Annotated in this window: 38 protein-coding genes and 1 pseudogene (1 of these 39 running past the window's edge); 20 read left to right on the top strand and 19 right to left on the bottom strand. The window is 63.8% G+C overall.

Going from position 1 to position 44,327, the window contains the following annotated elements; translation table 11 throughout:
• Together lpdA and QQL24_RS26435 are read left to right on the top strand one after the other, a co-directional pair.
• Window positions 1–826: the 3' portion of a dihydrolipoyl dehydrogenase gene (gene lpdA, locus QQL24_RS26430; protein WP_284315290.1), read on the top strand. The gene continues 575 nt to the left of window position 1, outside the view; 826 of the gene's 1,401 nt are visible here — the last part of the coding sequence; its start codon lies off the left edge, out of view; it ends in the stop codon at window positions 824–826.
• A gap of 134 nt (window positions 827–960) precedes the next feature.
• The gene (locus tag QQL24_RS26435; RefSeq protein ID WP_284315291.1) at window positions 961–1,719 is read left to right on the top strand and encodes a LolA family protein; all 759 of its coding nucleotides are present in this window, start codon (window positions 961–963) and stop codon (window positions 1,717–1,719) included.
• A gap of 63 nt (window positions 1,720–1,782) precedes the next feature.
• Here the strand turns inward: QQL24_RS26435 and QQL24_RS26440 are convergent, their stop codons facing one another.
• From QQL24_RS26440 to leuS, 5 genes are all read right to left on the bottom strand, one after another.
• Window positions 1,783–2,838, bottom strand: a complete 1,056-nt coding sequence (locus QQL24_RS26440; RefSeq protein ID WP_284315292.1) for an SGNH/GDSL hydrolase family protein — start codon at window positions 2,836–2,838, stop codon at window positions 1,783–1,785.
• Window positions 2,807–4,219 carry an MBOAT family O-acyltransferase gene (locus tag QQL24_RS26445; protein WP_284315293.1) on the bottom strand — a complete coding sequence of 471 codons (1,413 nt, stop codon included), beginning with the start codon at window positions 4,217–4,219 and terminating at the stop codon, window positions 2,807–2,809. The genes QQL24_RS26440 and QQL24_RS26445 overlap by 32 nt, the downstream gene beginning before the upstream one ends.
• 439 nt (window positions 4,220–4,658) lie before the next feature.
• Complete coding sequence (holA, locus tag QQL24_RS26450; protein WP_284315294.1) at window positions 4,659–5,684, bottom strand: DNA polymerase III subunit delta; 1,026 nt, start codon at window positions 5,682–5,684, stop codon at window positions 4,659–4,661.
• Window positions 5,685–5,707: 23 nt separating this feature from the next.
• Window positions 5,708–6,238 (bottom strand): LPS assembly lipoprotein LptE, encoded by a 531-nt coding sequence (lptE, locus tag QQL24_RS26455; protein WP_284315295.1) that lies wholly within the window; start codon window positions 6,236–6,238, stop codon window positions 5,708–5,710.
• Entirely contained in the window at window positions 6,225–8,852 is a 2,628-nt protein-coding gene (gene leuS, locus QQL24_RS26460; protein WP_284315296.1) for a leucine--tRNA ligase, read from the bottom strand. The genes lptE and leuS overlap by 14 nt, the downstream gene beginning before the upstream one ends.
• Window positions 8,853–9,068: 216 nt before the next feature.
• On the opposite strand from leuS, the gene QQL24_RS26465 reads away from it, so the two are divergent.
• Window positions 9,069–12,227 carry a hypothetical protein gene (locus QQL24_RS26465; RefSeq protein ID WP_284315297.1) on the top strand — a complete coding sequence of 1,053 codons (3,159 nt, stop codon included), beginning with the start codon at window positions 9,069–9,071 and terminating at the stop codon, window positions 12,225–12,227.
• A gap of 314 nt (window positions 12,228–12,541) precedes the next feature.
• On the opposite strand, the gene QQL24_RS26470 is transcribed toward QQL24_RS26465, so the two are convergent.
• Window positions 12,542–13,309, bottom strand: a complete 768-nt coding sequence (locus tag QQL24_RS26470; RefSeq protein WP_284315298.1) for a hypothetical protein — start codon at window positions 13,307–13,309, stop codon at window positions 12,542–12,544.
• Between the two features lie 162 nt (window positions 13,310–13,471).
• Here QQL24_RS26470 and QQL24_RS26475 point away from each other — a divergent pair, with 162 nt between their 5' ends.
• Window positions 13,472–14,134, top strand: coding sequence for a YggS family pyridoxal phosphate-dependent enzyme (locus QQL24_RS26475; protein ID WP_284315299.1), 663 nt, complete (start codon window positions 13,472–13,474; stop codon window positions 14,132–14,134).
• Between the two features lie 143 nt (window positions 14,135–14,277).
• Here the strand turns inward: QQL24_RS26475 and QQL24_RS26480 are convergent, their stop codons facing one another.
• Window positions 14,278–14,808, bottom strand: a complete 531-nt coding sequence (locus QQL24_RS26480) for a L,D-transpeptidase family protein (protein WP_284315300.1) — start codon at window positions 14,806–14,808, stop codon at window positions 14,278–14,280.
• A 167-nt stretch (window positions 14,809–14,975) separates the two neighbouring features.
• Here QQL24_RS26480 and QQL24_RS26485 point away from each other — a divergent pair, with 167 nt between their 5' ends.
• From QQL24_RS26485 to QQL24_RS26525, 9 genes are all read left to right on the top strand, one after another.
• Entirely contained in the window at window positions 14,976–15,662 is a 687-nt protein-coding gene (locus QQL24_RS26485; RefSeq protein WP_284315301.1) for a response regulator transcription factor, read from the top strand.
• A gap of 49 nt (window positions 15,663–15,711) precedes the next feature.
• Complete coding sequence (locus QQL24_RS26490; RefSeq protein ID WP_284315302.1) at window positions 15,712–16,176, top strand: cyclic nucleotide-binding domain-containing protein; 465 nt, start codon at window positions 15,712–15,714, stop codon at window positions 16,174–16,176.
• A gap of 148 nt (window positions 16,177–16,324) precedes the next feature.
• Window positions 16,325–16,678: a hypothetical protein gene (locus tag QQL24_RS26495; RefSeq protein WP_284315303.1), complete on the top strand. Its 354-nt coding sequence runs from the start codon at window positions 16,325–16,327 to the stop codon at window positions 16,676–16,678.
• 881 nt (window positions 16,679–17,559) lie between these two features.
• The gene (locus QQL24_RS26500) at window positions 17,560–21,060 is read left to right on the top strand and encodes a helicase-related protein (RefSeq protein WP_284315304.1); all 3,501 of its coding nucleotides are present in this window, start codon (window positions 17,560–17,562) and stop codon (window positions 21,058–21,060) included.
• A 3-nt stretch (window positions 21,061–21,063) separates the two neighbouring features.
• The gene (locus QQL24_RS26505) at window positions 21,064–21,381 is read left to right on the top strand and encodes an RNA-binding S4 domain-containing protein (protein WP_284315305.1); all 318 of its coding nucleotides are present in this window, start codon (window positions 21,064–21,066) and stop codon (window positions 21,379–21,381) included.
• A gap of 196 nt (window positions 21,382–21,577) precedes the next feature.
• Window positions 21,578–22,024 (top strand): RrF2 family transcriptional regulator, encoded by a 447-nt coding sequence (locus QQL24_RS26510; RefSeq protein WP_284315306.1) that lies wholly within the window; start codon window positions 21,578–21,580, stop codon window positions 22,022–22,024.
• 91 nt (window positions 22,025–22,115) lie between these two features.
• Window positions 22,116–23,069 (top strand): aldo/keto reductase, encoded by a 954-nt coding sequence (locus QQL24_RS26515; protein WP_284315307.1) that lies wholly within the window; start codon window positions 22,116–22,118, stop codon window positions 23,067–23,069.
• A 188-nt stretch (window positions 23,070–23,257) separates the two neighbouring features.
• Entirely contained in the window at window positions 23,258–23,614 is a 357-nt protein-coding gene (locus tag QQL24_RS26520; protein ID WP_284315308.1) for a YciI family protein, read from the top strand.
• Between the two features lie 16 nt (window positions 23,615–23,630).
• A complete protein-coding gene (locus tag QQL24_RS26525; protein WP_284315309.1) occupies window positions 23,631–24,863 on the top strand; it encodes an RNA polymerase sigma factor in 1,233 nt (410 codons plus the stop codon).
• Between the two features lie 70 nt (window positions 24,864–24,933).
• Here the strand turns inward: QQL24_RS26525 and phoB are convergent, their stop codons facing one another.
• The 7 genes from phoB to QQL24_RS26560 form a co-directional block, all read right to left on the bottom strand.
• Complete coding sequence (phoB, locus tag QQL24_RS26530) at window positions 24,934–25,635, bottom strand: phosphate regulon transcriptional regulator PhoB (protein WP_284315310.1); 702 nt, start codon at window positions 25,633–25,635, stop codon at window positions 24,934–24,936.
• A gap of 14 nt (window positions 25,636–25,649) precedes the next feature.
• Window positions 25,650–26,369, bottom strand: coding sequence for a phosphate signaling complex protein PhoU (gene phoU / locus QQL24_RS26535; RefSeq protein ID WP_284315311.1), 720 nt, complete (start codon window positions 26,367–26,369; stop codon window positions 25,650–25,652).
• A 61-nt stretch (window positions 26,370–26,430) separates the two neighbouring features.
• The gene (pstB, locus tag QQL24_RS26540; protein ID WP_284315312.1) at window positions 26,431–27,243 is read right to left on the bottom strand and encodes a phosphate ABC transporter ATP-binding protein PstB; all 813 of its coding nucleotides are present in this window, start codon (window positions 27,241–27,243) and stop codon (window positions 26,431–26,433) included.
• An 8-nt stretch (window positions 27,244–27,251) separates the two neighbouring features.
• The gene (gene pstA, locus QQL24_RS26545; protein ID WP_284315313.1) at window positions 27,252–28,073 is read right to left on the bottom strand and encodes a phosphate ABC transporter permease PstA; all 822 of its coding nucleotides are present in this window, start codon (window positions 28,071–28,073) and stop codon (window positions 27,252–27,254) included.
• 11 nt (window positions 28,074–28,084) lie between these two features.
• A complete protein-coding gene (gene pstC / locus QQL24_RS26550; RefSeq protein ID WP_284315314.1) occupies window positions 28,085–29,086 on the bottom strand; it encodes a phosphate ABC transporter permease subunit PstC in 1,002 nt (333 codons plus the stop codon).
• Window positions 29,087–29,293: 207 nt separating this feature from the next.
• Window positions 29,294–30,343, bottom strand: a complete 1,050-nt coding sequence (gene pstS, locus QQL24_RS26555) for a phosphate ABC transporter substrate-binding protein PstS (protein ID WP_284315315.1) — start codon at window positions 30,341–30,343, stop codon at window positions 29,294–29,296.
• A gap of 242 nt (window positions 30,344–30,585) precedes the next feature.
• Window positions 30,586–31,818: an ATP-binding protein gene (locus QQL24_RS26560; protein WP_284315316.1), complete on the bottom strand. Its 1,233-nt coding sequence runs from the start codon at window positions 31,816–31,818 to the stop codon at window positions 30,586–30,588.
• A gap of 187 nt (window positions 31,819–32,005) precedes the next feature.
• On the opposite strand from QQL24_RS26560, the gene ppk2 reads away from it, so the two are divergent.
• From ppk2 to QQL24_RS26575, 3 genes are all read left to right on the top strand, one after another.
• Window positions 32,006–32,902 (top strand): polyphosphate kinase 2, encoded by an 897-nt coding sequence (ppk2, locus tag QQL24_RS26565; RefSeq protein WP_284315317.1) that lies wholly within the window; start codon window positions 32,006–32,008, stop codon window positions 32,900–32,902.
• 167 nt (window positions 32,903–33,069) lie between these two features.
• Entirely contained in the window at window positions 33,070–33,327 is a 258-nt protein-coding gene (locus tag QQL24_RS26570) for a PepSY domain-containing protein (RefSeq protein WP_284315318.1), read from the top strand.
• Window positions 33,328–33,361: 34 nt separating this feature from the next.
• Window positions 33,362–33,613, top strand: coding sequence for a DUF2934 domain-containing protein (locus tag QQL24_RS26575; RefSeq protein ID WP_284315319.1), 252 nt, complete (start codon window positions 33,362–33,364; stop codon window positions 33,611–33,613).
• Between the two features lie 100 nt (window positions 33,614–33,713).
• Here the strand turns inward: QQL24_RS26575 and QQL24_RS26580 are convergent, their stop codons facing one another.
• Window positions 33,714–34,613, bottom strand: coding sequence for an alpha/beta hydrolase (locus QQL24_RS26580; RefSeq protein ID WP_284315320.1), 900 nt, complete (start codon window positions 34,611–34,613; stop codon window positions 33,714–33,716).
• A 137-nt stretch (window positions 34,614–34,750) separates the two neighbouring features.
• Between QQL24_RS26580 and QQL24_RS26585 the strand changes: the two genes are divergently transcribed.
• The 4 genes from QQL24_RS26585 to QQL24_RS26600 all read left to right on the top strand — a co-directional run bounded on the left by QQL24_RS26585 (window position 34,751) and on the right by QQL24_RS26600 (window position 39,555).
• On the top strand, window positions 34,751–35,719 hold the full coding sequence (locus tag QQL24_RS26585) for a GlxA family transcriptional regulator (RefSeq protein ID WP_284315330.1): 969 nt from the start codon (window positions 34,751–34,753) through the stop codon (window positions 35,717–35,719).
• A gap of 100 nt (window positions 35,720–35,819) precedes the next feature.
• Entirely contained in the window at window positions 35,820–37,124 is a 1,305-nt protein-coding gene (locus QQL24_RS26590) for a M24 family metallopeptidase (protein ID WP_284315321.1), read from the top strand.
• Complete coding sequence (locus QQL24_RS26595; protein WP_284315322.1) at window positions 37,125–37,808, top strand: isochorismatase family protein; 684 nt, start codon at window positions 37,125–37,127, stop codon at window positions 37,806–37,808.
• A 172-nt stretch (window positions 37,809–37,980) separates the two neighbouring features.
• Complete coding sequence (locus QQL24_RS26600) at window positions 37,981–39,555, top strand: ABC transporter substrate-binding protein (protein ID WP_284315323.1); 1,575 nt, start codon at window positions 37,981–37,983, stop codon at window positions 39,553–39,555.
• Window positions 39,556–39,721: 166 nt separating this feature from the next.
• Here QQL24_RS26600 and truB read toward each other — a convergent pair.
• From truB to infB, 4 genes and pseudogenes are all read right to left on the bottom strand, one after another.
• A pseudogene (truB, locus tag QQL24_RS26605) lies at window positions 39,722–40,720 on the bottom strand (tRNA pseudouridine(55) synthase TruB); the annotation flags it as partial.
• Window positions 40,654–41,079 carry a 30S ribosome-binding factor RbfA gene (rbfA, locus tag QQL24_RS26610; protein ID WP_284315325.1) on the bottom strand — a complete coding sequence of 142 codons (426 nt, stop codon included), beginning with the start codon at window positions 41,077–41,079 and terminating at the stop codon, window positions 40,654–40,656. The gene rbfA and the pseudogene truB, both read right to left, overlap by 67 nt.
• Window positions 41,080–41,209: 130 nt before the next feature.
• Entirely contained in the window at window positions 41,210–41,671 is a 462-nt protein-coding gene (locus QQL24_RS26615; RefSeq protein WP_284315326.1) for a hypothetical protein, read from the bottom strand.
• An 84-nt stretch (window positions 41,672–41,755) separates the two neighbouring features.
• A partial coding sequence (infB, locus tag QQL24_RS26620) for a translation initiation factor IF-2 (protein WP_284315327.1) occupies window positions 41,756–44,327 on the bottom strand: 2,572 nt, incomplete at its 5' end.

Below are 44,327 nucleotides of genomic sequence, written 5' to 3' on the forward strand. Positions count from 1 at the left end.
ATGGCGTCGCCTCGGCGCCGAGGTCACCGTGGTCGAGTTCCTTGACCGCATCCTGCCCGGCATGGATGGCGAGGTAGCCAAGCAGGCTCAGCGCCTGTTCAGCCGCCAGGGCATGGCGTTCAAGCTCGCCACTAAGGTCACCGGCGTGACCACCAGTGCTACGGGTGCCGTCGTTTCGGTCGAGCCTGTCGCGGGCGGCGAGAAGGAGACGATCGCGGCCGATATCGTGCTGGTCTCGACTGGCCGCCGCCCCTACACGGACGGGCTGGGTCTGGAGGAAGCCGGTGTCGCCACTGAGCGCGGGCGGGTGGTGATCGACGATCATTTCGCCACCAATATACCTGGCATCTATGCCATCGGCGACGTGGTGCGCGGCCCGATGCTGGCGCACAAGGGCGAGGATGAGGGCATTGCCATCGCCGAGATCCTGGCCGGGCAGCATGGCCATGTGAACTACGACACCATCCCGGCCGTGGTCTACACCTATCCCGAGATCGCTTCGGTGGGGAAGACCGAGGAGGAGCTCAAGGCCGCGGGCATCGCCTACAAGGTCGGCAAGTTCCCCTTCACCGCCAACGGCCGCGCCCGCGCCAACCGCACCACCGAAGGCTTCGTCAAGTTCCTGGCGGATGCCACGACCGACCGCGTGCTCGGCGCCCACATCCTTGGCGCCGGGGCCGGCGAGATGATTCACGAGGCCGTTGTTCTCATGGAATTCGGCGGTTCCTCGGAGGATCTCGGCCGCACCTGCCATGCCCATCCGACCATGTCGGAGGCGGTGAGGGAGGCTGCCCTGGCGGTCGAGGGGCGCGCAATTCACATCTAGAACGCCCTTTTGCTGTTGCAAAGCCGCTAAAAGGCCATACACACGCGCTAGGGCATCGTCCAAAGCGGGACATGCCCGCCTTCTTTCCAAGCCGCCGGTTCGGCCCCTCGGGCCGGCCGCCCTCGGAGTTTCCAATGCCTGTTGCCCGGACCGTTCTCGCCGCCCTGAGCCTCTTTATGCTGGCGGGGACAGCCCTCGCGCAGGACGATCCGGCCGGTACGCCCACGCCGCCCTCCCGCCCGCCGGTGCAGCAGACCCCCACTGGTGCCGGCGACGTGCCGGCTCCCGAATTCGTGGCCTCCGGCCAGCCTCTGGAGATCGATACCCATCCGATCAATCCGAAGGGGGTCAGTGCGGCGGACAAGGCGACGCTCGACCAGATCGACACCTATTTCAACAATATCAAGTTCTTCTCCGGCGGTTTCGTGCAGGTCGGCTCGGACGGCAAGCGCGTCACCGGCAAGTTCTGGGTCTCCAAGCCCGGCCGCATGCGCTTCGACTACGATCCGCCCTCGGCGCTGCAATTACTGGCCGATGGCACATCGGTCGCCGTGCGCAACCGCAAGCTCAACACGCAGAGCCTCTATTTCATCAAGCAGACCCCGCTGCGCTTCCTCCTCGCCGAGAAGCTCGACCTGATCGAGGATTCCAAGGTGCTGGAAGTCGGCAGCGAGCCGGCGGGCATCAGCGTGGTACTGGAGGAAGGCTCGGCCGCGAGCGGCGGCAGGTCGCGCATCCAGCTGACCTTCCCCGCGCCCGCCTATGATCTGAGGCAGTGGACGATCACCGACCCGCAGGGCTACGACACCACCGTGACCATCTCGGGCATCGACCGCAAGCTGCAACTGCCGGATCGCATCTTCTACATCGACCAGCAGAAGATCTTGAAATAGCAACGCCCCGAACATCCTGTCCGCTCTTGATAGTCCCAAGAGCCGCCGTTTATGAAGGCCGGGCTAGTTGCTCGCCTTGTCGCAGACTATCCTCGCTCCGTCGTGGTGGCAATATTTGGCGATTTCCGCAGCCAAGAGGGGGGCGAACAGCTTGGCGCCTTCTGAGTTGAGGTGGGCTCCATCGTAGTAGAGCGAAGCATCGCCCCTGGGAAAGGGCAGGGTCGAGTTGAAATTGAGATAGATGAATCCATCATTGCTGACATCCGACCGCATGAAGTCATCGAATCCGGGAAAGCGCTGCTTCGACGCCGCGATCGCCGTATTCGATTGTGGAAACTGCACAAAAATAACTGGAACGCCGGTTTCACGCGAAAGCTTCTTTATCGAATCTATCGCCATGACCTGTACCGGCTCCTTGCGGAATGGCCCAGGAAATGGATCTTCGGTTGCCCCCGTCATGCTGGCCAAGGCGTGGACTTCAACCCACCCATTGTCATGAAGCACGGCGCTGTCGAACTTGCTGAACCGCTTGTCAAAGTCGGCGACATGCGCCCGCGCGTCCCAAAAGGCCGGTGGCCTTTCAAAGCGACCTCTCACAATTCGGCCGATCCAGCGTTTGATCTGAGTTCGCTGCCGATAGAGATTGAGAAACCGGAACATCTGGGTGTCCTGTTCCTTGACGCCTCGATCGAAGGCAAAATGCTCGATGCCATAGACGATCAAGCTCGGTTTTTTCTTCTCGATGATCGACTGGATCATTTGGCTGGCGAAGGTCACATTGGCACTGCCGGCCAGGCCTGCGTTGAAGGCGGTTCCCCCCCAAACCTGGGCGAAAGCATTGGGATCGAGCCCCTCTTCGGTAAGAGAGCTTCCTACAAAAAAGGTGTCGTAGTGCGCATCACTGTCCAGCGCAGCCTGCAACATGGCCGGCTTCTTCTCCGAGACCTCCTGCAGCGGATGCAGCGGCGGCACGAACAGATAGGAAAAAGCTTCAAGCATGGCGCATGCAATGAGGAAGACCGCCAATTTCCTGGCAATCCGCAGATAGCCTGCGCGATCCGTGACAGGCGAAGAGGTAATCGCCGCCTCAGAACTGGAAGTAAATGAAAGAGGCTTCATTGGATGCACCGTAAAGAATGATTGCCACCAATAAGGAGACATAGGCGGTCCGGCGGGCCAGAGGCGGCCATGCAGCGATGGCGAGGGGATGTTCCCAGCGACGCGTAAACCATTCGGCGACGACCATCAGCAAGGTCACGGCCAAGGCATTGTCGGCGTGGGTCGCGTGCCAGAACGAGCGTTGAAAATGCCACAAATGCGGATCGGCGATACGGCCGAGGATCTGCACGGCGGTTTCCACATTGGCTGCACGAAAGAAGACCCAGGCCAACGTCACGAAGGTAAAGGTGACAAGCGCCGAAACGATATTCGAGAGAGCCCCATCCGGCATGCGGTAGCCAGCCCTATGGCCCAGCGCGACGGCTATATAGGTCGAAGCATGGATCAGGGCCCAGATCAGGAAGGTGTAGTTGGCCCCATGCCACAGGCCCGAGATCAGGAAGACGAAGAAGATGTTGAACAGCCAGCGTCGGGTGGAAACGCGAGAACCGCCCATCGGAAAGAAGACATAGTCGCGAAACCAGGTGGTGAGCGAGATATGCCAGCGGCGCCAGAACTCGATGATGTTGACTGCGAAATAGGGTGTATCGAAATTGCGGATCAGCCGGATGCCCATGATCTTGGCCGTGCCGATAGCAATGTCGGAATAAGCGGAAAAATCAGCGTAGATCTGGAAAGAAAAGAACACGCTGGCAATGAGCAGCGATAAGGCCGAATATTGAGCGGGCGAAGAAAAAGCCACCTGGACGACCACCGCCAGATTGTCGGCTACCAGGATCTTCTTGGCGAGCCCCCACAGGATCTGGCGCGCTCCGTCTTCCACCATGGCCGGATCGAAGCGGCGCTCGCGCTGAATTTGCGGCAGGAGCACCGTCGCCCGCATAATCGGACCGGCCACCAGGTGTGGGAAGAAGGAGACGAAGCCGAGATAATCGACGAGGGAGCGCGTAGCGCGCATATGCCCCTTGTAGACATCGATCGTGTAGCTCATGCTCTGGAATGTATAGAAGCTGATTCCAGCAGGCAAGATTATGTTATTGAGCAAACTGAATTTGCTGTCTACAATATCATTGAAAGACGAGATTACAAAATTTGTGTATTTGAAGTAGCCTAGAAAAACCAGGTTGACGGAAATACTTGCAGCCAGTAAGAGCCGACGTCGTATCTGGTTTTGTTCCGCGTCGATCAGTAAAGCGAGCGAAAAATCCACCACGGTAGAGGCCAGCAACAGCACCACGAAGTAGGGATGTATCCAGCCATAGAAAATCATGTTCGCGGCCAGCAACAGGAAATTGTTGAGCCGCAGTCTGTGAACTGTCAGAAAATAAACCGGGAAGAATAAGACACTAAATAGCAGAAAATCGGTTGACGTAAAGGTCATGCAAAATGTCCCCCCCGGGAGATTTAGCCTACCCACCCCATTCGCCCGAATAATTTACAAGGGAGGGCGTATTTGGGGAGAATCAGAAAAAATTGTTTGGCGAGAAAGACTTAACTGGTTCAGCAGGGTTTCCCTTGCCGACGGAGTGTAGCACAGGACTTCTTGAATTTGCGCCAGTTAGAGCGATAAACTTGCAGCCAGTTGCGATGGCAATGCTATCACCTGCGGACGCAGGCGGACCGCAGCCCTAGCACATGGATTGGCGTGATCTGAAAGCCCACGGGCTCGGGCATCAGGCTTTGCCCGATGGCCATCCTCGACAAGCCGTCCGCCAAACTGCCCGCGAGTTGAACTCGCGGAGCCTCAGACGTTCGTTGGTCACGCTGCGGTCCCAGGAAGGGACGTCCGCGCTCCCTCTCCTATGCCGCCGCCGCTCCGGTCACCTTCTCCTCGCCAGCAATGCGATGCGCATCAGGGCGCGTGAGACGATTGCCTCGTCCAGGGCTGCATTGCGCCTCGCATCGAACACCGCCTCCGACAGATCGGCGACAATCCGATCGAGCCTGATCATGCTGAGCACCGCCAATTGCGCGGTGACTGCGGCCCGGCGCTTGAAATAGATCTGCATCCCCATCGTCTCAACCACGCCGGCCGGCGGCCGGCCCTTCTCGACCTCGCCGCGTAGCCTATGCAGGAGGAGGGCGTGGCGCAGCGCCATGCCGGCGAGCTGGGAGGTATTGACGCCCTCGCTCCAGGCCTTGGCGAGGGTGGTGTCGAGCCTCTCGGCCTGACCCGAAAAGGCCGCGTCGATGATCTCGTCGGTGGCAAGCGCGCTGGCATCGCCCACCACGGCCTCGACGTCGCGCGCCTCGATGCGTCCAGCGCCGTGGGCGTAAAGGGTCAGCTTCTTCAATTCGCTGCGCGTGGCCAGCCGGTCGCCGCCGAGCAGGCCCATGAGCATTTCGCGCGCATCGGGGGCGATAGTAAGCCCGGCGCCCGCCACTTCCTCGGCGATGATCTGGCCGATATTTGTGCTTTCGTCGCCGAAGCAGGCGATCACGGCTCCGGCCCGCGACTTCTCGACCAGAGTCAGCAGCGCATGGCCCTTTTTCAGCTCTCCCGCCTCGATCACCACCCGGCAGGCGCCGGGCGGATTGAGGAGCACTGGTTCGACGGCGGGAATGAGGTTGCGGCTCCCGGCGCGCAGACGCACGGCCCGGCGGCCGCCGAAGAGCGGGATGGTGAAGACCTCGTCGGCAAGGCGCGCCGGATCGCCGCTGACATCGTCGCCGTCGAGGCGCACGAGCTGGAAGGGGTCCTCGACATCATCGACCGAAACGGCGGCGAGCGCACGCGCGCGCTCGCTCACCAGCCCGGTATCCGGCCCATAGACCAGAATGACGGCGAAATGCGTATCCGGCTTCTTGATGAAAGCATCAACGGCCCGCCGCTCGATCGTCGCCATGAGGTCCTTATATCCTTACGCCCTTAGGGGTGATCGGCGAGCCAGGTCGCCAGGCGCAGGCGGATCTGGTCGGCCATTACCTCGGCTGCGTCGTTTTCGGCATTGCGCTCAGCCCGTATGGCAGCGTAACGCTGCAGGCCCGAGGCATAGGATTTGCGGGTGTTCATCTTGGCCTTGTAGAGCACCTTACCCGTTGCGGCATCCTTCAATGTGAAGTCGACCGTCACTGTCACCATGTCGATCTGCGGCGTGGCATTGAGCGCATTGACAAGCGCCGATTCGCCGATGGTGGAGGTCACGAGCGCCAATGTGTATCGTGTGGGCGGCGCCTCGGCGCCGCCAGTCAGGTTGAACGAAAGCTTGTTGCGCACCTGCTGGCCGATACGGTCGTCGATGGGATCGATGGAGATCGCGGCAAGGCGATCCTTCAGTCCCGGAGCGCCGTTGGCGGGGTCGGCCAGCATCGGGCGAAAGCAGCCGCCCAGCATCAGGGTTGGAGCGAGCGCCAGCGCAAGGAGCGCCTTACGGCGGGTGGGCTGATCAGACGACGACATTCACAATCCTTCCCGGCACCACGATGATCTTCCTGGGCGTACGGCCCTCGAGGGCGCGCTGCACCGCTTCATTCGCCAATGTGGCAGCTTCGACCTCCTTTGGCGACGCCGATTTCGGCACCGTTACATCTGCGCGCTTCCTGCCGTTGATCTGCACGGGCAGGGCGATGGTGTCGTCCTCCAGCAGCGCCGCCTCGGCCTCGGGCCAGGCGGCCTCGGCAACCAGGCCCCCGGTGCCCAGCAGGGTCCAGCACTCTTCGGCCAGATGCGGCATCATCGGGGCGATGAGCTGCACCAGGATGATGGCAGCCTCCCTGAGGGCGGCGGCAATATCGAAAGGCACGCCCTCGCCATGCTTGAAGCCGTCCAGAACGCGGCCCATGACATTGGTGAGCGTATAGATGTGGGCGACGCAGCGGTTGAAGGCGAGGCGCTCGATATCGGTCTCCACTGCCGCCAGCGCACGGTGCGCCGCCTTGCGGATGACGAGCGCTTCCGCCCCGCCCGCATCGGGGCCGGCCGCCTCGGTGCTCTGCGCCACGATCTCGTTGACGATGCGCCAGATGCGCTGCACGAAGCGGCCTGCGCCCTGCACGCCGTCCTCCGTCCAGATCACGTCGCGCTCGGGCGGCGAGTCGGAGAGCATGAACCAGCGGGCGGTGTCGGCGCCGTAGTCGGCGATGATGTCGTCGGGATCGACGACATTCTTGTGCGACTTCGACATCTTCTCGATCGGGCCGATCTCGAGCGGTTCGCCCGTGCGGCTGTTGAAGGCGCGGCGCTCGGCGCCGTCACCCTCGATGCGCACATCGGCGGGCACGATCCACTCGCCATTGGCGGCGCGATAGCTCTCATGCACCACCATGCCCTGGGTGAACAAGCCCTTGAAGGGTTCGTCCAGCCCGACATGGCCGGTCCTCTTCATGGCGCGCACGAAGAAGCGGCTGTAGAGCAGATGCAGGATCGCGTGCTCGATGCCGCCGATATACTGGTCGACAGGCAGCCACTCATCGACCTCCTTGCGGATGGTCGGCGTGGTCTCGACCCATGGGTCGGTGAAGCGGGCGAAATACCAGGACGAGTCGACGAAAGTATCCATCGTATCCGTCTCGCGGCGGGCATCGTGTCCGCATTGCGGGCAGGAAACGTGGCGCCAAGTCGGATGATGGTCCAGCGGATTGCCGGGCCTGTCGAAGGTGACATCGTCGGGCAGCTTGACCGGCAGGTCCTTCTTGGGCACGGGCACCACGCCGCAGACCTCGCAGTGGATCACCGGGATTGGACAGCCCCAATAGCGCTGGCGCGAGATGCCCCAGTCGCGCAGGCGGAAATTCACCTTGCGCTCGGCCACCGGCATGTTGCCGCGGGTCTGGCTCTCCAGCCGCTTCGCCACCTCTTCCTTGGCCTGTGCGATGGTCATGCCGTCCAGGAATCGCGAATTGATCAACAGGCCTTCACCGTCATAGGCGGTGTCGGTGATCACGAAGCTGGCGGGATCCTGGCCCGGCGGACACACCACCGGGGTATTGCCCAGGCCATAGGCGTTGACGAAATCGAGGTCGCGCTGGTCATGCGCCGGGCAGCCGAAGATGGCGCCGGTGCCATATTCCATCAGCACGAAATTGGCGACGTAGACGGGCAATTTCCACGAGGGATCGAAGGGATGCTCCGCCCTGATGCCGGTGTCGAAACCCTTCTTCTCCGCCGTTTCGATCGCCGCTTCGGACGTGCCGGTACGCTGCACGTCCTCGATGAAGGCAGCCAGAGCCTGATTCTTCTCGGCCGCAGCCTTGGCCAGCGGGTGGTCGGCCGCGATCGCCATGAATTTGGCGCCGAACAGCGTGTCAGGACGGGTGGTGTAGATCACCAATTCGCTCTCGCCGGCGGACACGGTCTGCTGGTCCAGCATGAAGCGGACCTGCAGACCTTCCGAGCGGCCGATCCAGTTCTTCTGCATCAGCCGGACCTTCTCCGGCCAGCGATCGAGCGTGTCGAGGGCTTCCAGGAGATCCTGCGAATAGTCGGTGATCTTGAAGAACCACTGCACCAGTTCGCGCTGCTCGACCAGTGCGCCCGAGCGCCAGCCGCGGCCGTCGATCACCTGCTCGTTGGCGAGCACGGTATGGTCGACCGGATCCCAGTTCACCCTGGAGACCTTTCGCTCCACCAGGCCCGCCTGCAGGAAGTCCAGGAACATCGCCTGTTGATGGCGATAATAGGAGGGATCGCAGGTGGCGATCTCGCGGCTCCAGTCCAGCGACAGGCCCATCGATTTGAGCTGGCCGCGCATGGTGTCGATATTGGCGTAGGTCCATTTCGCCGGATGCGACTTGTTCTGCGCCGCTGCATTTTCAGCGGGCAGGCCGAAGGCGTCCCAGCCCATGGGGTGCAGCACGTTGAAGCCCTTGGCCCGGCGATAACGCGCCACCACGTCGCCCATAGTGTAGTTGCGTACGTGACCCATATGGATGCGCCCGGAGGGATAGGGGAACATCTCGAGCACATAATAACGCGGCCTGGGATCCTCGTTCTTGGTCGCGAAGATGGCGTTGTCAGCCCAGGTCTTCTGCCATCTGGGCTCGGCGTCGCGGGCGTTATAGCGCTCGGTGGTCATGGAACAGCAACTCAAAAAGGGTAGGTCGGAACGAGTACGCGTCTCGTCGGTATGCGGGGATGAAGGCTTTTAGCGGGGCGAACCCGTTATTGCCAGCTTTGTGTGGGGGAAAGGAAGAGAGATGAGGTTCATCGTTGCCCAAATCGTAATGTGTGCCTAAAACTTAGCATGGTTTATAAAATAGGCAGTATAGCAGCGGGGCAGTGAGGGCAGGGCATGAGCAAGCCGAACGTTCGTCCCTTGATTGCATTTTCGATTCTGCAACTCGAAGAAGCATTCGAGGCGGCGGTGCTCGCCCGGGACGACAAGAAGATCAGGGAAGTCGCCAAGGAATTGGAATGCCGCAGCGTTCCGAAAGCCAAGAAGCTCCTGCGCAGGGTGTCGGATCACATCGAAGCGACCAGGAAGTCGCGGCAAGCTGCGAGGAAGCCGAGTCCCGCCGAACCCGGGGACGGCAGCGCAATGGAGGCCGCCGCGCCCAAACCTCCGAAGGCGGCGCCGAGAAAGAAGGCGAAGGCCGAGACCGTTCCGCCCGCCAGTGCTCCGCCGGCTCCCGCGCCCGCCGAACAGGATGCCGCACCGCCTGAACCGTCAAGGGAGCTGAGCTCCAGCCAGACCAGCCGGCCTCCCATCCGGCAGGAGCCGGCCTCCGACAACCTACAGACGCATGCGTTGGACCCGGCGAAGGCGCGCCGCGTGCTCGATGCCTGGATGCTCGCGGAAATCCTGGCGCCCTATGGACGCTATGGCAGGCCCTCCGATCTCATCGAGGACAGTGAGGCTGGTATAGCGGACTTCGCCGTGACATCAGACCTGCCCTGGCTATCGGGCGGGGAAGGCCACACGCAGGGCGGCCTGTTCTATCGGGTCGTCGTCGGCGCTATTCGCCTGGACGAGGCGGCAGCGCGACTGTTCGAGCTCTACGGCGACACGAAGATCGATGGTGCCGCGCCCTCCGGCTTCGCGCCGATCGCCATCCTGACCCTGGAGCGCGATGGCAGGCCGATCGCGAGCGAGGCCCTGGCGATTTCCAGCTTTGCCTGGGCGCTGCCATCTGCCCTGAAACGGGACTTCGTCGCACTTGCCGGTTGGACGCAGGTACGGCCGATCCTCACATTGGAGGCCGAAAGGCTGTTGCGGCCGGCGGGAGAGGTGGCGGAGCCTCCTATTCTAACAGCGGCGCTGCTGCAGGGCCTTTTCCAGCATCTCGTCGAAAAACTGGAATTGCCGGCTGAACTTGCCGTCGCACCCCATTTCGCTATTCGGATCGAGCGGAACTGGCGCGGGGAGATGCTCCCCGATTCGCCGGCCGTGGAAAGTCCTTATCTTGCCAATCTTGGGACGGCGCAGCAGCAGCTCTCCAGAACCCGCTCTCATGAGAACCTCGCCCGCTATCTCGGCCTGAAGGTTCCCTCTCGCCGGATCGATCTGCGTGGAAACGACATCGCGCTCGCGGATGCGATTGCTCCTGCGAAGATACCGCCCGGCAAATGGCCCGCCGGAGCAGAACAACCGCTCGTTCTTCTACAGCAGGCAGCCGTGAATCTGGCCCTCGACGGCGGCGAGGCATCCCGACTCCTGCCGATCAACGGGCCCTCCGGCACCGGAAAGGGCGCCCTGCTGCGCGATCTGATCGCTGCCCTGGTGATAAAGCGGGCCGACGCGATGTCCGAGATCACCAATCCCCGCGAGGCCTTCACCCATATCGGCAAGGTACGGGCGACGGACGGCTTCACCGATCGCTACGTGGTCAGCGAGGCCTTGAAAGGTCATGAGATCGTGATCGTCTCATCCAACGATGCGTTGGAAACGATCGTTACCGAACTGATGGACCGGCGGACCATTGACGCCGCGCGTACCGATCTGCGCTATTTTGGCACGGTCGCCGATCGTCTCTTCCAGGCGGATGCGGCGGGGCCGCGGAGCTGGGGCCTGCTTGCCGCAGCGCTGGGCAGGGTGTCCGACCTCGCGAAGCTCAGGCGCGCGATCTGGGATGATCAGGAACACGGCCTCAGGCCCTACCTGATCGAGGCCGTCGGCGCCTCGCAATCCATCGAGGCCGGCGTGGTCGCCGCCAAAGGTGGGCAGCGCCGCAAGCCCGCCGTGGTGGAGGTCGAGATGCCTCCGGAGAAGGCCGAGGCGCTGCTGCGCTGGCAGGAGGCGCAGCGCGTCTTCAGGTCGAAGGCGAAAGAAGCCAGGGCTCAGCTCGACGTCCTGGAGCGTGGCCGCCAGGCCCTCGGTGAGCGGGTTGATCCCGAGACCGAAGAGGCGCTGCGGGTTCAGCTTACGTCGGCGGGAGCGGCTGTGGAGGAGGCGCGTGCGCTCCTCGCCAATCTCAGCGCGCAGACCGAGGCGGCTCGCGGTGCCCTGGCCGAGGCCGAGCAGGCGCTGCAGGATCACGCCGCCAGCAAGCCCTCCTTCCTGCGCCGCCTGGTCGGCGCCAGGCAGCCCCTGGCCTGGAGCCAGGCCAGGGAGCAGCTGCAGCGTGAGTGTGACGACCTGTCGGAGAAGCTGGCCGGCCTCGAAGGCCAGTTGAAGGCCGCAGGATCGCGGCACGACGAGGCGACGGCTCTCCTGGCAAATCTTCGCCAGATTGCCGGGCAGCTCGAAGCCAGGAAACAGTCGGTGGCGGAAGCGATCGATGCCACCATCGCCCTCAGCGGCCTCGGCTTCGTGGACGCGGCCTTCTTCGACCGGCCGGATATGGAGGTCCAGCGCGATACGCCCTGGCTGAGCGCCGAGATCAACCGGCTGCGCGAGGACCTCTTCGCTGCCGCCATGGGGCTGCACCGGGCTTTCGTCGATGCAGCGGCAAAGCCCGTCAGCTCCAATCTGGACCTGTTGTTCCGCTGCTTCTCGGGCAATGCCGAATGGACGGAGAAGATGCGCCCGCTGATGCCGGATCTGTGGGCGACCTTCTGCTGCGTCATCCCGGTGATCGCCACCACTTTCGAGGCAGTCGAGCATTGGTTCGAGGCGCTGGAGCCGGAGGCGCTCGGCTGGTTCCTGATCGACGGGGCCGGCGAGATTCCGCCTCAGCACGCGGTCGGTGGCCTTTTGCGCGCCAAGCATGCCGTCGTGATCGGCGATCCCATGCAGCTTGCGCCGGTGCCCTGCCTCTCGCCGGGACTGGTCGAGGCGATTGCCGGGCATCTCGACGTCGACGCCGAGCGCTTCATGGCCCCGAGCGCCTCCGTGCAGACGCTTGCCGGCGGCGCCAGCGTCTTCGGCAACACCGTGGCGCTGGGCGGAGCCTGGAAGCGCCAGGCAGCAAAATCCTCGGCTGTCCCGGCGTCCGGGCCGTCCATGAAAGCCGGCGGACCCCAGGGCCTTCCCAAAGCATTTTTGAGAAAAGTCGACAGATTTTCCGATTAGAGCGTGGTGGCTTTAAGTTCGATGGCTTTGGCTGTCATCCCCGGCCGTATCCTCACAAGCTTTGCTTGTGAGTATGCTCACGAGCGCAGCGAGAGAGAGCGAGGGGAAGGGGATCCAGGGGCCCATGAGGCAGAGACCTTTGGCCCCTGGATCCCCTTCCCAAGGGCTCCGGCCTTGCCGGGGATGACAGCTTCCCCTGTCTCGTTGGCGATCGTGTCTAAAGCCACTATGCTCTAGAAAAGTGCGTCAAAACAAAGAGTTATAGATCGTCGCATTTTGCGATTCTTAGTGATTCGATCTGAAGGTAAGACGCTCTAGCGCTTCAGGTACTCCAGCAACCCGTTGACCGCATCGCTGGTGGCATGGCCCTGGACATGGGTCTTGACCAGCAACGAGCCTTGGTTCTCGGCAAAATCCGCCCGATCGATCTTGACATCGAGCCCGGGAATGTCGGGCACCACGGCCTGGGCCTTGTCCGACTCGAGCGCCTTGGCGATGGCTTCGGTAAGCCGGGCATTGACGTCGCCGAGGATGGCGGACGCCGCCTGGAGGGTTTCGGGATGGCCCGTGCGGATGTCGGCCTGGCCCTTGACGCGTAGCGCGACCTGGCGCGGCGTCGGGGTATAGAGCTCGACCGGAATGATGATCGAGATCGTGTCGGTGGCGATCTTGGTCTTGACCTTCTGGCCCAGCACCTTGGCGCAGGCCCAGGCCGTCACATGGCCGGAAATGTCGAGCACGGCGGTGTCGCCATCCGCCCTGATATGGGCATCATCGACGCTGTTCACCACCAAGTTGGCGCCCTTGTGCCGGCAGGCGTCGTCCGGGAGCGGCAAGCGTTTGGCGATCTCCAGAGCCTTGTCCTGCAAGTCCTTGAGGTCGCCAGTCGCCACCAGGTTGAGCGCCATGCGATCGGCGTCCGTGTGCATGTCGAGCGAGGCTGTGACGGGGATATCGACCGTGACGCCCAGGATCTTCACCGGCACCGTCTGCGGCCCGATATCGAGCGCCCGGGCCGGCAGCGACAGGCCACCGAGGACGAGGAGGGCAGCAATGGCACTTCTACCGGCGAAACGGGGCATGGACGCACCTTCCTGAAACATTGGTCTTGGAATTGAGGGCTTTTATCATGGCAAAGTGATGTTCTGATAGCCTTCGGCCGACGCCGGCGCTATCTCCGGGCTCGATCCGTGCGTTCACGCACCCGGTGGAAGCCGCCCGGAAAGCCGCCCAGGAAGCCAACAATGTCCGATGCCACAGCCCGCCTCGCCGAAGTCCGCCTCGCCATTGCCCGCGCGGAGGCGGATGCCCATCGCCCGGCGGGCTCGGTGACCCTGGTTGCCGTCTCCAAGACCTTCGGGCCGGAAGCGATCGAGCCTGTGCTTGCCTCGGGCCAGCGCGTCTTCGGCGAGAATCGCGTGCAGGAAGCGCAGGGCAAATGGCCCGACATGAAGGAGCGCTATCCCGATATCGAGCTTCATCTCATCGGCCCGCTGCAGTCGAACAAGGCGAAGGAGGCGGTTGCCCTCTTCGATGTGATCCACACCGTCGATCGTCCCTCGATCGCCCAGGCGCTTGCCAGGGAGATCGCCCGGCAGGGCAAGGCGCCACGCCTCCTCGTGCAGGTGAACACCGGCGAGGAGGAACAGAAGGCTGGCGTGATCCCGCAGGAGGCGGATGCCTTCATCGCCGCCTGCCGGCAGGAGCACGGCCTCGAGATCGAGGGGCTGATGTGCATCCCACCGGTCGATCAGTCGCCGGGCCCGCATTTCGCGCTGCTCGCCAAGATCGCCAGGCGCAATGGTCTGACCGTGCTTTCGATGGGCATGTCCGGCGATTTCGAAACGGCCATCGAGGTTGGCGCCACGCATGTGCGGGTGGGGAGCGCGATCTTCGGGGCAAGGTGATCGGGAGCGCGGACATCCTGTCCGCTCTTGAACCGAAGGTGGGACGGGAGAGAGCGTAATTGGTGTGCCAGTCTTTAGACCGGCCTGCCGAATACGGTTCACGTCCTGGATCGAAGAGCGGACAGGATGTCCGCGCTCCCAGGCTACCCGATCACCATCACCGCGTGGCGCGACAGGCGCGGTAGCACCTTGCGGAAGACGTCGGGCGTCACCGCCACGCAGCCTGCCGTGGGCGAGCCGTTCTCGCGCGACAGGTGCCAGAAGATGGCGCTGCCGCGGCCTTTCACGATCGGTCCGTCATTCCAGCCGAGCGGGACGATGACGTCGTAGAGCCTGTCGGCGCGGGTCAGCCTTTCTTCGCTTGTCTGGTCGAGGGGGCGCTTGATCGGCTTGTTGTAGCGCCGGTCGGCGACATCGTCGCACCAGGCGTCCTCGGGCTGGATGGCATGGAAGGGCAAGGCGGAGGGGATGCGCGGGCCGCGGTCGCGACGCTGCAGCAGGCCGCGCAGGGGCAAGGCGCCGCGTGGCGTACCGCCATCGCCCTCGCGCTTGGCCGTGACGAGGCCGCTGCGTCCGAGCACGCAGGGGAACGTTATGCCGGCTACGGTCAGGCGTCCTTTCGTACGGCAGAGGGGCGAGGCCTGCACACGCAGGAGCCTGATTCGGCGCTTCACGGCGTTATTTCCAGCTTCTTCATCGCAAAATCTTTGTCGAAAGAGCATCCCATTATTTCACAAATCATGGCGCATGCTTCCATAATGCGATAGAGGCCTTGCTGCCGCGCCCTGCAAAGCGCCCCGCCTGTCTGTAACGTTCCGCTGTCTTGCCTTTGGGGATTGTCATGTCCGGCAGTCGCAAAATTCTTATAGTCGATGACGAAAATGAGCTGCGCCAGGCCCTGGCGGAGCAATTGTCGCTCTATGACGAGTTCGAAATCGTCCAGGCGGAGTCGGCCAGCCGCGCCGTGCAGGTCGCCAAGGGCGATCATCTCGATCTCGTCATCATGGATGTCGGCTTGCCGGACATGGATGGCCGCGAGGCGGTGAAACTCCTGCGCAAGAACGGCTTCAAGTCGCCGATCATCATGCTCACCGGGCATGATTCCGACGCCGACACCATCCTGGGTCTGGAAGCGGGCGCCAACGACTATGTGGTGAAGCCCTTCCGCTTCGCCGTGCTGCTCGCCCGCGTACGCGCGCATCTGCGCCAGCACGAGACGAGCGAAGATGCCGTTTTCAACATCGGCCCCTTCACCTTCAAGCCGGCCTCCAAGCTGCTGCTGACCGAGAAGGGCTCCAAGGTCCGCCTGACGGAGAAGGAAACCTCGATCCTGCGCTATCTCTACCGCTCCGGCCAAAAGGCGGTGCAGCGCGACGTGCTGTTGCAGGAGGTGTGGGGCTACAATTCCGGCGTCACCACCCACACGCTGGAAACGCATATTTATCGTTTGCGTCAGAAGATCGAAAAGGATCCCTCCAACGCTGCTCTCCTCGTGACTGAGGGGGGCGGCTACAAGCTTGTTCCCTGATCCAGGCGGGCCTGCTGACCGATAATCGCGTATGGCGCTTGAAGAAGATATGGTTCTGTTGGCTCAGGTCGCGCTGTTCCGCGACATGGACCGCGATGCCTTGCGCCTCCTCGCCTTCTCCTCCGAGCGCCGGCGCCTGCGGGCGGGCGACACCCTGTTCCGCAAGGATGATATCTCCGAATACAGCTTCGTGGTGGTCAGCGGCAGCATCACCCTGATCGACGACGATGTCGCCACCGCCATCGTCGGTCCGGGCACCCTGATCGGCGAGATGGCGCTGGTGTCGGAGACGCGGCGTCCCACCACCGCCATCGCCCGCGAGCCCACGGTCATCCTGCGCCTGTCGCGTCAGATGTTCCGCCGCACGCTGGAGGAATATCCGGCCACGGCCGCCCACATCGCTGCCGAACTGAGGCAGCGCGTGCTCCAGATCTCGGACGAGTTGGCGGAAGTGAAGAAGAGGCTGATCGAGATGGGACCGGAGGAAACCGGTCCGAAATCCTCCAAGCGCTGATTCGCTCGCCTTTCGTTCCGACCCTGTTCAAGATGTTAAGATCAGGTGTCAAATCTGTTTCGCCGTGGGACGGAACTGTTTTCATTCAGACACAGTTCAGTCAGCGTTTGCTAGCCTCGCTTCACTGGAACGCTGAGGAGACTAGGGGATGAAAACACCCGTCAAGCTGATCTTCGCTGCCTTCATCGCCTTCATGGGGCTGTTCGCCACGGTGCAAGCGTCTTCGGCCATGCCGATCGCACCGGCTGCGAACCAGCAGCAGGGCACGTCCAATCTGCTGCAGGATGTGGTCTGGCCGTGCGGCCGTGGCTGGGTCCAGAATCGCTGGGGACGCTGCGTGCCTATCCGCCCGAGGGGCTATGGCTACTATGGACCGCGCTACTACTATGGCCCGCGCTATTACTACGGCCCGCACTATTACCGGCCTCGCTACTATGGTCACCGCTACTACTATGGCGGTCCGCGCTACTATCGTCCTTATCGTTATTATCGCCGGTGGTAATGCGAGCAGTCCGAATCGCAGATGGCAGGCGGGCCACGGCCCGCTTTTTTGTGATCGCCTGGAGGAAGGCCCTCGTTGAAATGACCAGAGCAAAGCGCGTTTACTCGCAAACGATCATTGCTCTAACTCCTTGTTTTAACGCGTCTTTGCGATTCTTGTCGATTTCGTCAAATCACAAAACGCTCTAGCGAAGCGATTCGGGCGTGCTTCGTTCGAGCCTCGTTCCAGATCTTAAGCGCATGAGCGAAATCGGCATCGGGCCGGTCCATTTCAGGATTTAACCATGAGGCCCGGAGCGGCTGAGATAGCTGGCCAAATCCGGGTCACGCCTTTCGACGCAATTGCACCGCATAGCGTCGTCGAGGGGTGGACGGCCGTCCTCGTGGGGCAGGGACGCTGAAGACAGCGATTCGGCCGTGCTCCGTTCAAGCCTCGTTCCATTCGTTAATCGGCGGAGCGATCGTAGCCCGGATCTGGTCCAAATCGGGATCGGGCCGCCATCAAGCGCGTCCCGGAGGAGCGTTCGGTCTTAACCATGTCATCCGACAGGCGAACAAGGCGAGAAAACGGAGCGGACAGTGATTCGGGCGCTCTTCGTTCCCCCGCCGTTCGCGGGGTTAAATTTTGGCTTTGCGATCGCCATATTGTGCTTCATAGCAAGACAGGCTCGTTCGAGTCTGGTACCAGAAGGCAGGAAACGGCCCTTTGATTGGTGTTTTCCCAGAGCATTTGCCAGCCAGGTCGACAAGCTTTCCGACTAGGGAAACGCATGAAGACAGAGAGTTCGCCGTCGCAGGGCATGGGGTGTCCGGCAATTCGTAATCTTGGATGTTTCGGCATCCGCCACCGAGACTGACGCCCGAAAGACCGCCGAGACGTTGATGCTGCCTCCCATCCTGCCCCCTTCCGTGCGCGCCCGTGGCGTGACCGCGGTGCTGGGTCCGACCAATACCGGCAAGACCTATCTCGCCATCGAGAGGCTACTCGGGCATGGCGCCGGCATAATCGGCCTGCCACTGCGCCTGCTGGCACGCGAGGTCTATAACAGGCTGGTCGAGCGGGTCGGCGCCGAATTCGTGGCGCTCGTCACGGGCGAAGAAAAGATCAAGCCCGACAGGGCTCGCTACTGGGTCGCCACTGCAGAGGCGATGCCGCGCGATCTCGAAGTGCCTTTCGTGGCACTCGATGAGATCCAGATCGCCGCCGACCTCGAGCGCGGCCATGTCTTCACCGATCGCCTGCTCAACCGCCGCGGCACGCATGAGACGCTGCTGCTCGGCTCGCTGACCATGAAGCCGATCGTCGAGCGGCTGATCCCCGGCGTCAATGTCGTCACGCGCCCGCGCCTATCGAACCTGCTCTTCGCCGGGGATCGCAAGCTCACTCGCCTGCCGCGCCGCACCGCCATCGTCGCCTTCTCGGCCGACGAGGTCTATGCCATTGCCGAGCTGATCCGCCGTCAGCGCGGCGGGGCCGCCGTGGTGCTGGGGGCGCTGTCGCCGCGCACACGCAATGCGCAGGTCGCGATGTACCAGAATGGCGACGTCGACTTCCTGGTCGCCACCGATGCCATCGGCATGGGCCTCAACCTCGATGTCGACCATGTCGCCTTTGCCGGCGACCGCAAATTCGATGGCTACCAGTTCCGTCGCCTGACGCCGTCCGAATTCGGCCAGATCGCCGGCCGCGCCGGGCGCCATGTCCGCGACGGCACCTTCGGGACGACCGGGCGCTGCGATCCGCTGGAACCCGAACTGGTCGAGGCCATCGAGGGCCACAGTTTCGACAGTGTCAAGGTGCTGCAATGGCGCAATCCAGCCCTGAATTTTTCATCGATGCAGGCGCTGCAGGCGTCGCTTTCGGCCGTGCCCGAAGAGCAGGGGCTCACCCGCGCGCCCGATTCCGACGATATCCGCGCCTTCTCCATCCTCTCTCGCGATGAGGAGATACGCCGATACGCTCACGGGCCGCAGGCAGTCGCGCGGCTGTGGGAAGTGGCCGGCCTTCCCGACTATCGCAAGATTTCGCCGCACTCCCATGCCGATATCATCACGAACCTCTATGGATTCTTGATGAGGGAGGGTAAGGTCCCGGACGACTGGTTCGCCCGTCAGGTCGCCATGTCGGATCGGACCGACGGCGACATCGATACGCTCTCCACGCGTATCGCCCATATCCGAACCTGGACTTTTGCGGCAAATCGGCTTGACTGGCTGAAAGACCCCGCTCATTGGCAAGGTGTGACACGCAGTGTGGAGGACAAGCTCTCCGACGCCCTGCATGAACGGCTTGCCCAACGCTTTGTCGACCGTCGCACCAGCGTGCTGATGCGGCGCCTTAGAGAAAATGCGATGCTTGAGACTGAAATTACCAAAACCGGCGATGTGATTGTCGAAGGTCAGCACGTCGGAACGCTGCAGGGCTTCCAGTTTGCCCCGGATCCGAGTGCCGGTGACGGGGAGAGCGGCCGCGCCCTGCGGGCCGCCGCAGCCAAGGCCCTGGCGGGCGAGATCGAGTCCCGCAGCCAGAAATTCTCGCAGGCGCCGGACACCGAGTTCGCCCTGGCCACCGATGGCACGGTGCGCTGGATCGGCGAGCCCGTCGCCAAGCTTCTCGGCGGCGAGAAGCCGCTCAGCCCGCGCATCCGCCTGCTGGCCGACGAGCAACTGACCGGCCCGGCCCGCGATGCGGTGCAGACCCGCCTCGACATCTGGATCGGCAACCACATCACCCGCCTGCTCGGCCCGCTGCTGGCGCTCGACAAGGCCGAAGACCTGCAAGGGCTCGCCAAGGGCATCGCCTTCCAGCTCGTCGAGGCACTCGGTGTGCTCGATCGTGCCAAGGTGGCCGAGGATCTCAAGCAACTCGACCAGAACCAGCGCGCCTCACTGCGCAAGCATGGTGTGCGCTTTGGCGCCTATCACATCTATCTACCGGCGCTGATGAAGCCCGCGCCGCGTGCGTTGGCCGCCCAGCTCTGGGCGCTGACCCATGGCGGTCTCGACCAGAAGGGCCTCGACGAGATCCCGCATCTGGCCGCTTCCGGCCGCACCTCGATGCCGGCCGATAAGTCGATCGACAAGAACCTCTATCGCCTGGTGGGCTACCGCGTCTGCGGCGAGCGCGCCGTGCGCGTCGATATCCTCGAGCGCCTGGCGGACCTGATTCGCCCGGCCATCGCCTATCGCCCCGGCACCACGGTGGGCCAGCCGCCCTCCGGCACCGCCGATGGCGACGGCTTCGTCGCCACCGTACAGATGACCTCGCTGGTCGGCTGTTCGGGCGAGGATTTCGCCTCGATCCTGCGCGGCCTCGGCTACCGCTCCGAGAAGCGCAAGGGTCCGGCGATCACACAGGAGATCCGTCTGCCGGCGCCGACAGAGCCGGCTGCGCCAGCCGTGACCGAGGAGGCCGTTTCTGCGCCCGTAACGGATGAGGCGACCGCCCCGGCCCAAGAGACGGTGCAGGAAACGGCCCAGGAGGCGGTGGAAGAGACGGTCGAGGAGACGATCCAGGAAACGGCTGAGGAGGCCGCCTTCGCCGCCGAGCCCGTCCTGACCGAAGCGGCTCCCGAGGCTGATACCGCCGAGGCCGAGCCCGTCGAGGCTGCGGCGCCGGCACCGGCCGAGATCGATGCGATGGAAGTGGTGGCCTCGCCGCCGCACGAAGAGTCCTTCCAGGAAGCCAGTGAGCAGACGGCCGACGAGACGGCAGCCGAATCGCCCGCCGACGAGGCTCCGGCTGGCGAAAGCGCCGTTTCCGAAGAGGCTGCTTCCCTTGAGGCTGCCGAAGCACCGGCTGTGGAGACGGCGCCCGAGGAGCTTCCGGAAATCGATGTCTGGCGTCCGGCACGCTTCGAGCGCCATCACCAGCGCCCGCATCATCACGGCCGGCCTCAGCATGGCAACCGCCAGGCTGGCGGCGAGCGCCAACCGGGTGGCGAACGCCAGGGCGACAACGGCGCCGGCGGTGGTTTCCGCCGCGGGCGTCCCGCACCAGCCGACGGGGCCGCACCGCCTGCTGCCGAAGGCGGCGAAGCCCGGCAGGCCGAGCGTCGCTTCGACCGGCCACGGCGCGAGGATCGCGGCAATGGCAAGCCGAGCGGCGACCGCAAGCCCTTCGAGGCGCGCGGTCCCCGGCCCGAGGGCAAGCCCGGCGACGGCCAGCGCCGTCACGGTGGCGGCGAGGGGCGGCCCGATCGTGACCGTGGACCCCGTCCCGACCGCCAGGACCGCGGCGGCGATCGTGGCCCGCGCAACTGGTCGAGCGATGCCAAGCCGCAGGGCCGCGAATCCAACCGCGCGCCGGATCCGAACTCGCCCTTCGCCAAGCTCCTCGCGCTGAAGGAGCAGATGCAGGGCGGCAAGCCGGACAAAAAGTAAACGATGAGCGATGTCGGAAGCCAGGATCGTCTCAGGATCGACAAATGGCTCTGGCATGCGCGCGTGGTGAAGACCCGCTCGCTCGCAGCAAGACTGGTCGCGGACGGCCATGTCCGCGTCAATGGCACCAGGGCGGAGGCGCCGGCCAAGGCGGTGAAGGCCGGCGACGTGCTCACCATCGCGCTGGAGCGCACGGTACGGGTCTACCGCGTGAAGGCGCTCGGCGAACGCCGGGGCCCGGCGCCCGAGGCGCAGGAGCTGTATGAGGATCTCTCGCCCGAGCCGCCGCCCTCGGAGCGCGGACATCCTGTCCGCTCTTGAAGCGGTACGATCTCGGGATAGGGCACTGCTGTTCCGTTGGTGGGACCGTCAATAGGCATCGCCTTCTCGACCCATGCGCCGTTTCAAGAGCGGACAGGATGTCCGCGCTCCCAGGAAGGCTATCCAAGCGCTCGATAATCCCTATATTCGTGATAGACGTGGTTGACTGCTTTCTGGAGCGGAGCACCCTGGGCGCATGCTGACGAACAAGGGCAAATATGGTCTCAAGGCGCTGGCCCATCTTGCGGGCCTGCCCGCGGGCGAGACGGCACAGAGCCAGGAGATCGCCGAGGCCAATCGCATTCCCAAGAAATTCCTCGATGCCATCCTGGGCGAGTTGCGCGTCGCCGGCATCATTCGCTCCAAGAAGGGCAAGGGCGGCGGCTATATGCTGGCGCGCGATGCCAGTGCGATCAGCGTGGGCAATGCCATCCGCGTGCTCGACGGACCACTGGCGCCGATCGCCTGCGCCAGTCACACCGCCTATCAGCCTTGCCTCGATTGCCCGGATGTTCCAGGCTGCACGGTGCGTCTCCTGATGCGGCGTGTGCGCGACCTTTCCTCCGACCTGCTCGACAACATGTCGGTGGAGGAGATGCGCCAGGCCGGCACCAGGGAACCCGAGCTGAGCTATTCGATCTGATCCTTTCCACAGGCCGCCGACGGTATCCGGCAGCTTTGCCGGGGCCCGTGTGAAGGGCTTGTTTCCCGATATGCGATGACGGAGAATACCCATGGAAAAACGCGCGATTGGACGTTCCGATCTGATGGTTGCTCCCCTCGGCCTTGGCGGCAACGTCTTCGGCTGGAGCGCCGATGAGAAAGCGTCCTTTGCCGTGCTGGACGCCTTCGTCGCCGCCGGCTTCAATCTGATCGATACGGCGGACGTCTATTCGTCCTGGGTGCCCGGCAACCAGGGTGGCGAGTCCGAGGCCATCATCGGCAAATGGATGAAGGCGCGCGGCAACCGCGCTGATGTCGTAGTGACCACCAAGGTCGGCTCGGAAATGGGGCCTGGCAAGAAGGGCCTGTCGCACGCTTATATCAAGAGCGCGGTTGAAGCCTCGCTCAGGCGCCTGCAGACCGACTATATCGATCTCTATCTCTCCCATTGGGAGGATCCGGAAACGCCGATGGAGGAAACGCTCGGTGCCTATGCGGAACTCGTGTCCGCCGGCAAGATACGGGTGATCGGCAATTCCAACCACAGCGCCAACACGATGTTCAAGGCGCTGGCCATCAGCACCAAGGAGCTCTGGCCGCGCTTCGAAAACCTGCAGACCCAATACAATCTCTATGACCGCGCCGGCTACGAAGCCGAGCTCGAACCCTTCTGCCTGAAGAACGAGATCGGCGTGACCAGTTACTTCTCGCTGGCCAAGGGCTTCCTGTCCGGCAAATACCGCACGCCCTCCGACTTCGCCAAGAGCGCGGCGCGTGGCGGCGGCATGGGCGAATATCTCAACGAGCGTGGCCTGCGCATCCTCGAGGCGCTCGACGCGGTCGCCCACGCCAAGAATGCCACGCCCGCCCAGGTCGCCATCGCCTGGCTGATCGCCCGGCCCGGCCTGGTGGCTCCCATCGCCAGCGCGACCGGCATCGAGCAGTTGCAGGATCTGCTCAAGGCGACCGAGCTTTCCCTGGGCTCGACCGAGATCGAGCATCTCACCAAGGTCAGCGCGCCATAGAGCAAAACGCGTTTAAGCGTAAACGCTGCTTTGTTGTCACTCTTTGTTTCGACGCGTCTTTGCGCTTCATAGCGGCTCGATCCAATAGTAAAACGCCTTAATAATGGGTGGCCTTGTCGAATAGGGTTAGAGACGCGCGTCATTGTCGTGCCGGCGCGAGGTGCGCCGGTCGATCGAGGAGAGATGCGATGCAATTCGCGATTCTGATCTATTCCAGTGAAGAGGCCATGCAGAACGCTCAGCCGGCTGCAAGGAATGAGATGCTTGCCGCCTATGGCGCCTATACGCAGGCGATCAAGGCTTCCGGTATTCTGCTGGGGTCCAACCGCCTGCGGCCGACCGCTTCGGCCACCACCGTGCGGATCAGCGACGGCAAGACCCAGGTCCTGAATGGCCCTTTCGCTGAGACCAAAGAGCAATTAGCCGGCTATTATCTCATCGACGTCGCTGATCTCGATACCGCCCTGAGCTGGGCCTCTCGCTGCCCGGGCGCCGGCGCCGGCTCGGTCGAGGTGCGCCCTATCTGGCCCATGGACGAGTACTGAGCGGCCCGACAGGTCCGTGTCACCCTCCGCCTCAAGCCTTGCCGAAAGCGTCGCCCGGCGCAGTTATGGCAAGCTGGTCGCCTTCCTGGCGGCGCGTTCCGGCGACGTGGCCGGGGCGGAGGATGCGCTCGCCGATGCCTTCGCCGCGGCGCTGGAGCACTGGCCTGCGAGCGGCATCCCCGACAATCCCGAAGCCTGGCTGCTGACGTCGGCCCGCCGACGCCAGATCGACAATGCCCGCAAGGCCAAGATTCGCCTGGAGAAGGCGGACGACGTCACCAGGCAGATCGAGGAACTCGCCGTGATCAAGGCCGAGGATCATGTGATTCCCGACGAGCGCCTGCGCCTGATGTTCGCCTGCGCCCATCCGGCGCTCGACGCCACGGTGCGCGCGCCATTGATCTTGCAGACAGTGCTCGGCTTCGATGCCGCCGCCATCGCCAGCGCCTTCCTGATTTCGCCGGCCGCCATGAGCCAGCGGCTGGTCAGGGCCAAGACCAAGATCAGGCAGGCCGGCATTCCCTTCCGCGTGCCCGAGCGCGAGGAATTGCCGGAGCGCCTCGATACCGTGCTGGAGGCCGTCTATGCCGTCTTCGCCGAAGGCTGGGCCGATCCGGAAGGCTCGCAGCCGCGTCGGCGCAACCTTGCTGCTGAAGGCATCTGGCTCGGCCGCCTGATCGCCTCGCTGATGCCGGACGAGCCCGAAGTGCTCGGCCTGCTTGCTCTGATGCTGCATGCCGAGGCGCGCCGCGCCGCCCGCCGCAGTCCGGAAGGCGATTTCGTGCCCCTTGCCCAGCAGGATACCCTGCTTTGGGACGAGGAGATGATCGAAGAAGCCGAGGCCCTGCTTGCCCGCGCGGCAAAGAGGGGACAGATCGGCCGCTATCAGCTGGAGGCGGCGCTACAATCGGCCCACGCGATTCGGCGCAGGGGCCTCGCGGTCGATTGGGCGGCGATCGTGCAGCTCTACGACGCACTCGTCCTGCTGACCCAATCTCCGGTCGCCGCCATCAATCGCGCCGTGGCGCTGGCCCATATCGCGGGCTCGGAGGCCGCACTGGCGGCGTTCGACGCCTTGCTGGAGGATGCACGCCTTGCCGAGTACCAGCCCTATTGGGCCGCGCGGGCGGACCTGCTGGCGCGAGCGAAACGGCTGAACGAGGCACGGGACGCCTATAGGCGTGCGATCGGGCTTGAAAGCGATCCCGTCATCCGTCGCCACCTGCAGGGGAAGATGGGCCAGGTATAGTAGCAAGTGCTGGGAGCGCGGACATCGCGACATGCAAGCATGTCGCTGTGATGTCCGCGCTCCAGGGACTTCAGCCCTGCTTCGAGAAGGTCTCGTCGAAGGAATAGCCGGCGCCGCGTACCGTGCGGATCGGATCGATCTCGCGGGTGCGATTCATGGCCTTGCGCAGGCGGCCGACATGCACGTCGACGGTGCGCTCGTCGATATAGACGTCGCGGCCCCAGACGCTGTCGAGCAACTGCTCGCGGGCGAAGACACGGCCTGGTGCCTGCATCAGGAATTCCAGGAGGCGGAATTCCGTCGGCCCCAGGCGAATCTCGCGATTGCCGCGATGGACGCGCTTGGTCTCGCGGTCGAGCGAGATGTCGCCCGCCTTGAGCAGGGAGGCGACATGATCGGGCTTGGCGCGGCGCAGGAGGGCCCGCACGCGGGCCGAAAGTTCCGGCACGGAGAAGGGCTTGACCACATAGTCGTCAGCGCCGGTGGCAAGGCCGCGCACGCGCTCGGTTTCCTCGCCGCGGGCGGTGAGCATGATCACCGGCAGGCGCTCGGTCTCCGGACGCATGCGGATGCGGCGGCACAATTCGATGCCCGACAGGCCGGGCAGCATCCAGTCCAGCAGCACGAGATCGGGGACGCTTTCGCGCAAGCGGATCTCGGCATCATCGCCCCGTGCCACGCTGTCCACCTCATAGCCTTCGGCCTCGAGATTGTAGCGCAGCAAGAGCGTGAGGGCTTCTTCGTCCTCGACAATCAGAACTTTGGGAGGCATAGCCGGTCCCCTTGTTACTTAGCCGGCACAGGAAGGTCGACGAGAGACGTGCTGGTGTCCGCCTTCGGGCGTTCGCCGGCGGGGGAGTCGCCGGTCACCAGGTAATGCACGGTCTCGGCGATGTTGGTGGCGTGGTCGCCAATCCGCTCGATGTTCTTGGCGCAGAACAAGAGATGGGTGCAGAAGCCGATATTGCGCGGATCTTCCATCATATAGGTCAGGAGTTCGCGGAAGAGCGAGGTGTACATGGCATCGATCTCGCCATCCGAACGCCAGACCGAGAGCGCTTCCTCGACATTGCGCTGGGCGAAGGCGTCCAGAACCTGCTTGAGCTGCTCGAGCACCAGGTCGGACATATGGTCGAAACCGCCGAAAAGCTGGTTCGGCTGCATATGCCCCTGGATCGCCACGACGCGCTTGGCGACGTTCTTGCCGAGATCGCCGATGCGCTCGAGGTCGTTGGCGACACGCAGGGCCGAGACGATCTCGCGCAGGTCCAGCGCCAGCGGCTGGCGCTTGGCGATGATCAGGATGGCGCGTTCCTCGACCTGGCGCTGCAGCTTGTCGATCGAGGCGTCGAGATCGATGACCGCCTTGGCGCGCTGGCTATCGCGCTTGAGCAGGGCTTCGACGCTGTCAGCCACGCTTTTTTCGGCAAGGCCACCCATTTCTGCGATCATGTTGCGCAACTCGCGCAATTCCTGATCGAAGGACGTAACGATGTGATCGGACATGCCGTTCTCCAAATTCCTTGTCGCCGCCGTCTATGTGCCGGCTTGAATGCCCGCCCGCGGATCAGCCGAAACGGCCGGTGATGTAATCCTGCGTGCGGTTGTCATTCGGGTTGGTGAAGATCTTGTTCGTCGCTCCGATCTCGATGAGGTCGCCGAGATAGAAGAAAGCCGTGGTGTCGGCGCTGCGCGCCGCCTGCTGCATGTTGTGCGTCACGATCACGATGGTGAAGTCGCGCTTCAATTCGTCGATCAGCTCTTCGATCTTGGCGGTCGAGATCGGGTCGAGCGCCGAGGTCGGCTCGTCGAGCAGCACCACTTCCGGCTTAACCGCGATGGTGCGGGCGATGCACAGGCGCTGCTGCTGGCCACCGGACATGCCGAGCGCCGAGGCGTTGAGGCGGTCCTTCACTTCGTTCCACAGGGCCGCCTTGGTGAGGCACCACTCGACGCGCTGGTCCATCTCGGCCTTGGAGATGCTCTCATGCAGCCGGACGCCAAAGGAGATATTATCATAGATCGACATCGGGAAGGGCGTCGGCTTCTGGAACACCATGCCGACGCGGGAGCGCAGCACCGCCGGATCGATCTCCTTGCCGATGACGTTCTGGCCGTCGAGAATCACTTTCCCCTCGGCGCGCTGGCCGGGATAGAGATCGTACATGCGGTTGAGCACACGCAGCAAAGTGGACTTGCCGCAGCCCGAGGGGCCGATCATCGCGGTGACCTGACGCTCGGCCACGCTCATGTTGATCTTCTTCAGCGCATGCTTCTCGCCATAGTAGAAGTCGAGGTTCTCGACCTTCAGCTTGACGGCAGCGTTGGGATCGGCAACCGGGCGGTCAGCAACCGCGATCGAGGCGTTGGGAGTGGACATGGGAGCACTCATTTCCTGGGAGCAAGCGCGACGCGGGTGATGATGTTCAGAGCCAGCACGCCGAAGGTGATCAAGAGGGCGCCAGCCCAGGCGATCGAGACCTGGTTGGGATCGGGGCTCTGGGCGAAGAGGTTGATCGCCAGCGGCAGGCTGGGGAAGGCGCTGCCGAGATCCAGCGTCCAGTTCGAGTTGCCGAAGGCGGTGAAGAGCAGGGGCGCGGTCTCGCCGGCGGCGCGGGCCAGCGCCAGCAGGATGCCGGTGATGATGCCGGTGCGAGCCGAGCGCCAGGTGACCGCCATGATCACCTTCCACATCGGCGCGCCGAGGGCGAAGGCGGCTTCGCGCAGGCTGATCGGCACCAGGGTCAGCATGTCCTCGGTGGTGCGCACCACCACCGGCATGATGATGATGGCCAGCGCGATGATGCCGGCCCAGCCGGAGGAGCCGCCCATCGGCACCACGATCATCAGGTAGACGAACACGCCGAGCAGGATGGATGGCGCCGATAGGAGGATGTCGTTGATGAAGCGCACGGCCTCGGCGAACTTGCTGCCACGGCCGGCTTCGGCGAGGAAGGTGCCGGCCATGATGCCGAGCGGCGCGCCGATCAGGAGGGCGAGCGCCACCATGATCAGGCTGCCGACGATGGCGTTGAGCAGGCCGCCATCGGCCATGACCTTGGTGAAGATGCTGCTCGTCAGGGCTGGCAGGCCGAGCCCGAGCAGGGTGAGGAGGATCCAGGCCAGGGCCAGCAGCGAGATCACCGCAAAGCCCGTGGAAATGCCCTTCATAAGGTAGTCGATAGAGCGGCGGCGAGCGAGGCGATCCATGATAAGTCCCCTTACTTGACGCCGGACTTGATGAGCATGCGGGAGATCGCAAGCACGATGAACGAGATGACGAAGAGCACGAAGCCGAGTTCCATCAGCGACTGGTTGCGAAGGGAACCCGCCGGGGCGTCGGGGAATTCGTTGGCGATGGTGGAGGCGATGGTGGCGCCCGAGGAGAACAGCGAGGCCGAGATGCGGTTGGCGTTGCCGATCACATAGGTCACGGCCATGGTCTCGCCGAGCGCGCGGCCGAAGCCGAGCATGGTAGCGCCCACCAAGGCGGTGCGGCCATACGGCACCGAGACGTTGCGGAAGACCTCGAAGGTGGTGCAGCCGACGCCATAGGCCGATTCCTTCAGCATGGGTGGCACGGCTTCGAGGATCTCGACGAACATCGCGGTGATGAAGGGAATGACCATGAAGGCCAGGATCACCGCGGCGGTCAGCATGCCGAAGCCGCTGGTCGCGCCGGCGAAGAGATAGCTCACCACCGGGACATGACCGAACACCAGCTTCAGGAAGGGCTGGATGTAATTAGCCATCAGCGGGATGATCGCGGCCACGCCCCACATGCCGAAGATGATCGAGGGCACGGCGGCCAGGAGCTGGATCGCCATGCCGACGGGCTTGCGGATCGACAGCGGCGCGATCTCGGTGAGGAAGAAGGCGATGCCGAAGGACATCGGCAGCGCGATCAGCAGCGACAGGAAGCCGGTGAACAGCGTGCCATAGATCATCACGCCCGCGCCGAACTTCTCGGTCACCGGGTTCCACACCGTCGACCAGTAGAAGCTCGGTCCGAAGTGGGAGAGGGCCGGCCAGCCGCCCCAGAACAGCAGGATGACGATGGAGAGCAGCAGCACCAGGATCAGGCCGGAGCAGATATAGAGCAAGGCCTTGAAGATCGGGTCGAAGGCAGCGCCGGGAACGCGCTTGGCCTGCGGAGAGGGGGAGCCCCGGGCGGCATCGGCGACCGATGCGGTGTCCCGTGACGAATCGACGATGGCGCTCATGATTACTCCTCGTCAGAGCAGTTTTGATTTTTCCTGATGGCGGGAACGCTATCGCTTCTCAGGAAAAACCGAAACTGCCTAATATTGCAAAAGACAAACATATCTGTGCAAGGCAACAGTACAAAATTACCGCTACTGAAAACATCCGATCCGGTAACGAAAACTCCGGCGCGGCAAAAAGGGCCGCGCCGGAGTACTCGACACAACTTAGTTGCTGTAGATGGCCTTACCGTCGGCGCTCTTGATCTCGGAGGACCAGGAAGCACGGATGTTGTCCACGACGTCCTTCGGCAGCACGATGTAGTGCAGCTTCTCGGCCGACGCGGCGCCGTCCTTGTAGGCCCAGTCGAAGAACTTCATGACGTCAGCCGACTTGGTGGCGTCCTTGGGATCCTTCGGGAGCAGGATGAAGGTGGTGGAGACGATCGGCCAGGCCTTGTCGTCGTCGACGTTGACCATCGAGACGGCATAATCCTTGGCGCCCTTCCAGTTGGCCTTGGCGGCGGCGGCTGTGAAGCTATCGAGGCTCGGCTTCACAGCCTGGCCAGACTTGTTCTGCAGGTCGACGATGGTCAGGCCGTTGTTGGCGGCATAGGCGTATTCGACATAGCCGATGGCGCCCTTCGTGTTCTTGACCGAAGCGGCGACGCCGTCATTGCCCTTGGCGCCCGAGCCGGCCGACCACTGCACCGAGGTGGCGGCTCCGACATTGTCTTTCCAGTCCTGGCTCACGCCGGCGAGGAAGGAGGTGAACACGAAGGTGGTGCCCGAACCGTCCGAACGATAGACCGGAGCGATGTCGAGGTCGGGAAGCGTCACGCCCTTGTTGAGGGCGGCGATGGCCGGGTCGTTCCACTTGGTGACCTTGCCGAGATAGATCTGGGCAATCACGTCGGCGTTGAGAGCGAGCTGGTCGGAAGCGATGCCATCGATGTTGACGATCGGCACGATGGCGCCGACGACGGTCGGAAACTGCAGCAGCTTGGCGGCGACGAGCTTGTCGGCAGCCATCGGGGCATCGGAAGCGCCGAAGTCGACGGTGCGGTTGGTGATCTGGGTCTGGCCACCGCCCGAACCGATCGCCTGGTAGTTCACAGCATTGCCGGTCTTGGTCTTATACTCGGAAGCCCAGGCATTGTAGACGGGGGCGGGGAAGGTGCCGCCGGCGCCGGTGATGTCGCCTGCATAGGCAGCGGTGGCCGCGATCGTGCTCGACAGGGCTACTGAAGCGGCGAGCGCAAGGAAGGAAAGCCTCACGGGATATCTCCGTTGTTTTCGGAACAGGCGCCCCAACCGCTTCCCGATCGATAGCCCTGCCCAACGGCGCGAGTCCTAGAAGTGCGCCGCAACGGTTCTATGACAATTTGGCTATTGTTTTATGACAAATATATCCAAGCAAAATCATATAATTATATAAAATGTCATATAGTCGCCGAGCATGCCCGCCGGCAATTGTTAAAGTCCGTCGACTTCATTTAATGCACGCACAGGTTGTTGATTCAGAGGATCTGATCGATCTTGACGGAAAAAACCGTGCCCTCTCCCGGCACGCTTTCGATGCCGAGCCGGCCGCGATGGCGGGCGACGATATGCTTGACGATGGCAAGGCCCAGGCCCGTGCCGCCCTTCTCGCGCGATTTGGCGGCATCGACCCGGTAGAAGCGCTCGGTGAGGCGCGGCACATGCTCAGCCTCGATGCCGGGGCCGAAGTCTCGTACGGTGACGACGGCGTCGAGACCCTTGCCCTGCGGCTTGGGGATCGAATCGAGGATGACCTCGACCCGCCCGCCCGAGGCGCCATATTTGATGGCGTTCTCGACGAGATTCTCGAACACCCGGATGAGTTCGTCCCGCTCGCCGCGCACTTCCAGCGAGGGTATGCGCTTGTCGACGCTGAGCACCACGCCGCGGTCATGCGCGAGGGGGCCGAGCGTATCGGCGACATGGCCGACCACCATGTTGAGGTCGACGGGCTTGTCCGGCTGGACATGGGCGTTGAGCTCGATGCGCGAGAGGGAGAGCAGGTCGTCGATCAGGCGCGACATGCGGTTGGCCTGGGCGCGCATGATGTCGAGGAACTTCTCGCGCGCCACCGGATCGTTGCGGGCGGGGCCTTGCAGTGTCTCGACGAAGCCGAGGAGGGAGGCGAGTGGGGTGCGCAGTTCGTGGCTGGCATTGGCGACGAAATCGACGCGCATCTGCTCCACGCGCTGGCGCTGGGTGACGTCACGCAGCACGATCACCACGAAGTCGGTGCGCCCGGACGGGCCCGTGATGGTGGAGATCTGCGCTTCGACCATGCGATCGACAGGCACGCGCTCGGAATACTCGATCTGGCGCGAACCGCCGGCGTCCAGCGCAGCACGGATGGCATCGATCAGTTCGGGCACGCGCAGGGCATAGGTCAGCGCTTCAGAGATGCGCAAGTTCGGGATGATGTCGCGCGCCTTGCGGTTGAAGAAGCGCACGGCGAGGTTGGCGTCGAGCACGATCACCGGATCGGGAATGGCGGCGACCAGGTCTTCGAAGGAAGGCTTGCCGCCATTGTCGGGATGAACAGGCATGGAATTGCCGTCCTGGGCAATGGTGGGGGGAACCAGACCGGCGGCGGCGATGATCATGGCGAGCGCAGCCACGCCATGCCAGGCGGAGATTCCGTCCCAGAGCGCCAGCACGGCCAGAACAAGCGCAATGGCGGCCACGAGCCAGCGGCGACCCCAGATGCGGTGCATGATGGTTTGGTTCGAACCCACAGGTTCAGCTACACCGCCCGAAGTCAATTTCGTCAAGAGCCGGGAACGCCCCATCACTATCGACATTACGGCTTTCCATCTGAGTCGTTGTGGAATTCGTTCACCTTGGCAATGTATGTGAGCCCGTGACAGTTTCACGACAAAGCGGCAATTTGGGGAGGCTTGGGTGACAAAGAAAGCGGCTGGGAAGAAAGAGGAAGACGGGCTGAAGCAGGTGATCGCCACCTTCCAGCTCGATGCCGAGCAACTGCCGCAGGTGATCGACGAAGCGGCCTTCGGCTCCGGCGACTACCCGCACAAGGAGAAGCTCAAATCCAAGATCTACCAGCGGGACCTGCTCGCGCTGCAGATCGAATTGCTGAAGGCGTTGAACTGGGTGCAGGCGCAGGGCGAGCGCGTGGCGGTGATCTTCGAAGGGCGCGACACCGCCGGCAAGGGCGGCGCCATCCACCGCTTCACCCAGCATCTGAGCCCGCGCGATGTCCGCATCGTAGCCCTGCAGAAGCCGACGCCGACCGAGCAGGGGCAGTGGTATTTCCAGCGATATGCCAGCCAGTTACCGACCAGGGGCGAGATCACCATCTTCGACCGTTCCTGGTACAACCGCGGCGGCGTCGAGCCGGTGATGGGTTTCTGCACGCCTGAGCAGACCGATCAGTTCTTGCACGAGGCGCCGCAATTCGAGGCCATGCTGGTGCGCGACGGCATCCGCCTGTTCAAGCTCTTCCTTACCATCGGCCAGGCCATGCAGCTCAAGCGTCTGCATGCCCGCCATGCCGATCCGCTCAAGCAGTGGAAGCTCTCGCCGATCGATCACCAGGCTGTGAACAAATGGGAAGCCTATTCCAGCGCCTATGACCGCATGCTGGCGGCAACCGATACGGTCGACACGCCCTGGACCATCGTCAAGGCCAACGACAAACACCGCACGCGCCTGGCCACCATCCGCAGCGTCCTGGCGGGGCTGCCCTATCCCGACAAGGACGAGAAGCTGGTGGGCGGTCAGGACCACAAGATCGTGCTGACGGCGGAGCGCTTCCTGGCCAAGGGCAGGGAGGTCTGAGGGCCTGGGCGAAAGGCAGAGAGGCGCTTTGCTCTGGGAGGGGCGCCTCGGGCTGGAGGGGCGGGTTCACAGGGAGGCTCGCATTGCGCCCGCTTGCTTCATGCTTATGGAACCAGCCCGTACCCATTGCCGTTGTCTTCCGAGACGACATCCGATGGTGCGGATCCATGAAAAAAATTGCCATTGCCCTGCTCGCCGCCACGCTTCTCGCCGGCCCCGCCTTCGCGCAAGGTACCACGGAGCCGCCGCCGCCCAAGGGCAAGAAGCTCTCGGAACTGATCGCCAAGGTCGAAACTCGCGACAAATTCCTGTATATTTCGCAGATCGATTGGTCCGCGAGCGGTTACTACGACGTGATCTATTACACCTCGGACAAGGCGAAGGTGGAGCTTCATCTGGATGCCATGACAGGCGAGGCACAATAGCTTGCAGCGTTCAACCGAGCAGGGGAGTTCGACGATGACTCATACGACCGAGCAGCGCATTCGCATGAAGGCCTACGAAATCTGGCTTCGTGAGGGATGTCCGGAGGGAAGCGATCAGCGGCACTGGGACATGGCGAAGAAGTTCATCGCCGGCGAGGAAGCCAAATCCGCGCTGACGTCGCGTTTCTTCGAGGTTCCCGAGACAGATGAGGCGGCATCTCCGCCGGCCGTCATGGCCCCGGTCAAGCGCAAGGCGGCCCGGGTGTCCAAGGCAAAGCCGCATTGAGGCGTCTCGCCCGCCTGCAGCATCGGATCTGACGGAATCGGCAAGAATCGCAAAAACGTTGTGCGCGCCATCGCCGCGGTGGTTGGTCTGGCCCTGGGGGCTATGGCCGTGGCGCGGTAGCCAGTTGCTCCTTCATCCAGGACGCGGCATCCCTGATACTGTCCGTCGCCTCGGCGAGCTTGCCGGCCTGCTTGAGGAAGCCGTGATCCATGCCCGGCACCGAAATGAAATGCGTGGGCGAGCCGTTCTGCTCCAGCTTCCGGTGCAAGGCGAGGGAATCATCCAATACGGCATCCTCGGCCGCGGCAAGGATATAGGTCGGTTCGCGGATGGCCGCCGCTTTGCCGAGCGGCGAGATCTCATCGATCCGAAGGTGGTTCCTGCCGTCGAGCAGGCGCCCATACATGGAGCGCAGTGCCTCGGCGTCGAGGCCATTGTCCGGCGTCCCGGCGCGGGCGATGCTGGCGCTCTCGGTGAGGCCGAAGCCGCCATAGAAGAGGGCGAGGCCCGCCACTCCGGCGCGGAGCTCCGCTGGCAGCCCGAGCAGGCCCCAGAGCGACACGCAGGCGCCGGCGCTGTCGCCGGACAGGAAGAACCGGAAATCACCGCCGTGCGAGAAAAGCGAGGATGCCCTCGCACAGGCCGCAACCGCATCGTCGCGCTGGGCCGGAAATGGGTGCTCCGGCGTCAGCCGGTAGCGGGCCGACAGCACCGGCATGCCGGCGAAATGGGCGAGCCAGGCGGCAACGCTGCGGTGCGTGCGCGGGCTGCCGGCCAGGAAGCCGCCGCCATGGAAATAGACGATCGCGACGTCGGGCTTCGGCTGGGGCGGCGTGAAGAGGAGGCCGCCACGGAAGGCGCCTTCCTCGCCAAGCTCGCTCTCCCCGACATCGTCGGGCGGCGGGCCCTCCTGGCGGGTGGCATCGGCGAGATGATGCTCGCGCAGCAGGGCCGGCGGCGACGTCGCCCAGGAAATCTCAGTGTCCCGGCTCGAATCCATGGAGCAATCCTGCCTGGTCAGAGGCGTCGAAAGTGGGAGAAAGGTTGACCCGCCAGCACCGCCGATGAAAGATCAAGCGGTCGAAGCGGCACCCTTGCGGTTGTTATCAGGTGATCCGGACCTACGCAAAGATCAAGATCTCACTCCCGCCGGCACAGCAGCCGCGCGAGGTCATCAAATTCGCGATCCTGATTTTTCCGGGTTTTCCGATGATGGCTTTCAGCTCGATCATCGAGCCCTTGCGTGCCGCCAACACTCTAGCCGGCAGAACCTGCTATTCCTGGATCACCGTCGGCCTCACCGGGGAGAGCGTGAGAGCCTCCAACGGCATCCATATCGAACCCGATTACAGCGTGCGTACAGCGCCACTGGCCGACCGGGTGGTGCTGAGTTCGGGGGGCGATGCCGACCATCTCATCGCCGAGGAGGCGCTGGCCTGGATCCGGCGCAATCTCAGGGCGGATGCGCAACTGGGTTCGGTCTCGGACGCCGCCTTCTTCCTCGCCCGCGCCGGTCTGCTCGACGGCCATGCCTGCACGCTGCACTGGATCAGCCAGCCCGCCTTCCAGGAAGCGTTTCCGGACCTCGATCTCCGCCGCGACCTCTATGTCATCGACCGCAAGCGCTTCACCTCGGCGGGCGGCGTCGGGGCGCTCGACATGATGCTCGACCTCATCGGCCGCGATTATGGCGCCGAACTCTCCGCCGGTGTCGCCGAATGGTTCGTGCACAGCCCGCTGCGATCCAGCGTCGATCGCAAGCTGATGCCGCTGCGCCTGCGCACCGGCGTCCATGACGAGCTCGTCCTTTCCGCCATCGCCATCATGGAGGACGAGGTGGAGGATCGCCTCAGCATCGCCGGCCTCGCCCGGCGGCTCAGCGTCTCGCCCGACAAGCTGGAGCGCTCCTTCCGCGGCGAGGTGGGCGTCTCGCCGGGAACCTATTACCGCACCACCCGGCTGCGACGGGCGCATGACCTCCTGGCGCACTCCACCTTGCCGGTCCGCGAGGTGGCGCTCTCCTGCGGCTTCTGGAGCGTGTCGAGCTTCTCGCGGGCCTTCCGAGAACAATATGGCTACACCCCGCGCGCGGTGCGAGCAGCTTAGAGCAAGGCATAGCTGGCGGAATTTTGCGCACTGACTGCGGAATTTCGCACATTATGGCCCTGTTGGTTGAGGCATCCTTCGTTACGCAGAGGATGTCGCCATGAGCATTGTGGTTTTCGACCCGCACACCGTCGAGGACGTCGATTTTGCCGACAGGATGCGGCATCCCTCGATGCAGGATCCGGCCGGCGGCATGTGGCTCTCCGACACCGAGCCCTCCTTCATCGACGCCGACGCCCTGCGCAAGGGACGCCTCGCCAAGCTGAGGGCCTGGATGGCCGAGGCCGGCTACGGCGCCGTGGTGCTGTTCGACCCCTTCAACCAGCGCTACGCCACCGGCTCGCGCAATATGTTCGGCTATTTCCTGCGCAATTCCACGCGCTACTTCTTCGTGCCCACCGAAGGGCCGATCATCCTGTTCGAATATCCGCAGAGCTATCATGTCTCCATGGTGCTGGACACCGTGGACGAGGCCCGCCCGTCCAAGCTGGTCTGGTCCTCGGTATCGGGCCGCGACGACGAGACTGTCGGGCCCTTCGCCGACGAGATCGTCGATCTCTTGAAGACTCACGGCGGCGGCTCGATGAAGATCGGCATGGACCGCTGCACCCATCTCCAGGCAGTCGCGCTCGAAAAGCGCGGCTGCGAGGTTAGGGATTGCCAGGGCGAGATCCTGGCCGTGCGCGCCATCAAGACACAAGAGGAAGTAAAGTGCCTGCTGGCGAGCATGGCCGGGGCGGAGGCGGCGGTTTCAGCCGTGCGCGAAGCCATCAAGCCGGGCGTCTCCGAGAACGAACTCTTTGCCATCATGTATCATGAGGTGATCCGCCAGGGCGGCGAGTTCATCGAAACCAGGCTGCTCACCTCCGGCCAGCGCACCAATCCCTGGTTCAACGAGGCGAGCGGCCGCAAGATCAGGCCTGGCGAACTGGTGGCTCTCGATACCGACACGATCGGCTGCTATGGCTACTACTCCGATTTTTCGCGCACATTCCGCTGCGGGCCGGGCAAGCCGACCGCCTATCAGAAGATGCTGTACCGCATGGCGCATGACCAGGTGCAGCACAATATCGGCATCGTCAAACCCGGCATGGCGTTCCGCGAGATCGCCGAGAAGGCCTGGAAGATCCCCTCCCGTTTCGTCGACCAGCGCTACACCTCGGTGATGCATGGCGTCGGCATGCATGGCGAAACGCCCTTCATCGCCCACGCCATCGACTACGAGACCTATGGCCGGGACGGCCATCTCGTGCCGGGCATGGTGGTCAGCGTCGAGAGCTATATCGGCGAGAAGGGCGGCCGGGAGGGCGTGAAGCTGGAGGACGAGATCCTCATCACCGAGACGGGCACCGAGCTGTTCTCTCGTTTCCCCTATGAGGACGAATTCCTGGAAGGCGAGATCTGAATGCGCAAGCTTCTGACGATCCCGCGCGGCAAGCTCGCCAGCCTGTCCATCGATCTGCAGGAAGAACACCGGCAGGACCAGCGCTACCTGGTCGATGCCTATGACAGGGTCCTCGCCAACGCGGCTCGCCTCCAGCAGGCCGCGCGGGCGAATGGGGCGCTGGTGCTCCATTGCGCCTATATCGTCGATACCGAGGAGGCGCAGACACGTCCCTTCCATCCGGTGATGGCGGACGGCCGCTCTGTTTTCAGCGACAAGTCCAATCCTCTCTCGGCGATCTGCCCTGAAGTCGCGCCGTTGGATGGCGAGCCGGTGCTGGTGAAGTCCGATGCCAGCGCCTTCAGCGAGGGCTCGCTTGCCGGGCGCCTGAAGGTCGATGGCATCGAGTGGCTCTGCATCGCCGGCGTGTGGACGGAGGCCTGCATCGACGCCACCGTCAAGGACGCCGTGCGCCTGGGGATCCGGGTGCTGCTGGTCAAGGACGCCTGCGGCAGCGCCACGCCGGCCATGCACCAGACCGGCATCCTCAACCTCGCCAATCGCCTCTATGGCGGCGCAATCACCAATACCGATGGCGCCTGCCGGCTGATCGGCGGGGAGGCGGTCGATGTCTGGGCCATCGAGGGCTCCGTGCCGCTGCGTTTCAGTTTCGCCAGCGCGGTCGCCGCCTACAGCCATCTCTAGGGCAAAGCGCGTTCAAGCGTAAACGCTTCTTTGCTCTAACTCTTTGTTTCGACGCGTCTTTGCGATTCTCGCCGAGTCCGTCAAATCGCAAAACGCTCTGGCCGCGGAGCCGGCCATGGAAATCTGGGCTTGATCGGCCAGTGCACTCACAATTGCCACGGGGAACGTTCTCATGACACACAAGTCTCGACTGGATGCCTCAGACCTTATCGTGGATCGTCGCGAACTGATGAAGGGTGCGGCGGTGCTGGGCCTCGGCTTCGGCGCCTTCGGTGTCCTCGGCCGGCCGGCGCGGGCCGCCGATGCGCCCAAGAAGGGTGGCACCTTCCGGATTGGCATGGAGGGCGGCTCGGCCTCGGATAGTCTCGACCCGCGTACCTTCGCCGACTCCATCCCCGAGAGCGTCGCCTACCAGATCTACAACGGCCTGGTCGAGATCGGTGAGGACGGCAAGGCCAAGGGCGAGCTCCTGGAGAGCTGGGAAGCCAAGCCCGGCGCCGTCGACTGGATCTTCAATGTCCGCAAGGACATTACCTTCCATTCCGGCAAGACACTGGATGCCGACGACATCATCTATTCGCTCAACCTGCATCGCGGCGACACCAAGTCCGCTGCCAAGGACGTGCTCAGCGACGTCAAGGACATCAAGAAGTTGTCGCCGACGCAGATCCAGATCACGCTGGCTCGAGGCAACGTCAACCTGCCTTATAATCTCTCCGACTTTCACATCTACGGCGTTCCCAACGGCCTCACGGACTTCTTGAAGCCGGACGGTACCGGCGCCTACACGCTGGTGAGCTTCGAGCCCGGCGTGCGCGCCGTGACCAAGAATTCCGGGAACTACTGGAAGGAAGGGCGCGGCAATTTCGATGGGGTCGAACTGCAATATATTCCCGACACCACCGCCCGCATGCAGGCCCTGCTCGCCGGCCAGGTCGATGCAATCAACCGCATCGACGCCAAGACAGTGGATATCATCTCCGCTTCGCCCGATGCCCAGATCGTGCGGACCAAGGGCACCGGCAATCGCTACTGTTTCGCGGCCCTGTGCGACACCGCGCCTTACGACAATATCGACCTGCGCTGGGCACTCAAATACGGCATCGACCGCAAGAAGATCGTCGACACCGTCTATATGGGCTATGCGACCGTCGGCAACGACACCACGGTCAGCCCAATGAATCGCTTTTTCAACAAGGACCTGCCGCAGACGCCATACGATCCGGAGAAGGCGGCCTTCCATTACAAGAAGGCGGGCAGCCCGAAGCTGGAGCTCAAGGTATCGGAAGGCGCCTTCTCAGGGGCGACGGATGCCGGCGTGCTCTACCAGGAAGCCATGAAGCAGGCCGGCATCGATCTGACGGTGACCCGCGTGTCCGGCGATGGCTACTGGTCCAATGTCTGGCTGAAGGTCCCCTTCTGCGCCGTGGCCTGGGAGGACCGTCCCGCCGTCGACATGCAGCTCTCGCAGACCTATCTGTCGGACGCGGCGTGGAACGATACCCACTGGAAGCGCCCTGAATTCGACAAACTCGTGATCGCGGCCCGCACCGAGGACAACGAGACCAAGCTGCATGAGATCTACAACGAAGCGCAGAAGATGATTCACGACGACGGCGGCATGATCTGCTACGCGGTTGGCGATTATCTCGACGGCTACTCCAAGAAGATCGCCGGCGTGGCTCCGCATCCGCGCTTTGACATGTGCGACCTGCGCGTAGCCGAAAAGGCCTGGTTCGCGGCTTGAAGAATGGCTTCTTTTCCTCTGTCAGAGAAGGTTCCAGCAGGGTCGTCGGCCAGGCGGCCGGCGGTCCCAGGCGGGAGCCTCCATCGATGCCCGTTCTTCAAACCGGCATACCCACCACCTTGGTGGAGGACAGAGCTCGCTACCAGAAGCCGGTCACCCCGACACGTCAGGCGTCCACACCGCCAAGTTTGAAGATGCGTTTCGGCAGGAGCTCGCCGCGCTCCAGTTCGGCCAGCGCCACCAGCACGCCGCCGGACATCACCGCCGCCACGCCTTCGAAGATCGGCGCGTCGCGGCCGCGGAGGATGATGCTCTGGCCCCGTGCAAGACGGCTCGCATCATGCTGGGAAACAGCGAGGATCGGCAGGGCTTCCAGCGCGGTTTCCACCGGCAGCAGGGCGTCCTCCACCGGCGGCAGGTCGTCCGTTCCGTCCTTCATGGCGCGCAATTCATCCGGCGTCACCGCATCCTGCTCATCGAATGTGCCGACGACGGCCCGGCGCAGGGCGGTGACGTGGCCGTAGCAGCCGAGATCCCGGCCGAGATCGCGAGCGATGGCGCGTACATAGGTGCCCTTGCCGCATTCGGCCTCGAAGGTGGTGGCCTCGGCGCTGTTCTCGACAATCCTGAGCTCGTGGATGTGGATTTCGCGGGCTTCGAGCTCGACCTCCTCGCCGTCGCGGGCGAGGTCATAGGCGCGCTCGCCATCGATCTTGATGGCCGAGAACTTCGGCGGCACCTGGCTGATCACGCCGGTATAGCGCGGCAGCAGCGCCTCGATCTCGGCCAGCGTCGGGCGCTGGTCCGAGGTCGCGATGGCCTCACCCTCGGTGTCGTCTGTATTGGTCTCCGCACCCCAGGTCACTGTGAAGCGGTAGACCTTGCGCCCGTCCATCACATAGGGAACCGTCTTGGTCGCCTCACCCAGTGCGATCGGCAGGATGCCCGAGGCGAGCGGGTCGAGCGTGCCGGCATGGCCGGCTTTCTTGGCGTTGAACACGCGCTTCACCACGGCGACGCCCTGCGTCGACGTCATGCCGACGGGCTTGTCGAGGATGACCCAGCCATTGACTTCGACCCGATTCGAACGGGGCGCGCTCATGCCTCGTCCTCCTCGGAGCCGGGGAGCTTCTGCTCGAGATCGCGGCTGACTTCCGGCTTGCGCAGGAGGCCGTCGACCTTGGTGGCGTAGTCGAAGGTCGTGTCGAGCAGGAAGCGCAGATTGGGTGCGTACTTCATGGTCACGCGCCGTGCGATCAGGCCGCGCAGAAACTTGGCGTTGACGGCCAGCGCCTTGATCACTGCCTCGCCGTCCTTGCCGCCCAGCGGCATGACATAGACGGTCGCGACCTTGAGATCGGGCGACATGCGCACCTCCGGCACGGTTATCACCTTGCCTTCGAGCACCGGATCCATGATCTCGCCGCGCTGCAGGGCTTCGGCAATGGCGTGGCGGATCAGTTCCGCGACACGCAATTGCCGCTGCGATGGGGCCTTGGAGGAGGAGGGTGTCAGTCTGGGCATTGTTGCTTTCGTTGAAGTTCCGTTTGTCCACTATAGCGTTTTGCGATTTGACGGAATCGGCAGGAATCGCAAAGACGCGTTAAAACAAGGAGTTAGAGCAATGTGCGTTTACGTGTAAACGCGCTTTGCTCTAGGGCAGGGCGTTGGCCGATCTGTGCCGCTGCCACAACCCGAGCAGGACATAGCCCAAGGCCAGGCCGGCGTTGAGAACCATGTCCATGATATCATTCTCGCGCGAGATGCATCCCTCGGAGATGGCAAGATTATAGACCTGCTCGTCTAGGAGAGGCGCCAGAGCGCCCATTGCGGCCATGATCGCCACGACGGCCCCAGCCAGGAAGGTCAGCCAGGGCTTGCCCGCAAACCAGGCGATGAGCAGCCCCGCGACAACAGGCGCGTACCAGGCGGGCCCCATGGCCACGGGACCATTGGCGGGCGTCCAGCCCGCACCCGCCACCTTGTCGCACACCTGCGCCGCGGCAGGGCCGGCCTGTAGCAGCGGGAGGGCGATGAGGCCAGCCAGGGCCATGCCGCCATGCCACGAGACGGTCCCGGCCGGGAGGATGGAGAAGCGGGCCCTATCGGTCTGCACTGAACCTCCCGGGAACGGAATCGATCTCTTCAAAAAGACATGGCCGGGGCGAGCCCGGCCATGCCCGATCTTTCATGAGGCCGATCAGAGCGTGCGCTTGATCTCCTCGACGCGATAGCACTCGATGACGTCGCCGGCGCGCATGTCCTGGTAGTTCTCGAAGGCCATGCCGCATTCCTGGCCGACCTGGACTTCCTTGACCTCGTCCTTGAAGCGCTTGAGCGTCGAGAGCTTGCCTTCGTGAATGACCACGTTGTCGCGGATGAGGCGGACATTGGCGCCACGCTCGACATGGCCGTCGGTGACGCGGCAACCCGCGACCTTGCCGACCTTCGAAATGTTGAACACTTCGAGGATCTGGGCATTGCCGAGGAACTCTTCGCGCAATGTCGGAGCCAGCAGGCCGGAGAGCACGCCCTTCACGTCATCCACGAGGTTGTAGATGATGTTGTAGTAGCGGATCTCGGTGCCCGTGCGTTCGGCCGCTTCGCGCGCTTCCTTGTGGGCGCGCACGTTGAAGCCGATCACCGCGGCGCCGGAAGCTTCGGCCAGCGTGATGTCGGATTCGGTGATGCCGCCGACACCCGAATGGATGACGCGAGCCTTCACCTCATCATTGCCCACCTTGTCGAGGGCGCCGATGATGGCTTCCACCGAGCCCTGCACGTCGGCCTTGACGACCAGCGGCAGCTCGCGGGCACCTGTGCCGGCCTTGACGGCCGCCATCATGTCGGCGAGCGAACCACGGCCTGTCGACAGGCGCACGGCAGCGTTCTCGCGCTTCTGGCGCTCGCGATATTCGGTGATCTCGCGGGCACGGGCTTCGTTCTCGACCACCGCGACGCGGTCACCCGCTTCCGGCGTGCCGTTGAAGCCGAGCACCTCGACGGGAACCGACGGGCCGGCCTCCGGCATGTTGGCGCCGACATCGCTGATAAGCGCACGCACGCGGCCCCATTCGGCACCGGCCACGACGATATCGCCGACCTTGAGCGTACCGCGCTGCACCAGAACCGTGGCGACCGGGCCGCGGCCGCGATCGAGCTTGGCTTCGATGACGGTGCCCTCGGCCGGACGTTCCGGGTTGGCCTGCAGGTTGAGGATTTCGGCCTGCAGCTGGATGGCCTCCAGCAGCTTGTCGAGATTGGTGTGCTGCTTGGCGGAAACTTCGATTTCGAGGGTTTCGCCGCCCATGCTCTCGACCTGCACATTGTACTGCAGCAGCTCGGTGCGCACGCGCTCGGGCTTGGCGTCCGGCTTGTCGACCTTGTTGATCGCCACGATCATCGGCACCTTGGCGGCGGCCGCGTGATTGATGGCTTCCACCGTCTGCGGCATGACACCGTCATCGGCAGCCACAACCAGCACGACGATATCCGTCACCTTCGCACCGCGGGCGCGCATGGCCGTAAAGGCGGCGTGGCCGGGCGTGTCGATGAAGGTGATCTTGCCACCGAGCGGCGAGGTCACCTGATAGGCGCCGATATGCTGGGTGATGCCGCCGGCTTCGCCGGAAACCACATTCGCCTTGCGGATCGCGTCGAGCAGCGAAGTCTTGCCGTGGTCGACATGGCCCATGATCGTCACGACCGGCGGGCGCGGCTCCAGATGATCGTCGATATCCGCTTCGCCGAACAGGCCTTCCTCGACATCCGCTTCCGACACGCGCTTGGCGGTGTGGCCGAGTTCTTCCACAATCAACTGCGCGGTGTCGCCGTCGATCACGTCGTTGATCTTCTTCATCTCGCCCTGCTTCATCAGAAGGCGGATGACATCAACGGCGCGTTCCGACATGCGGTTGGCGAGTTCCTGGATGGTGATCGCTTCCGGGATCACCACCTCGCGCATGATCTTTTCTTTGGTCTCGACCACGCGGTGGCCGGTCATGCGCTGGGTGCGGCGGCGGAAGGAGGCAACCGAACGCGTGCGTTCGTCCTCATCGCCGGTCGCGCTGGTCACGGTCAGGCGACCACGGCCCTTCTGTTCGGTGACGCGAGGCGTTGCTTCGCGGCGCGGAGCGGCAGCGGCGCCACGCCCGACACCACCGGGACCGCGGCGCACGCCACGACCGCCCTCGTCATCGTCGACAACGGCGCGGGCACGGGTAGGACCGCCGACATTGCGGCCGGCAGGCGGCGTGATTGCCGGCTCGGCCGGCGCAAAGGCGGAGGCACCGCGATTGGCACCGAAACCACCGCCGCCAGGGCGACGGTCGCCAAAGCTCGAACCGCCTTCGCGCGGGGGACCACGACGTTCGCCAAAGCCACCGCCTGCGCCGCCCTCACGGGGCGGACCACGACGCTCGCCGAAGCCGCCGGCGCCTTCGCGCGGCGGGCCGCGGCGTTCGCCGAACGGAGCGGCGCCATCACGCGGGGGACCACGACGTTCACCGCCGGGGCCTGCGCCGCCTTCGCGCGGCGGACGACGATCGCCATAAGGGGCGCTGCCTTCACGCGGGGCACGACGGTCGGCGAACCCTTCGCGGCGTTCGCCCTCGCGGCGCTCGCCATAACCGCCAGCCGGGCGCGGCGCACCGGCATCGCGGGGAGCCGGCGCTGCCTCGCCGAGATGACGGCGGGCTTCAGCCTCGCCGTGACGACGGGCTTCTTCCTCGCGGCGATGCCGCTCTTCTTCCTCGCGCTTGCGGGTTTCAGCG

This window comes from Labrys miyagiensis (assembly GCF_030160835.1).
GTDB lineage: Bacteria > Pseudomonadota > Alphaproteobacteria > Rhizobiales > Labraceae > Labrys > Labrys miyagiensis.

What these genes read in the sequence shown, in the direction of transcription:
- pstC (WP_284315314.1), bottom strand. Translation starts at nt 29,086, where the DNA reads ATGAGCGCCATCGTCGATTCGTCACGGGACACCGCATCGGTCGCCGAT.
- phoB (WP_284315310.1), bottom strand. Translation starts at nt 25,635, where the DNA reads ATGCCTCCCAAAGTTCTGATTGTCGAGGACGAAGAAGCCCTCACGCTC.
- QQL24_RS26485 (WP_284315301.1), top strand. Translation starts at nt 14,976, where the DNA reads ATGTCCGGCAGTCGCAAAATTCTTATAGTCGATGACGAAAATGAGCTG.
- QQL24_RS26520 (WP_284315308.1), top strand. Translation starts at nt 23,258, where the DNA reads ATGCAATTCGCGATTCTGATCTATTCCAGTGAAGAGGCCATGCAGAAC.
- QQL24_RS26580 (WP_284315320.1), bottom strand. Translation starts at nt 34,613, where the DNA reads ATGGATTCGAGCCGGGACACTGAGATTTCCTGGGCGACGTCGCCGCCG.
- pstA (WP_284315313.1), bottom strand. Translation starts at nt 28,073, where the DNA reads ATGGATCGCCTCGCTCGCCGCCGCTCTATCGACTACCTTATGAAGGGC.
- QQL24_RS26560 (WP_284315316.1), bottom strand. Translation starts at nt 31,818, where the DNA reads ATGCACCGCATCTGGGGTCGCCGCTGGCTCGTGGCCGCCATTGCGCTT.
- leuS (WP_284315296.1), bottom strand. Translation starts at nt 8,852, where the DNA reads ATGACCACCGAGCGCTATAACGCCCGCGACGCCGAGCCCAGATGGCAG.
- QQL24_RS26595 (WP_284315322.1), top strand. Translation starts at nt 37,125, where the DNA reads ATGCGCAAGCTTCTGACGATCCCGCGCGGCAAGCTCGCCAGCCTGTCC.
- QQL24_RS26505 (WP_284315305.1), top strand. Translation starts at nt 21,064, where the DNA reads ATGAGCGATGTCGGAAGCCAGGATCGTCTCAGGATCGACAAATGGCTC.
- QQL24_RS26490 (WP_284315302.1), top strand. Translation starts at nt 15,712, where the DNA reads ATGGTTCTGTTGGCTCAGGTCGCGCTGTTCCGCGACATGGACCGCGAT.
- QQL24_RS26470 (WP_284315298.1), bottom strand. Translation starts at nt 13,309, where the DNA reads ATGCCCCGTTTCGCCGGTAGAAGTGCCATTGCTGCCCTCCTCGTCCTC.
- QQL24_RS26600 (WP_284315323.1), top strand. Translation starts at nt 37,981, where the DNA reads ATGACACACAAGTCTCGACTGGATGCCTCAGACCTTATCGTGGATCGT.
- QQL24_RS26495 (WP_284315303.1), top strand. Translation starts at nt 16,325, where the DNA reads ATGAAAACACCCGTCAAGCTGATCTTCGCTGCCTTCATCGCCTTCATG.
- holA (WP_284315294.1), bottom strand. Translation starts at nt 5,684, where the DNA reads ATGGCGACGATCGAGCGGCGGGCCGTTGATGCTTTCATCAAGAAGCCG.
- pstB (WP_284315312.1), bottom strand. Translation starts at nt 27,243, where the DNA reads ATGTCCACTCCCAACGCCTCGATCGCGGTTGCTGACCGCCCGGTTGCC.
- QQL24_RS26475 (WP_284315299.1), top strand. Translation starts at nt 13,472, where the DNA reads ATGTCCGATGCCACAGCCCGCCTCGCCGAAGTCCGCCTCGCCATTGCC.
- QQL24_RS26465 (WP_284315297.1), top strand. Translation starts at nt 9,069, where the DNA reads ATGAGCAAGCCGAACGTTCGTCCCTTGATTGCATTTTCGATTCTGCAA.
- QQL24_RS26500 (WP_284315304.1), top strand. Translation starts at nt 17,560, where the DNA reads ATGCTGCCTCCCATCCTGCCCCCTTCCGTGCGCGCCCGTGGCGTGACC.
- QQL24_RS26515 (WP_284315307.1), top strand. Translation starts at nt 22,116, where the DNA reads ATGGAAAAACGCGCGATTGGACGTTCCGATCTGATGGTTGCTCCCCTC.
- QQL24_RS26510 (WP_284315306.1), top strand. Translation starts at nt 21,578, where the DNA reads ATGCTGACGAACAAGGGCAAATATGGTCTCAAGGCGCTGGCCCATCTT.
- QQL24_RS26440 (WP_284315292.1), bottom strand. Translation starts at nt 2,838, where the DNA reads ATGAAGCCTCTTTCATTTACTTCCAGTTCTGAGGCGGCGATTACCTCT.
- QQL24_RS26575 (WP_284315319.1), top strand. Translation starts at nt 33,362, where the DNA reads ATGACTCATACGACCGAGCAGCGCATTCGCATGAAGGCCTACGAAATC.
- QQL24_RS26570 (WP_284315318.1), top strand. Translation starts at nt 33,070, where the DNA reads ATGAAAAAAATTGCCATTGCCCTGCTCGCCGCCACGCTTCTCGCCGGC.
- QQL24_RS26435 (WP_284315291.1), top strand. Translation starts at nt 961, where the DNA reads ATGCCTGTTGCCCGGACCGTTCTCGCCGCCCTGAGCCTCTTTATGCTG.
- QQL24_RS26590 (WP_284315321.1), top strand. Translation starts at nt 35,820, where the DNA reads ATGAGCATTGTGGTTTTCGACCCGCACACCGTCGAGGACGTCGATTTT.
- lptE (WP_284315295.1), bottom strand. Translation starts at nt 6,238, where the DNA reads ATGTCGTCGTCTGATCAGCCCACCCGCCGTAAGGCGCTCCTTGCGCTG.
- QQL24_RS26445 (WP_284315293.1), bottom strand. Translation starts at nt 4,219, where the DNA reads ATGACCTTTACGTCAACCGATTTTCTGCTATTTAGTGTCTTATTCTTC.
- phoU (WP_284315311.1), bottom strand. Translation starts at nt 26,369, where the DNA reads ATGTCCGATCACATCGTTACGTCCTTCGATCAGGAATTGCGCGAGTTG.
- rbfA (WP_284315325.1), bottom strand. Translation starts at nt 41,079, where the DNA reads ATGCCCAGACTGACACCCTCCTCCTCCAAGGCCCCATCGCAGCGGCAA.